The organism is Streptomyces sp. NPDC042201 (assembly GCF_055582185.1).
Genome location: NZ_JBVJDS010000012.1, coordinates 115,344 through 171,829 on the forward strand (window position 1 = coordinate 115,344; position 56,486 = coordinate 171,829).

Sequence of the window (56,486 nt, forward strand, 5' to 3'; positions counted from 1 at the left end):
TCGGCTCCGAGTCCCTGCTTGAGCGCGGCAGGCGTGTCCAGGGCGAGGATCCGGCCGTGATCGATGATCGCCACCCGGTCGCAGAGATGGTCGGCCTCCTCCATGTTGTGCGTGGTGAGCAGAACGGTCTGGCCATCGGCGATCAGACGGTCCAGCACCTCCCAGAGCGCCAGTCGGCTCTGCGGATCCAGGCCGGCGGTCGGCTCGTCGAGAAAGAGCACGGCCGGACGGTGGAAGATCGCCCGCGCGACCAGGAGACGCTGCGCCATCCCGCCGGACAGCGCGTACACGGAGGAGGTCCGCCACCGTGACAGGCGGAACCGGTCGAGGAGTTCGTCCGCCGTCCGCCGCGACTCGCGGCGGGAGATGCCGAACAGGAGCCCGTGGAAGTAGAGGTTCTCCCAGACCGTCAGCGAGCGGTCCAGGGTGTTCTGCTGGGTGACCACGGCGATGACCTGCTTGGCCAGGGTCGGATGGCTGACCACGTTGATGTCCCCGATGTACGCGGAGCCCGAAGTGGGCACCACCCGCGCGGTCAGCATCCCGACCGTGGTGGTCTTGCCGGCACCGTTGGGGCCCAGCAGCCCGAAGATCTCGCCCCGTCGCACCAGCAGATCGATCCCGTCCACGGCCGCGAAGTCGGTCTTGGGGTAGACCTTCGTGAGACCGGCCGTACGGATGACAGCCTCCGGACCGGACGCCGACGGGCCAGCTCCCGTTCCCCGGGCACGGTCCGATCCGGGTGTCGCCATCGTTCACCTCGCCGAGTCCGGCGGCCATCATCGACCGGTTCGCCCGCCACGCGCACTTTCCGAGACCTCCCGAGACCTTCCGGGAGCTCCCGGGACGACTTGCGCCGCCGGCCCGCCGACATCGATCACTCGGTATCGGCCGGAACCGGCGGCGCGAGCCACGGATGTCCGGGCCTCGGCCTCAACCTCGGCCTCAGCCTCGGCCCGACGGCATCAGCTCGGAGGCATCAGCACGCCATCGACGAGGTAGATCACGGCGTTCGACGTCTTGATGTCGCCACAGACGATGTTCGCGGTCTTGTTGACCTTGAACGATGTGCCCGAACCCGTGGTCTTGAGCGCGGCACCCTCCAGGGTCTTGAAGCTGCCGTTCGGGAGCTCGGCCCGGGTGATCTCCTTCTTCCCCACCACGTGGTAGGTCAGAAGCTTCTTGAGCGCGGCCTTGTCGCTCAGCAGCTTGTCGAGCTGCGCCTTGGGCACCTTGGCGAAGGCCGCGTTGGTCGGCGCGAAGAGAGTGCCGTCCTTGATCTTGTTCAGTGTGTCGGTCAGTCCGGCCTTTTTCACCGCGCTGACCAGGGTGGCGAGGTTCGGGTTCGTCGCCGCGGCGTTCGCCAGCCGCTCCTTGGCCATGGCGGCGACGCTACCGGCGCCACTCTTCGCCAACGACGCGCACCCGGGGCCGAACGGTTTGGACGTACTCGGCGCCGGCGAGGTGCTGGGAGACGTGGACGGGCTCGGCGCAGCGTTCTCGGCGAACGCCTGCGGTGCCATGACCCCCAGCGAAACGGGCAGGGCGACCGCGGCGGCAACGGCCACAGCGGAGGTGCGGAAGCGGGAGGACTTCATGTTTCGATTCCTCTTCCTGTGGGGGAAGTGCCCGGGGATCCGGGCCTGGAACGATCGGTGGCGGCCTGACTCCGCCACGCCTGGGGTGACCGCGACACCGCCCGGGGACACTCCACCCGCCCGGCCCCGCATCGACGCTACTGATCGATCAAGCCACCGCCCTCAGGGTAAGCGCCCCCCACCACTCCAAGCATCTTGAACCCCCAGAAACCCCCTCTCACCAGCAGTTTCCCCAAGATCGTCCACCTGCTCGGCACCCGGCCAGGCTGCTCTGAGGGGTAAGGGGCGGCATGTCCGGAATGAGGTCTACCTATCGCTCTCCGCCGACGTCACTCTGAGGTAAGGGCCCCGAGCCAGGGGGCGGGCGCAGCGGCTCGGTGGGGGCGGCCGATGGCGTACGTACCGATCCTCAAGGGCAAGCGCGGTGAGTTCACGGCGCTCGAAAATGTGGACGCCACGGTCCAGGCCCACATCCGTCCCATCCTGGAGATAGTCCCCGGCGGCGCGTTACGAGAGGTCATGGAGACCTTCCGTGACCATGCCTGGAACCACTTGCCAAAGGGGCTCGAAGTCGCTGTGGACAGCGGAGCCCTCTGGCATGCGGGACCTGTGGGGGGCTGCTTCACCGGCCATTCCATGAACTGGCTCAGCGAGTCATTCGGAGCGTGGTGTCTTCCACTGGTTCCCGTATTCCGTGTTCATGATCCCTCCGAAGCACTCGTAGAAGTACGGGACGTTCAGCGAGCCCACGGGCTTGGAGCCACGCTTCGACTGGACGTATTCGAACTGGCTGAAGACGCCTCCGTCATGTCGCGCAAAGTCCGAGCGGCGCTGCGAATGGTGCGCCTGGCTCCCGAACAGGTGGATCTCCTGCTCGACGCGGGATATCTCCCCTCCGACACCGCCGTCGCACAAACGGTGCCTGCCATGCTGCACGCGCTGGGCTGGGCACACACGGTTCCATGGCGTCATGTGGTGGCCGCATCGGGATCGTTCCCTCCCACGCTGAAACCGCTGCTCCGGGGCCGCCCGAACCGTCTGCACCGCTGGGAGACCGCTCTATGGCACAAAGTCGCCCGGAGCTTCGAAGGCGCCCCACCAGACTTCGGGGATTACGGGGTCAGCCATCCAGCGATGCCGAAAGGCGGCTGGCGCGGCGACCCCCACCTGCGCTACACGGTCGGCGAGGACTGGCAGGTCTATATCGAGACCAGGCAGCGCACCGGCAATGACGACTTCTTCATCCTCTGCCAGGATCTCCTCCGATCCGACCACTGGCCCAGCCAAGGCGAATCGACGTCCTGGGGCGACCATCACATAGCGCTCTGCGCCCGCGGCCACCGCTCGAAGGCGGGAACAGCAACCGAGTGGCGCGCGTGGGCAACTTCCCACCACATGGCAGTCGTTACGCACGCCATGAGATCCATGGGCACCGCGTGACCCCGCAACCGCTCCGTCGCCGAGCGCCGCACGCGCCGTCCACACACCGGTGGCCCACGTGAACAGAAAGACCTCTTGCCGCGTTCGCCGGCCTCTACCGGGAGGACTCCTCCACACGGCCATGCGAACCGCGAAGATCCGCCGGACAGGACCTAGCCCAGCTCCAATTCCCCGACCTTCTGATTCCCGCTCATCTCCCCTGTCGGCCGGAACCCGAGCCCGAGGTAAAAGCCCTCGGGGCCGTCCTCGCCCGGGTGCCAGGTGGTGGTCAGACGTGTGCCACCCCGGCGGCGGATCTCAGCGGCCACGGACCCGACCGCGAAGCGACCATAGCCGCAGCCCTGTTCGCCGGCCGCGATGTTGAGCCGCCACAGACCCGAGCGGATATCAGTGCCCGTGCCGTCACCCGCGAAGTCGATGTCGAAGAAGGCCATCAGGAAACCGACCGGCCGGTCTCCGTCGAGGATGAGGCGGGGCCAGGCTATGCCGGGGTGCACGTATGCCTCGGCGAGGGACTTCACGACCGGCGCGACCAGATGCTCCTGGTCAGGGCGAACTTTCAGGCCGATCGCGGCATCGAAGTTGGCCGCAGTGACCTCTGCCAGCCGGAGATTCATCGTCATGCCAAAACCGTAAGCCAGTGGATCAAGTGGATTTCATGAGTAGTCCCGGTGTACGCCGATGGCTGGTCCCAGCGAGCACCAATGAGGCCGATCCTTCCCGCGCCCGCCCGCGCAGACCCCCGGAACGCGAGAGGCTACGGCGCACCAACCGCGCAACACGAGGAGCATCAATGCCCGGCGTTCTGACGACTGATCACCCCGCCTGGACCGAGGCGGGTGCAGGCGCTCGCGCACGAGCCGTGCGCACCGCCTCGGGTGTCTGGGTTGTGTCGTGGGACCAGGAAGGCCCGCACATGACGTGTGCGCAGGGCGCTGAGGATGCGAAGCCCACGTTCGTCACCACGGACCCGTCGTGCCTGCCCGACAGCGTCCCTGCCGAGCTCAAGGCCGGGCTCGATGACCTCGGCCCCACGCAGCGTCTGGCCAATCCCTGGCTGTGGGACGCCATCACCACCGCGATCCTGCGGCAGGTCGTACGTGCCGGGCAGGCCCGCAAGCTGTACAGGGCATGGTGCCGGACGTTCGGCGCCACCGTTCACAGCCCCACGGGGGAACTGTCCGTCGCCCCTACCGCCGCCCAGGTCCTGGAACTGGATGACGAACGGTTCACGGACGTCGGGGCCAAGTTCCACCGCAGCGTCCTGCGGGCCGCCGCCACCCACTACGAGCGGCACTACCTCCACTGGCAGCGTATGGACCCCCGCGACCTGGTCGCCGCGCTCACGAGCGTCCCACGCATCGGCCCGTGGACCGCGGCCGCCGCGGCCGCCGACTACACCGGCGACTTCAGCATCTACCCGCACGACGATCTCGCCGTGCGTACCTGGGCCGCGCAGATCGCGCCCGCCCACGCCTGGCCCGGCAGGAAGGACAAGGCATTCGGCCCGATGTGGATCGGCATGGCCGGTCCCGACCGCACCGCCCTGCACACCCTGACCCTCTCCACCCTCACCTGGGGCTCCCATGCCCGCTGACCTGGAGGATCCATGCCGCAGTTATCGCTGATCACGGGCGCCGATCCGACCCGCACACTCGACGCGCTGTTCGTGAACGCGCCGCTGCGCGACTACGACCAACGGCCACGGACCAACGACTACACGCTCCCCGTGCTGGGCATGGCGTACATCGCCACGTACGCGAAGGAGGTCGGCGGCTTCAACGTAGGCCTCCTCGACGCCGAAGCCCACGGTCTCGGCATCGCGGAGACAGTGAATCTCGTCAACGAAGCACAGCCCCGGTGGGCGGCCATGAACCTGTTCGCCCCCACCTACGAGATGTCCGCCCGCATCGCGGCCGGCCTCTCCCCGGACATCGCCCTCATGGTCGGCGGCCACCACGCCAAGGCCATGCCGGACCGTGTTCTCACCGACCCGCGCATGAGCAACTTACGGGCCCTCGTGCTCGGCGAGGGTGAGCTGCGCGTCGCCGCCCTCCTGGAGGACGAGCAACGCCGGCGTGAACTGCCAGGAGTCCTGTGGCGTGACCGCCTGCTCGGCACCCGGGCAGCGGGCGTCGGCGACCCCAGGACGAGCGCACAGATGCTCGGCCCCGACATCAACGCCCTTCCCTACGTCAACCGCGCCTTCCTGCCTCAGGATCCCTACCGGGCCGCACCCACCGAGACAGACCGCCGCCTCGCGGTAAGCCGCGGCACCGCCCTGCTGACCCGGGCCGCCCGCACCGGGCACCTGGAAGCCAACATCGTCGGCTCCAGGGGCTGCCCCTACAACTGCACATTCTGCGGCGCAGCCGTCAGCGCCAACCCCGACGTCAAGATCCGAGTTCGCGACCCTGAGGACATCATCGGCGAACTCGACATGCTGCACGGCGAGTACGGCGTCACCGCGTTCCGGTTCGTCGATGACCTGTTCCTCGGCGCCTCCCGCGTGATCAAGACGCAGATGGCGGCATTCACGCAACACGACATCGGCGAACGGTACGTGTGGGACGCCACCGGACGCATCAACGTCCTGGACCGGCTGGACAACACCGAACTCGAACTGCTCGTCGACAACGGCCTGCGGGAAGTCGCCCTCGGAATCGAGTCCGGAAGCGACCGCATCCTGAGCGTGATGGACAAACGGATCGACGCCGAGATGACCGAACGCGTCGCTCGCCGCCTTGTCGAACACGGCATCGGTGTGAAGGGGTACTTCATCCTCGGCTTCCCCGGCGAGACCCACGAGGACATCCAGGCGACCGTACGGCACATCCGCAACCTCTGGAGCATCGCCGACAGCAACCCCGGCGACGTGCGGGCCAGCGTGTTCGAGTTCCGCCCTTATCCCGGAACACCCGTGTGGAAGACACTCATCGACGCCGGCCACGACCCCGACAAGCTCCTCGCGTACGGAGACGTCGACCTGACCGCTGACGGGGCCGACGAGTCGATGCGCCAGCGCGACGAGTTCAATTTCTCCGTCGGCATCCAGTTCGGCGACGTCCCGCTGGGCGAAGTCCGCTCCACCCTGGCCACGCTCACCCGCGAGCAGCACGAGCGCAACCAGGCGACCGGGGAGGCCGCGGCATGAGGTCGAAACGCGGGCACTTCATCACCCTCGACGGCCCGAGCGGAGTCGGGAAGACCACCACTGTCCGGGCCCTGACCAGGGAATTAGCCAGACGCGGCCGGATTGTCCACCAGACCGTGGAACCCACCACCAGTGAACTCGGTGCCTTTATCAGGGAGCATTTCAGTCACATCCGCCGGCACGCCCTGGCCTGCCTGGTCGCGGCGGACCGGTACGAGCACATCGAGCACGAGATCGAGCCCCGACTGAACGCCGGCGACATCGTGCTCTGCGACCGGTACCTCGCCTCGACGCTCGTCATGCAGCAGCTCGACGGCGTACCACTTCAATTCTTGCTGGACTTGAACGCGCACGTCCTGATGCCGGACCTGGCAGTCATCCTGACCGCATCCCCCGGGCTCATCGCAGAACGGATAGCCGCACGCGGACCCCGCAACCGCTTCCACCTCGACCCCACCGCGCCCCGCCGCGAAGTCGACCTGTACGACGAGACGGCCCAGACCCTCATGACGGCGAACGTGAAGGTGCTGGTCGTGAACACCAGCGACGCCGCGCCAACGGAGATCGCGGCCTCAATCGCCGACGTGATCCCTCATTCGTCGGTAACGTCAGCCGCCCCAACGCCACCAACCACCCCCCAGGAACCATGAATCCGCAACCCGCACAACCCGTCATCGACACGCACGTCATCCTCCGCGACGGAGACAAACTCCTCTTCTCGCAGCGCGGGGGGCCCTACGGCTACGGCCGCTGGCACATGCCCTCGGGCAAGCTCGACCAGGGCGAACCCGTGAGCGCCGGAGCTGCCCGGGAGCTGCTGGAGGAAACCGGCGTCGAGGTCGACCCAGCTCATCTGCGGCTGGTGCATGTCGTGCACCACAGGCAGAGCGAGACCGTGGAACGGATCGGATTCTTCTTCGAGGCCACCGACTGGATCGGAGAGCCCGTCAACAAAGAACCGGCCAAGTGCCTGGGTCTTCAGTGGTTCAGCGTGCACGAACTGCCCGAGGACATCATCGAGTACCCAGAGGAAGGACTGCTCGGATACCTGGAGGGTTCCGGCGCTCTGGCAGAGCACGGCTGGTAACCCCCTGAGGACCATCTGTGACGCAAGCAAGCAAGCCGTGAGGCGCACCCGACGCCGCCCGCACACAGGCTCAGCGCATCCCCCGCTTCCCCCCTCAGGCGAGCCGATCGAGGCGGGCTGGGACGCGCCGACCTCGCGCCCGCCATGGAGCCGCTGAGCACCGCCCTCCACGAAGAGGCCACCCTCAACCTGTTGGTGGACGACCTGCGCTGACCGGCCCAACAGGGCCTGTTGCGACAGCTGTTCAAAGAGAACGTGGGCGACGGCTCGGCACGCATGGCCAGGGGCACGGCTGAGGGCCGCCAACCGAGTGGGGTGGCGGCCCTCACCGTTGCTGACACAAAGTCAGAGAGCTCCGCGCGTGTTCGTGAGCGTCCATGGAACTCCTCAGTCGCTGGTCAGAGCGACTTCGCGACGGTACGCACTGCCACGGGCGGGGGAGCAACTGAGGCCAAGATCCCGCCGTTTGCGAGGCGTGCAGTTTTGACGAGATCATCGCCCACGACGCGAAAGGACGCGTGGCGCAAGTACAGAAGCAGCGCCTCGTGTTCCTGGCATTCCTTTGCGTTTGCTGCGTCGCAGTCGCTCTGTTCTGGGTGAACGCGACAGAGCGCAAAAGTGAGCCACCGAGCAAGTCCGCTCCTGCCTCCTCCGTAGGAGCGTCGCTCGCCCAGTAGCCCGCGAGAGTGGTCCCCTTGCTAGGCCAGCAAGGGGACCACCCCAGCTCGGACCAGGTCCGAGCCGGAGTTCCTGGGAAGCCCTGCCGGGTTCGAACCGACAACCTACGGTATGCCTCGCTCCATCTGCGTCGGCGTGATCGCAGCGCGAAAAAGGGCCGTCGGCCGCGTTCCTCAGCGAGTAAGGAACGCGGCCGACGGCCCATGGACGGCCCAGGGGAGCGAAAAGCCGCTCTGACCTGGGGCCTTCCTAAATGTCGAAGTAGAGCTCGAACTCGTGCGGGTGGGGGCGGAGCTGGATGGGGGCGATTTCCTTGGTGCGCTTGTAGTCGATCCACGTCTCGATCAGGTCCGACGTGAAGACGCCGCCCACCTGCAGGTACTCGTTGTCTGCTTCCAGGGCTTCGAGGACTGCCGGGAGGGAGGTGGGGACCTGGGGGACGCCCGCGTGCTCTTCGGGGGCGAGTTCGTAGAGGTCCTTGTCGATCGGCTCGGCCGGCTCGATCTTGTTCTTGATGCCGTCCAGGCCCGCGAGGAGGAGGGCGGAGAAGGCCAGGTACGGGTTCGAGGACGGGTCCGGGGCGCGGAATTCGACGCGCTTGGCCTTCGGGTTCGAGCCCGTGATCGGGATGCGCATCGCGGCGGAGCGGTTGCGCTGCGAGTAGACCAGGTTGACCGGGGCCTCGAAGCCGGGGACCAGGCGGTGGTACGAGTTCACCGTCGGGTTGGTGAAGGCCAGCAGTGACGGGGCGTGCTTCAGGATGCCGCCGATGTAGTAGCGGGCGGTGTCCGACAGGCCCGCGTAGCCCTGCTCGTCGTAGAAGAGCGGGGTGCCGCCCTGCCACAGGGACTGGTGGACGTGCATGCCGGAGCCGTTGTCACCGAAGATCGGCTTGGGCATGAAGGTCGCGGTCTTGCCGTTGCGCCAGGCGACGTTCTTCACGATGTACTTGAAGAGCATCAGGTCGTCGGCCGCGGCGAGCAGCGTGTTGAACTTGTAGTTGATCTCGGCCTGGCCGGCGGTGCCCACCTCGTGGTGCTGGCGCTCGACCTGGAGGCCGGAAGCCTCCAGCTCCAGGGAGATCTCGGCGCGCAGGTCGGCGAAGTGGTCGACCGGCGGGGCCGGGAAGTAACCGCCCTTGTAGCGGACCTTGTAGCCACGGTTGTCCTCGACCGCGCCGGTGTTCCAGGCGCCGGCCTCGGAGTCGATGTGGTAGAAGCCCTCGTTCGCGGTGGTGTTGAAGCGCACGCTGTCGAAGACGTAGAACTCGGCCTCGGGGCCGAAGTAGGCGGTGTCCGCGACGCCGGTGGAGGCGAGGTAGGCCTCGGCCTTCTTGGCGATGTTGCGCGGGTCGCGGCTGTACTGCTCGCCCGTGATCGGGTCGTGGATGAAGAAGTTGATGTTCAGCGTCTTGTCGCGGCGGAACGCGTCGACCCGGGCCGTCGACAGGTCCGCGCGCAGCGCCATGTCCGACTCGTGGATGGCCTGGAAGCCGCGGATCGACGAGCCGTCGAAAGCCAGCTCCTCATTCGGGTCGAACGCCTTCGCCGGGATCGTGAAGTGCTGCATCACGCCAGGCAGATCGCAGAAGCGGACGTCGACGAACTTGACGTCCTCGTCCGCGATGAACTTCTTGGCGTCGTCGGCGTTCTGGAACATCCAGCTCCTCCTCCTCCCGACCCGGGGAGGGACGGGGGTTATCGCTCGGTCGTGCGGCCAGTGCGGTGGCACACGCTGGACCCGACCATAGGTTTCCAGGATTTCTCAAGCATGACCCATTTGTTTCGCTGAAGTTAACCAGCCCGGGTGCGCGCGGGGGCGGAGGACGGCTTCGCGCCCCCCGTCCGGGGACGCGAACGCGCCCCCAGTACCGTGGACGGGTGGACAACAGGCAAGCAATCGGATCGTGGCTGTCGGGACCGCGCGCGGCCGCCGAGGACATGGGTGTCGACTTCGGCTACCGGGGTGAACGGCTCGGTCTGCCGGAGCAGGGACCTGGCTCGGTCGCGAGGCCAGGACGGCGCCTCGGCGCCCTCGCCGTCGACTGGGCGCTGTGCCTGCTGATCGCATACGGGCTGCTCGCCCGGGGTGACTGGCAGGCATCGGGCAACTGGGCGCTCGGCGTCCTTTTCGTACTGAGCGTGCTCACCGTCGGTACGGTCGGCTCCACCCCCGGCAAGCGCCTGTTCGGCCTGCGGGTCGTCGCCGAGGACGGCGGCAGGCTCGGCATGGGCCGGGTGCTCGTGCGCAGCCTGCTGCTCTGCCTGGCCATCCCGGCGCTGATCTGGGACCGCGACGGACGTGGACTGCACGACCGCCTCGCCCGCGCCGTACAGGTACGTATCCAGTCGAAGCCGTAGGACGTGGAGAGGGCGGTCCGGAACGCGCGTTCCGGACCGCCCTCTTTAGTGTGTATGTGCATGTGTATGTGCGGTCAGCGCATCTTTCCGCCGCGCGGCATCCGCATGCCCTTGGGCATCGGACCCTTCGGCAGCGGCATGTTGCTCATCAGGTCGCCCATCGCCCGCAGCCGGTCGTTGGCCGCCGTCACCTGCGGGCCTGTCAGGACCCGGGGCAGCTTTAGCATGGTCGTACGGACCTTCTTCAGCGGCACCTGGCCGTCGCCGTCGCCGACCATGATGTCGTGCACCGGGACATCCACCACGATGCGCGCCATCTTCCTCTTCTCGGCCGCCAGCAGGCCCTTCAGCCGGTTCGGGTTGCCCTCGGCCACCAGTACGATGCCCGCCTTGCCGACGGCCCGGTGGACGACGTCCTGGCTGCGGTTCATCGCCACGGCGGGCGTCGTGGTCCAGCCACGGCCCACGTTCTGCAGGACGGCCGCGGCCGCACCCGGCTGGCCCTCCATCTGCCCGAAGGCGGCACGCTCGGCACGCCGGCCGAAGATGATCGCCATCGCGAGGAACGCCAGGATGAAGCCCAGGATGCCCAGATAGATGGGGTGGTTGATCAAGAAGCCGATCGCGAGGAAGACACCGAAGGTGACGATTCCCACACCCGCGACGACAAGACCGACCTTCGAGTCGGCCCGCCGGGTCATCTTGTAGGTAAGGGCGATCTGCTTCAGTCGCCCTGGGTTCGCAGTAGTGTCTGCGTTTTCCTTCCTCGCCATGCCCAGGAGTTTACGTGGCGTGGGAGGTGCGCTCCGACACCGCCTCCAGTACGTGCTGTGCCTCGACCCGGTCCTTGGCCCGGCGGCGGTCCTCAAGGACGGCCGTCCAGGCGTTGCGACGGGCCGTGCGCTGGCCGCCGCTCAGGAGGAGGGACTCCACGGCGCGCAGCGCGCCGGAGACCGAGGACAGGGCAGTGACGGGGGTCGGGGCAGGGGTGGTGCGGGTGGCTGCCGCCCTTGCTTCGGTGATGGGTCGTACCGGCGCGACCTGCATGGCGGTCCCCTCTGAGCGTGTGACGAGTGAGGTGTGACGGGTGTGCGGTGCGTTGAACCAGCGTCACTGACTGGTGTTACCAGGGCATGACCTGCTGGTCAAACGCGAATGAAACCTTGATACGGGCCCCGCAAAAGCGGACGCGGCCCGTACGCCGCCCCTACCTGGGGGGACGTACGGACCGCGTCACGACCGGCCTCTACCGTCGAGTAGCCGCTTGTGCTCGGATTCACACGCCGTGACTCAGGCCGTGACTCAAGCCGTGACTTACGGCGTGTGGCCGGCGACCGCCGCGCCGCGCCGCTCCATCGCCTGCTGGAACAGCCGGCCCGCACGGTACGAGGAACGCACCAGCGGACCCGACATCACGCCGGAGAAGCCGATCTCGTCGGCCTCGTCCTTCAGCTCCACGAACTCGTGCGGCTTCACCCAGCGCTCGACCGGGTGGTGCCGTACGGACGGACGCAGATACTGGGTGATCGTGATCAGCTCGCAGCCCGCGCTGTGCAGGTCCCGCAGCGCCTCGCTGACCTCTTCCCGGGTCTCGCCCATGCCCAGGATGAGATTGGACTTGGTGATCATGCCCGCCTCACGGGCGCGCGTGATCACTTCGAGCGAACGCTCGTACCGGAAGCCGGGACGGATCCGCTTGAAGATCCGCGGCACCGTCTCGACATTGTGCGCGAGCACCTCGGGACGGGACGAGAACACCTCGGCCAGCTGCTCCGGCACGGCGTTGAAGTCGGGGATCAGCAGCTCGACCTTGGTACCGCCGGCCGCCCGCTCCGCCGTTTGGGTGTGGATCTGGCGCACCGTCTCCGCGTACAGCCAGGCGCCGCCGTCCTCCAGGTCGTCGCGAGCGACACCGGTGATCGTGGCGTAGTTCAGGTCCATCGTGACGACCGACTCGCCCACCCGGCGCGGCTCGTCACGGTCCAGCGCCTGCGGCTTGCCCGTGTCGATCTGGCAGAAGTCACAGCGCCGGGTGCACTGGTCACCGCCGATGAGGAAGGTCGCCTCGCGGTCTTCCCAGCACTCGAAGATGTTCGGACAGCCGGCCTCCTGGCAGACCGTGTGCAGCCCCTCGCTCTTCACGAGCTTCTGCAACTGGTTGTACTCAGGCCCCATTTTCGCCCGGGTCTTGATCCACTCGGGCTTGCGCTCGATGGGGGTCTGGCTGTTCCGGACCTCCAGACGCAGCATCTTGCGTCCGTCGGGTGCGACAGCGGACACGTCCGGCCCCTCTCTGTGCTGGCGCGGCATTCGATTCTTCGGCGAACACCAGGTTACGCCCGTTATTTGCGTGGCATTACGTCTGGCCAACCAGTGGCCAGAGAGGCGCATTCCCCCATGTGGCGCAAGGGCCCGCCAAGGAGTCCGCCGGATCCGCTACGGGGTCCGCCAACGGCTCCTAGGCGCTCGCGCCTTCGGTCTCGCGCGGCTTCGGCTCCGCGTGCTCCAGCACCTCCCGCAGATGCCCCTCCAGTACGGGGAGGACCTCCGCGATCGTGATCTCACGGCCCAGCTCGTACGAGAGCGAGGTCACGCCCGCGTCCCGGATCCCGCAGGGCACGATCCGGTCGAACCCGGTGTTGTCGGGGTTCACGTTCAGCGCGAAGCCGTGCATCGTCACGCCCTTGGCGACCCGGATGCCGATCGCCGCGAGCTTGCGGTCCTCCCGGCGCTGGCCGGCGTTGGACGGGGCGTACTCGGGGCCGTTCAGCCGCGCGTCGAACTCCTCGTCCGCCAGCCGGGGGTCGAAGTCCAGGGCGAGACCGCCCAGCTTCGGCCGCCGCTCCACCGGATCCCCGAGCACCCACACACCGCTGCGCCCCTCGATCCGGGTCGTCTCCAGACCGAAGTCCGCGACCGTACGGATCAGGGCCTCTTCGAGGCGCCGGACATGGGCCACGACATCCACCGGACGCGGCAGTTTGAGGATCGGGTAGCCCACGAGCTGGCCGGGACCGTGCCAGGTGATCTTCCCGCCGCGGTCCACATCGACGACAGGGGTGCCGTCCAAGGGGCGCTCACTGTCCGCCGTACGCCGCCCGGCGGTGTAGACCGGCGGGTGCTCCAGCAGCAGACAGGTGTCGGGAATCTCGTCCGCGAAGCGGGCCGCGTGGACCCGGCGCTGCTCCTGCCATGCCTCCAGGTAGTCGACGGATTCCTCGCCGAACCCCAGATGGACGTACCGCAGCTCGCTCACGGCACTGCCTCCTTAGAACCTTCACCGTGCACTTATCACGCCCCGCCACTGTACGGCGGCTCCCGGACGGACAGCCGGGCAGGTGCTCCACGGCGCCCCCGCTCCCGCCTTCGCCCCGACCTCCGCCCCGCCTCCGCCCTGCCCCCGCCCCCGCCTCCGTCGGCTCCCGTCCGTCTCCGTCAGCGGCGCCATCGATCCTCACACGATCGGATGAAATGTGGCGCGAACGTGCCGGTGGGAGCCATTTCGGCCGCTAAATTCGCGCCGTTCCATGAGGGCTGCTCCCGGGGCCCGGAAGGCAGGAGACCGTACAGCTGATGTCGGAACGACCTCCGCAGCGCAGCCCCAACCGCCAGCTCGCCGCGCTCATCGCAGAAGCCGGATTCTCCAACGCAGGTCTCGCCCGCCGGGTGGATCAGCTCGGTCTCGAACACGGCCTCGATCTGCGGTACGACAAAACCTCGGTGACGCGCTGGCTGCGCGGGCAGCAGCCCCGCGGCACCACCCCGGCACTGATCGCCGAGGTCTTCACCCGCCGGCTCGGCCGCCGGCTCTCCGCACAGGACCTGGGCCTGGACGCCTGCGCCCCGGTCTACGCGGGCCTGGAATTCGCCTCCACGCCCGAGGAGGCCGTCGACATCGTCGCCGGGCTGTGGCGCAAGGACTCCGGCAGCCACGCCGAACTGCGCAAGATCGCGTTCACCCCGGCGGGCCTGGTGGTCCCCAGCCGCGACTGGCTGATCGGACGCGCCGACGAGCGGGTCGGCCACCCCGACCTCGCGCCGCAGACCGGCTCCCGGGTGCCCGTCCAGGTGCGCCCCCCGGCGCCCGGCGTCCCCCGGCCGCGCACCGAACGGACGACCGGCCAGAAGGTCACCGCCGGCGACATCTCCGCCCTGCGCTCGGTGGGCGACCTCTTCCGCACCCTCGACCACGCCTACGGCGGCGGCCACGCCCGTCAGGCGCTGGTCCGCTATCTCGAACACGAGGCCGAGCCGATGCTCCGCGGCCGGTACGGGGAGGCCACCGGGCGCCGCCTCTTCGCCGTGGCCGCTGATCTGACCCGGCTGGCGGGCTGGACCTCGTACGACATCGCGGCGCACGGCCTCGCCCAGCGCTACTTCGTCCAGGCCCTGCGGCTCGCCCAGGCGTCCGGGGACCGCGCCTACGGCTCGTACGTCCTGGTCACCATGAGCCGGCAGGCCGTCTATCTCGGCCACGGCCGCGAAGCGGTCCAGCTGACGCGCGTCGCCCAGCAGGGGATCGGAGCGTCCGCACCCCCGGTCGTACAGGCCCTGCTGCACTCCGCAGAGGCCCGCGGACACGGCGTGCTCGGCGAGGTACGCGCGTGCACCGCCTCGCTCGTCCGGGCCGAACGGGCCCTGGAGACGGCCAGGCCCGGCGACGACGTACCGCACTGGGCCCGCTTCTTCGACGAGGCACAGCTCGCGGACGAGTTCGGCCACTGCCACCTCGATCTCCAGCAGTACCGCACCGCCGTGCAGTACGCCGAGCGCTCCCTCCAGCTGCGCGCCCCGGCGTACGCTCGCAGCCGCCTCTTCTGCCGGGTGGTACTCGCCTCCGCCCGGCTGGGACTTGGCGAGCTGGATCAGGCGTGCTTGCTGGGCGCCGAGGCGGCCCAGCAAGCCGGCGAGATGAGGTCGGCGCGGGCGGTGGAGTACGTACGGGAGTTCGAGCGGCGCCTTGAGCCGTACCGGGACGCGGCGGCTGTACGGAACTATCGCGACCGGGTCGCGTCGTTCGGCTGAGCCGTGGGTCGTGGCCGTGACCGTGGCCACGCCTCAGCCGAACCCGGGCGCGGGCCGCCCTACGCCACCGCGGGCAGCGGCACCGTCCCGTACGCGGGCTTCACGCCCAGGTCGCGCAGGATCGCGTGCGCGGCCCTGCGGCCCGAGAACAGCGCGCCCTGGACCGTGTTCATGTCGCGGTGGTCACCGCACACGTACAGACCGGACAGCAGCCGAACCGGGCGGCGCAGATCGTGCGGCGGGGGCATGGCGGGCACCGCCTCCGCGTCGTGGTGGACGGCCAGCAGCTCCCAGTCGTCGGTCGGCGTCCCGTACAGCCGGGCGAGATGCGCGCGGACCGTACGGTCCAGCTCGTCCGCCGGGGGAGGGGTGCCGAGCACCGTCGAGGAGATCAGTACGCGGCCGTCCGGGGCGCGCGAGGCGTCGACCGCGCTCATCACGGCGGTGTGCGCGACCGGTCCGCCCCGGTCGGCGTCCAGCAGCAGCGCCGGATCGGTCAACGGGGCTGCGGGCGCCGTGTGATGGAGGACCGTCACGGGGTGGAAGTCCGGCACCCGCAGTCCCGGCAGCAGCTCGGCCGCGGCGCGCGCGCCGGTCGCCAGGACCAGTGAGCGGCAGGTGATCTCGCCGTGCTCCTTGGTCGTCACGCAGTTGATCGACGCGTCCGTCACACAGACATCCGTCCGTACGGTGCCTTCCGGCAGTGTCCGGGCCAGTAGCTCGGGCAGCGTGGACGCGCCGCCCGCGGTGACGCACAGCCGGCCGCGGGCGAAGGCGCGCAGCGCGAGGTCCGCGCAGCGGCTGGACGTGGTGAGGTCCGGGTCGCAGAGCAGCGCGGACAGCAGCGGGCGGACAAAGCCGCTGACCGTACGGGCGGGCAGACCGCGGGCGGACAGGGCCTCGGACGCGGTGCGTTCCGGGCGGGACATGAGGCGCGGCGTCGGCGTCGCGGCGAGGCGGCCCAGGGCCGCGCCGAGCCGGGCCTGATCGAGCGCCCCGCCGAGCGGTGGCCGGGGGGCGCTCGCCAGGGCGCGTGCCGCCGTGAGTGCGCTCCGTGCGCTCCCTGTCGCACCGGTCCGGTAGTTCCGTCCTTCGCTGTGCACGAGCACGCCCGGCGAGAACATCCGGAGGGCGGCGCCCTCCAGGCCCGGGATGCGGAGCAGCTCCGGATAGGCGGTGTTGAGCAGCGGTCCGCCGCGGTCGAGCAGGAAACCGTCGACCTGGTCGGTGGTCATACGACCGCCCACGTAAGGGGCGGCCTCCAGGACGCTGACGGTGACACCGGCGCTGGTCAGCTGATGAGCCGCGGACAGGCCGGCGATTCCGGCGCCGATGATGACGACGTCGGCGTGGTCCGCGGTCGTGTGGTCCGCAGCCGTGTGGTCTGCGGCCGTGTGGTCTGCGGTCATGTGGTCCGCGGTCGCGTGAGGTGCGGTCGTGTGAGATGCGGTCCCGTCATGTGCGGTCCCGTCATGTGCGGTGCTGAGCACGTGCCCCTCCCCGAGGTCGGCGCGGCTGGTGGGGAGCTGATGCCCGCATCAGGCTCCCGCGATGCCCAAGTCCGGGTCGAGCGTAGAAAGGGAACGAGGCCGGGGCGGGCGCGCGTGTGAGGGGTCACTGAGGCATCGGGGGTGCACGGGGGCGCCGCCCGGCCGGGGCGGCCGGGCCTGGGGGACCACCGGCCCCCCACCCGACGACGTCAGCGGGCCGCCGCCCGGATCGACTCGTCGATCGTTGGGAACGCGAAGGTGAAGCCCGACTCCAACAGGCGTGCCGGTACGACCCGTTGGCTGCCCAGGACGTCCGACGCGAAGTCGCCGAGCGCCACCCGCAGCGCCGCCGCCGGGACCGGGAACGGCGTGGGCCGGCGCAGCACCCGCCCCATCGCCGCCGTGACCTCGCGGTTCGTGACCGGTTCCGGCGCCGTGAGGTTCACCGGACCCTCCAGCGTCTCCGTATCGATCAGATGCCGCAGCGCCGCCACCTCGTCGTGCAGCGAGATGAAGCTCCAGTACTGCCGTCCCGAACCGAGCCGCCCGCCCAGACCGGCCCGGAAGATCGGGAAGAGCCGCCCCCAGGCACCCCCCTGACGGGAGACCACGAGACCGGTACGCGCGAACACCGTCCGTACGCCCGCCTCCTCCGCCGGCGCGGCCGCCTCCTCCCAGTCCACACAGAGCGAGGCGAGGAAGTCACCGCCCGGAGGCGCGTTCTCGTCCACCTTCCGGTCCCCGGTGTCGCCGTAGAAGCCGACGGCGGACCCGCTCACCAGCACCCGCGGCGGCTCGTCGAGCGAGGCGACGGCCTCGGCGATCGTGGCCGTACCGAGGCGCCTGCTGTCCCGGAGCTCCTTCTTGTACGCCTCGGTCCAGCGGCGGTCGCCGATCCCCGCGCCCGCGAGGTGGACGACAGCGTCGCAGCCGCTGAGGCCCCGCGCGTCGACCCGCTGCCGTACGGGATCCCACTCGACCTCGTCGGCGGCCCGCGCGGGATGCCTCACCAGACGGAGCACCTCATGGGCGTCCGCGCGCAGGGAACGTACAAGAGCCGTACCGATGAGCCCGGTGGAACCGGTGACCGCGATCTTCATGGCGTCCATCCTGCCCCCGGACCGCGCCGTGGCACAGTTGCGCCATGTCCGAACCGCAGATACGCCCAGCCGTCCGCTCGGACGACGGAGCCCTGGCCGAACTCGACCGGGAGACCTGGTCGCCGCTGCACGCCGTGACGCCGAGGCCGCAGCCGCCCTTCGGCCCGTTCTTCGACGCCCAGCACCGGCCCGAGGACTTCCTGGTCGCCGAGGCCGGCGGGGCCGACGACCGGATCGCCGGGTACATCCGGGTGGTGCGGCCCACACCGCTCGCGAGCAACGCGCATGTACGGCAGATACAGGGGCTGGCGGTGCACGAGTGGGCACGCGGCCGCGGCGTGGGCCGCGCCCTGCTGCGCGCCGCCACCCTGCACGCGCGCAACCAGGGGGCGCGGCGGCTGACGCTGCGCGTGCTGGGGCACAACGCCCCGGCCCGCGCGCTCTACGAGGCGGAGGGGTACGTCGTCGAGGGCGTGCTGCCGGGGGAGTTCTGTCTGGACGGCGCGTTCGTCGACGACGTGCTCATGGCGCTCACGCTGACGCGGTGAGTGCGGCCTACTCGTTCCCGAAGCGCTCCGAGAGCCGGGGGAACCGCTCCGCCAGCGCCGCTTCGTCCTCGAAGTCGAGCGGAGTGCCCTCCGGTTCCGCCGGCTGAGCCGCGATCCCCAGATCGGGCGCCACCACCCCGGTCAGCTGTTCGTACGCCTCGTCCGCCGCGTACCCGAGCTCCTCGCCGTCCCCGTCGAGATCCTCGTCGAACTCGTCCAGCAGCTCGGCCAGGCTGTCCGGGTCGTGCAGCGCGCCCTCGAAGATCTCGCGGCCCTGCCCGATGAGCCAGCACCGGAAGTAGTCGAAGGCGTCGTCGCTCGCCCCGCCGAGCAGCACGGCGGCCGCGCCCCACAGATCCCAGTGGTACGCGCGGCTGTAGCGCGACTCGAAGTGCCGCGCGAAGTCCAGTACGGAGTCGGGGTCGAGCTGCAGCAGCCGCTCGACCAGCAGATCGGCATGGTCCTCGGGGTCGCCGTCGGCGGCCTCTCGGGTGCTGTCGATGATCTCCCAGAACTCCGTCTCGTCCATCACGGGTACAGCATCGTGCTTGGCGGAGGGCCGCGCACGCGGAGCCGCCGAAATGCCCGGCGTTTCGTAAGCCGGACAGAAGATGTCGCCTTTTCGTGCGACGGTCGGCGGGTCTAGAGGAACGCATGAACGCGTGAACGCACGAACACACAACGGAGGTGACGGATGGCAGCCAAGCCATTGACGGGGAAGATCGCACTCGTCGCGGGAGCGACCCGGGGCGCGGGCCGGGCCATCGCCGTACAGCTGGGCGCGGCCGGCGCCACGGTGTACGCGACCGGGCGGACGACCCGGGACAGGATCAGCGAGGTCGGCCGGGCCACGGAGACCATCGAGGAGACGGCGGAGCTGGTCACGGCGGCGGGCGGCGAGGGGATCGCCGTACCGACCGACCATCTGGTGCCGGAGCGGGTCCGGGCGCTGGTCGCGCGCATCGAGCGGGATCATGACCGGCTGGATGTGCTGGTCAACGACGTCTGGGGCGGGGAGCACCTCGTCGAGTTCGGCAAGAAGATGTGGGAGACGGAGCTCGACCGCGGACTGCGGATGCTGGAGCTGGGCGTCAAGAGCCACGCCATCACCAGCAGCTGCGCCCTCCCGCTGCTGGTCCGCCGGCCGGGCGGCCTGGTCGTCGAGGTCACCGACGGCACGGCCGAGTCGAACAAGGGATTCCGCGAGAACTTCTACTACGACCTCGCCAAGAACGCCCCGATCAGAATGGCCTTCACCCTCGGCGAGGACCTCAAGGACGTCGGCGGTACGGCGGTCTCGGTCTCCCCGGGCTTCCTCCGCTCCGAGCAGATGCTCGATCACTTCGGCGTGAGCGAGGAGAACTGGCGCGACGCCGTCGCGAAGAGCCCGCACTTCGCGATCTCCGAGTCACCGCTCCTGGTCGGTCTGGCGGTCGCGCGGCTCGCCGCGGACCCGGACAAGCGGCGCTGGAACGGCCGGTCGCTCTCCAGCGGCCGGCTCGCGAAGGAGTACGGGTTCACCGACGCGGACGGCAGCAGCCCGGACGCCTGGGCGTATTTCGCGGAGGTCGCGACCGGCGGGAAGGACGTGCGGGTGAGCGACTACCGGTGAGCCGCCGCGCCTGACACGCCGCGGTGAGTGGCCGTGCCCGACGTGGCTGTCATGCCCGACGTGCCCGTCGTGTCTACGGGCCCGACGTGGCTGTCATGCCTCCTCAGTCGCCGAGCGCCAGGGGCTGGGCGACCTGTTCCCAGCGGGACTCGAACCAGAGCTTGACCTGCGCGAACCTTGCCCGCTCCAGCGCACTGGTCCCCTCGGCGGCCAGTGAGGACGCGAACAGGTCACCGCTGCGCAGTTCCAGCACATCGAGCGAGGCGCCGTCCGGGTTGTTCTGCATCTGGCCCCGCTCCAGCCAGTAGTAGCCGGTCAGCATCTCCGTACCGTTGATCAGATAGCGCTTCTCCCCGGGGATCGTCGGCAGCCCCCGGATGGCCACGGAGACCTGCTCGACCAGCCCCCGTTCGGCCAGCAGGGTCAGGGAGTGCTCCAGGGCCCCCGCGTACGTCCGGATGACATGCCGCAGCCTCAGCAGCGGCCGGGGGTCGTGGGGGTCGTCGACATGACGGGGATACGGATGGCCGGTCACCAGATCCGGCAGCAGGACCCGTACGGTGATCGACTCCGGCGGGCGCTGGTGGCCCTCCCTGATGGCCTCGACCTGGTTCTGGACCGCCTTGCTGAGCTGTTCCGTGGTCAGCGACCAGACATCGAGGGTGACATGCCGGGCGGCGAAGGCCCGGGTGATGTGGTGCGCCAATGGCTGGAGGTTGGTCGTCCGATTGGCAACCCGGGCGGCCCGGCCGGGCGCCCCGTCCTCCAGGAGCCCTTCGTCGCGCAGCATCTGCTGGGCGCTCTGGATGGTGCCCCGGCCCACTCCGTAACGGCGCTGGAGCTGGTGCTGCTTGGGCAGCGCGTCGCCTGCCGACAGCTGCCCCTCCAGGATCTGTCTGCGGAGATCGTCCGCGATGGAGCGGTATTGAGGGGGATCCTCGCCGTCTCTCTGATCGCTGGGCATCACAGGGGCGAGGCTACAACTCCCGTTCACCATGCGACAGATAGCTGCATCCGCCGGTCAACCGGCCCCGCTGGGCGGTGAGATGACCGGTCGGCCGGTCAGGCTGCCCGCGTTGCAGCCCAATGGCTGCCATTACCGAGGGGTAAGAGAAGGAGAACAGATACCCGACCATTGGCCTTCTCTCCGCAGCATTCTCCTGCCAACAGGGTGCCAACCGCAGGGTGTCCCGTCCACGCAGGGCCGAAACCGAACCGGAGGAGATGCCATGGGGGCACTGACACGTACGGAGTCGTTCATAGAACTGTTTTTCCAGGCCACGCAGTTGGCGGCGGCTGTCGGTCCCGAAGGGACACTGGGCGTGCTGCTCTGTGTCCTGCTGGTCCGGGCGGCCCGTGCCGCCGGGACCGCACGGCAGGACGAGGCCCTGACCGCCAATCTGCTCTGCGCGGCCTCGGTGCTGCTGGTGCTGCTGCTCATCGCCTCAGGGTGAGTCCCACGGCACCGCGATGGTGTCCCACAGCGAGTCGAACCACTGCTGGGTCTGGTCGACATAGGCCGTGGTGACATGGTCGTCGGCGACCGCCGTGTGCCGGAAGAGCATGCCCTCCACACCGAGCATGTCGTAGATCTCGATCGGGTCCTCCCGGTCGAGGTCCACCCGGCGTGACTGCACCTGGTAATGGCCGGCCAGCACCTCTTCGCCATTGAGGATGTAGACCTTCTGGGTCGGCACGATCGACACCTTCCTGGCCTCGACCGTGACCTCGGGGACCAGACCGCGGACCTTGAGCATGCGCAGTGAGTGGCGCAGCGAGCCGTAGATATGGCCGGTGGTCTCCCTGAGCCGCTCGCGCGGGCGGGTGTTCTCCGGCTCCCCGACGACCTGGGGCAGCGCCAGCGGGTCATCGGCGTTCGGCAGCAGGATCCGTACGGTGATCCGCTCCGGGCTGCGTACGCCGGCGGTGCCGAGGGTGACCAGCGGACCCGCGAGCGCGGAGGCGAGGGTCTCGCCGTTGAGGCAGTACGCGTCGATGGTCACCTGCCGCTGCCGGAAGCAGTGGGCGACCCGTTCCCCCAGGAACACCCCCGCGGGCCGCGGCGGATGGCGCCGTGGCGTGGGGACAGCGGCGGCGCCGGCCGGCTGCTGGGGGTGAGTGGCCGGGGCGGGGGTGGTCCGCGCGACGGTCGGCGGGGTGCCCTGCTGGGCCCGCTTGATCAGGCCCTCGTGCTCCAGGATCTCCAGCGCCCTGCGGACGGCTCCGCGCGGGACGCCGTACCGCTCGCTCAGCTCCGCCTGCGTGGGAATCCGATCGCCGACACGCAGCCCTCCTTCGGAGATGTGGTCGCGCAGCGCGTCCGCCACCACATCCCGCGGACGCCGTTGTCCGTCGGTCAAGGCGCTGTCTCCAGGCACAGCCGAACTCTACAACAGCCTGCCAATGGGGGAGGGTTGCCGGAGAAGGTCGCCCCGGCTCTGCCAAGTTCCTGCCATTGGGGCCCGGGTGTGTGCCGTACGGAGACGCGTCGTCACCCGTAGAGCGCGCGCATCCGTTCCGCCGTCTCCGCGAACCGGCCGCGCAGCGCGGCCGGTTCCAGGACCTCCGCCTCGGGGCCCAGCGTGATCAGCTGGGTGTACGCGACCTCCTCCGCCTCCACCGGCAGGGTGACGGTCAGCAGCCCCTGGCCGTCCGGCGGGCCCGCCGCCTCGATCGCCTCGCGGGCGGCCGCGCGGTCCACGACATACGGCAGCCGCCGGACGCCCTCCGCCGAGAGCCGCACCACGATCTCCGTACGCAGCAGGGAGCGCGCGAACTGCGCGGCCCGCTCCTCCCAGAACCCGGGCAGATCGAATGACTCATCCCGGACGAAACGTTCCTGCATGGGCTCCGCAGTGGTGAACCGGTCGATCCGGTAGACCCGGAACGCCCCCTGGGCACCGGCGCAGAGATACCAGACCCCCGCCTTGAGCACCAGACCGTACGGGGCGAGCTCCCGCTCCACCTCGGTGTCCTGGCGCCGGTAGCGCGCCGAGAGCAGCCGGTCGCCCCACACCGCCTCGGCGATCACCGGCAGCAGCTCGGGCGTCTCCGGCTCCTGGTACCAGCCCGGCGCGTCCAGATGGAAACGCTGCGCCGCCGAGTCCGAGGCGTCCCGCAGGGACGGCAGCAGCGCCGCGGACACCTTCAGCCGGGCCGCGGACGAGAGATCGTCGAGCCCCATCTCGCGCAGGGCGCCCGGCACTCCGGAGAGGAACAGCGCCTCGGCCTCGCCGCGGGCGAGACCGGTCAGCCGGGTGCGATAACCGCCCACGAGCCGGTAGCCGCCGCACCTGCCCCGGTCCGCGTACACCGGAACCCCGGCCTCGGAGAGCGCCTGGGCGTCCCGGGTGATGGTCCGCTCGGAGACGGCGAGCTCACGGGCCAGCTCGGCCGCCGTCATGGACGGCCTTGACTGGAGCAGGAGCACCATCTTGATCAGCCGGGCAGCGCGCATGCCCCCATCATGCAGGGGAGCCCCTGTCGTCCGGCGACAGGGGCTCCCACGATGCGAACAGGCAGCGGCCGAAGAGATCCGAGGCCAAGGATCCCGAGGCGAAGAATCCGTGGCGACGGGTCAGAGGCAAGGGCTCAGAGGCCGTAGCGCTCGCGGGCCTCGACGATCCGCTCCGGCTTGACCTCGCCCCGGCGGGCGAGCTGCGCCAGCGCGGCGACCACGATCGACCGGGCGTCGACCCCGAAGTGGCGGCGGGCCGCCTCGCGGGTGTCGGACAGCCCGAAGCCGTCCGTGCCGAGCGAGGAGTAGTCCTGCTCGACCCACTGGCTGATCTGGTCGGGGACCTGGCGCATCCAGTCGCTGACCGCGAGGACCGGGCCCGGCGCACCGGACAGCGCACGCGTCACGTACGGCACCCGCTCCTCACCGCGCAGCAGTGCCTCGTCGGCCGCCAGCGCGTCACGGCGCAGCTCGCCCCAGGACGTGGCGGACCAGACGTCGGCGGTGACTCCCCAGTCGGCGGCGAGCAGTTCCTGCGCCTCCAGGGCCCAGTGGATCGCCGTACCGGACGCCAGCAGCTGCGCGCGGGGGGCGTCGGCCGCGGCCGGGGTGCCCTCCTTGAAGCGGTACAGGCCCTTGAGGATGCCCTCCTCGACGCCTTCCGGCATCGCGGGCTGCGGCATCGGCTCGTTGTAGACCGTCAGGTAGTAGAAGACGTCCTCCGCGTCCGGGCCGTACATCCGGCGCAGACCGTCCTTGACGATGACCGCGATCTCGTACGCGAAGGCCGGATCGTAGTTCAGCGAGGCAGGATTGGTGGACGCGATCAGGTGCGAGTGGCCGTCCGCGTGCTGGAGACCCTCGCCCGTCAGGGTCGTACGGCCCGCGGTGGCGCCGACGATGAAGCCCTTGCCCAGCTGGTCGGCGAGCTGCCACATCTGGTCGCCCGTGCGCTGCCAGCCGAACATCGAGTAGAAGATGTAGAACGGGATCATCGTCTCGCCGTGCGTCGCGTACGACGTCGCCGCGGCGATGAAGTCCGCCATCGAACCGGCCTCGGTGATCCCCTCGTTGAGGATCTGGCCGTCCTTGGCTTCCTTGTAGTACATGATCTGGTCGCGGTCGACCGGGTCGTACGTCTGGCCGAGCGGCGAGTAGATGCCGGCGGACGGGAAGAGCGCCTCCATACCGAAGGTGCGGGCCTCGTCCGGGACGATCGGAACCCAGCGCCTGCCGGTCTCCTTGTCCCGCATCAGGTCCTTCATCAGCCGGACGAACGCCATGGTGGTCGCCACGGACTGCTTGCCCGAGCCCTTGTAGACCGCCTGGAACGGCTTCTCGGACGGGTCGGGCAGCGCGACGGCGTGCACCCGGCGGGCCGGGGCGGGCCCGCCGAGCTCGGCGCGGCGCTCCTGGAGGTAGCGCACCTCGGGGGAGTCGGCGCCGGGGTGGCCGTACGGCACCAGACTGTCGTCGAGCTTCGCGTCCGGGATGGGCAGGCCGAGCAGGTCCCGCATGGTGCGGAACTGTTCGCCCGAGAGCTTCTTCATCTGGTGGTTGGCGTTGCGTGACTCGAAGCCCGAGCCGAGCGTGTAGCCCTTCACGGTCTGCGCGAGGATCACGGTCGGGGCGCCCTCGTGGGCCAGGGCCGCGCGGTAGGCCGCGTACACCTTGCGGGCCTCGTGGCCGCCGCGTGAGGTGAAGAAACACTCGGCGATCTTCGCGTCGGACAGCAGCTTCGCCAGTTCGGCGAGGGCCGGCTCGGCGCCGAAGAAGTGCTCGCGGATATAGGCGACATCGCGGGTCGCGTACGTCTGGAACTGCGCGTCGGGGACCTGGCGCAGCCGGCGTACCAGCGCGCCCGTGGTGTCCAGGGCGAACAGCTCGTCCCAGGCGGAGCCCCACAGCGACTTGATGACATTCCAGCCGGCGCCGCGGAACTGGGCCTCCAGCTCCTGCACGATCTTGAAGTTGGCGCGGACGGGACCGTCGAGACGCTGCAGGTTGCAGTTGATGACGAAGGTCAGATTGTCCAGCCGCTCACGGGACGCGAGGGCGAGGGCGGCCGTCGACTCGGGCTCGTCCATCTCGCCGTCACCGAGGAACGCCCACACGTGCGAGGCGGAGGTGTCCTTGATGCCGCGGTTGGTCAGATAGCGGTTGAACCGCGCCTGGTAGATCGCGGAGAGCGGGCCGAGGCCCATCGAGACGGTGGGGAACTCCCAGAGCCAGGGCAGCCGCCGCGGGTGCGGGTACGAAGGCAGTCCCTTGCCGCCCGCCTCCTGGCGGAAGTGGTCCAGGTCCGTCTCGGTCAGCCGTCCGTCGAGGAAGGCGCGGGCGTAGATGCCGGGGGAGGCGTGGCCCTGGATGTAGAGCTGGTCGCCGGAGCCGTCCCCCTCCTTGCCGCGGAAGAAGTGGTTGAAGCCGGTCTCGTACAGCCAGGCCGCGGAGGCGAAGGTGGCGATATGGCCGCCGACGCCGTAGCGGGCGCCGCGCGTGACCATCGCGGCCGCGTTCCAGCGGTTCCAGGCGGTGATCCGGGACTCCATCGCCTCGTCGCCGTCGAAGGCGGGCTCGGCGGCGGTCGGGATGGTGTTCACATAGTCGGTCTCCAGCAGCGCCGGTACGGGAACCCCGGCCGATCCGGCGTGCTGGAGGGTACGGCGCATCAGGTACGCGGCACGGTGCGGTCCTGCGTGCTCGGTGACGGCGTCGAGCGAGGCCGCCCACTCGGCGGTCTCCTCGGCATCACGGTCCGGGAGCTGGTCGAGCTCGCTCGGAAGTTTGCCTACGGGGTCGGGCATGATCGCCGCCTTCCGGACAGGAGGGGGGTGGAGAAGAGGCCTTGTCTGGCAGGACAGGGCGATGGGCTGGGTGCAGCCCGCCTTTGACTGTAAGGCTCTGATCGATGATCGATCAAAGGGTTGAAGGGTAAAACTTCTCGATATCAAGGAATTGGCATTCCGTGCCGCGATACAGGGCACCGAGTGACGGCCGGTACGTCATGACAGAAGGGGCGAATCAGGCACGCGGCGCACATCCGAGCACATGATCTTTCACCAGTGCGCCGATGCGCGGATCCCGTCGGCGGAACGCCTCGACCAGGTCCTGGTGCTCCTCGGCGTACGACTTCTGTACGGTCCCCAGCCAGCGGATCGACAGGGCGGTGAAGACCTCGATGCCCAGGCCCTCCCAGGTGTGCAGCAGCACGCCGTTCCCGGCGGCCCGCACCAGCTCCCGGTGGAAGCCCACCGTGTGCCGCACCTGGGCCGTGCCGTCGGCTCTGCTGTCCGCCTCGTACAGCGCCGTCACATGCGGTTCGAGCGCGGAACAGTCCATGGCCAGCCGCTCGGCGGCCAGCTCCGCGGCGATCTGCTCCAGGCCGGCCCGTACCGGATAGCTCTCCTCCAGATCGGCCGCGGAGAGATTCCGTACCCGTACGCCCTTGTTGGGCGCCGACTCGATCAGCCGCAGGCTCTCCAGCTCGCGCAGCGCCTCGCGCACCGGGGTCTGGCTGACCTGGAGTTCGGTCGCGATCCGCCGCTCGACGATCCGCTCACCGGGCTTCCAGCGGCCGCTGACGATCCCCTCCACGATGTGCTCGCGGATCTGTTCGCGCAGCGAGTGGATGACGGGCGGGGTCATGAAGCGCTCCTCGGGGGCAGCGGTCGATGGGTAGACGATACGGCGGCGCCCCCGCCCGGAGAGAGATCCGGACGGGGGCGCCGTTGCCGTACAGGGTGCTTCAGAGGCTCCGCTTCCTCACAGGCCGAGCTCGACCTCGAACTCGCCGGCCTCCAGGATCGCCTTGACCGCCGTCAGGTAGCGGGCGGCGTCGGCGCCGTCCACCAGCCGGTGGTCGTAGGAGAGCGCGACGTACGTCATGTCGCGGATCGCGATGGTCTCGCCGAGATCCGGGTGGTTGATGACCACCGGGCGCTTGACGGTGGCACCGATGCCCAGGATCGCGGCCTGGTTCGGGGGCACGATGATCGTGTCGAACAGCGCGCCGCGCGAACCGGTGTTGCTGATGGTGAAGGTCGCGCCGGCCAGGTCGTCCGGGGTGATCTTGCTGGCGCGGACCGCGCCGGCCAGCTCCGCGGTCTTCTTGGAGATACCGGCGAGGTTCAGATCGCCGGCGCCCTTGATGACCGGGGTCATCAGACCCCTCTCGGAGTCCACGGCGATGCCGATGTTCTCCGAGTCGAAGTACGTGATCGTGCCCTCGTCCTCGTTGATCCGGGCGTTGATGACCGGGTGGGCCTTCAGCGCCTGGGCCGCAGCCTTGACGAAGAACGGCATCGGGGAGAGCTTGACGCCCTCACGGGCGGCGAAGGACTCCTTGGCCTGGGCCCGCAGACGCATCAGCTTGGTGATGTCCACCTCGACCACGGAGGTCAGCTGGGCCTGCGTGTGCAGCGCCTTCATCATGTTGTCGCCGATGACCTTGCGCATGCGGGTCATCTTGACGGTCTGGCCACGCAGCGGGGACGTCTCCAGCTTCGGCGCCCGGGCGGCGGCCGCGGGAGCGGCGGCCGGAGCCGGCACGGCGGCGGCCTTGGCGGCCTCCGCCGCAGCCTCGGCGGCGGCGATGACGTCCTGCTTGCGGATACGGCCGCCGACGCCGGTGCCCTTGACCGAGCCCAGCGCGACACCGTTCTCGGCGGCGAGCTTGCGGACCAGCGGGGTCACGTACGCACCGTCGTCACCGGAGGTCGCGGCGGGAGCCGGGGCCGGGGCGGCGGGCCGGACCGGAGCGGGCGCGGGGGCCGGCGCCGGGGCGGGAGCCGACGGAACCGGGGCCGGCGCCGGAGTGGTCCGCTCCTGCGGAGCCGGGGCGCTCGGGGCCTGCGGGGCCGGAGCCTCGGCCTTCGGAGCCTCGGCCTTCGGAGCCTCGGCCTTCGGGGTCTCCTGCGCCGGGACGGACGCGGGAGCGGCCGGGGCGGCAGCCTGGGCCGGAACGGCGCCGGCGGCACCGATGACGGCGAGCTTGGCGCCGACCTCGGCGGTCTCGTCCTCGCCGACCACGATCTCCAGCAGCACACCGGCGGCCGGGGCGGGGATCTCGGTGTCGACCTTGTCGGTGGAGACCTCGAGCAGCGGCTCGTCCTCCTCGACCGACTCGCCGACCTGCTTCAGCCAGCGGGTGACGGTGCCCTCGGTGACGCTCTCGCCGAGCGCCGGCAGGACCACGTCGGTGCCCTGGGCGGAACCGCCGCCGGACGCCGCCTCGGCGGTGGGCGCCGGGGCCGGGGCCGCGGACTCGGCGGACGGGGTGGCGGCGGGCGCCGGGGCGGGAGCCTGCTGCTGCGGGGCCTCCTGCGCCGGGGCCTGCTCGGCAGCGGGCGCGCCCGTACCGTCGTCGATGACGGCCAGCTCGGCGCCGACCTCGACGGTCTCGTCCTCGGCGACCTTGATGGAGGCCAGCACACCGGCGGCCGGAGCCGGGATCTCGGTGTCGACCTTGTCGGTGGAGACCTCGAGCAGCGGCTCGTCGGCCTCGACGCGCTCCCCCTCGGCCTTCAGCCAGCGGGTGACAGTGCCCTCGGTGACGCTCTCGCCGAGCGCCGGCAGGGTTACGGAAACCGCCATGGTTTCAGTTGCTCCTAACGAATGTGCGGTAGTGGTCGTCGCGCCCGGACTGCATCAGTCGTGCGAGTGGAGGGGCTTGCCGGCCAGGGCCAGGTGGGCCTCGCCGAGCGCCTCGCTCTGGGTCGGGTGGGCGTGGATGAGCTGCGCGACCTCGGCCGGCAGAGCTTCCCAGTTGTAGATCAGCTGAGCTTCGCCGACCTGCTCGCCCATACGGTCACCGACCATGTGGACGCCGACCACGGCACCGTCCTTGACCTGGACGAGCTTGATCTCGCCCGCGGTCTTGAGGATCTTGCTCTTGCCGTTGCCCGCGAGGTTGTACTTGAGAGCGACGACCTTGTCCGCGCCGTAGATCTCCTTGGCCTTGGCCTCGGTGATACCGACGGAGGCGACCTCGGGGTGGCAGTACGTCACCCGGGGCACGCCGTCGTAGTCGATCGGCACGGTCTTGAGACCGGCCAGACGCTCGGCGACGAGGATGCCCTCGGCGAAGCCGACATGCGCGAGCTGGAGGGTCGGGACGAGGTCACCGACCGCCGAGATGGTCTCCACGTTCGTGCGCATGTACTCGTCGACGAGGACATAGCCGCGGTTCATCGTGACGCCCTGCTCCTCGTAGCCGAGGCCCTGCGAGACCGGGCCGCGGCCGATCGCGACCAGCAGCACCTCCGCCTCGAAGGTCTTGCCGTCGGCCAGGGTGACGCGGACGCCGTCCTGCGTGTACTCGGCCTTGTCGAAGAACGTGCCGAGGTTGAACTTGATCCCGCGCTTGCGGAAGGCGCGCTCCAGGAGCTTGGAACTGTTCTCGTCCTCGGCCGGGACGAGGTGCTTGAGGCCCTCGATGACCGTGACGTCGGTGCCGAAGGACTTCCACGCCGAGGCGAACTCGACGCCGATGACGCCGCCGCCCAGGATGATCGCGGACTGCGGGACGCGGTCCAGCTTCAGCGCGTGGTCCGAGGAGACGATGCGGTTGCCGTCGATCTCCAGGCCCGGCAGCGACTTCGGCACGGAGCCGGTCGCGAGAAGGACGTGGCGGCCCTGGACACGCTGGCCGTTCACGTCGACGGAGGTGGGGGACGAGAGCCGGCCCTCGCCCTCGATGTACGTCACCTTGCGGGAGGCGACGAGCCCCTGCAGGCCCTTGTAGAGGCCCGAGATGACGTCGTCCTTGTACTTGTGGACGCCCGCCATGTCGATGCCCTGGAAGGTGGTCTTGACACCGAACTGGTCGGCCTCGCGCGCTTGGTCGGCGATCTCGCCGGCGTGCAGCAGGGCCTTCGTGGGGATGCAGCCGTTGTGCAGGCAGGTGCCGCCGAGCTTGTTCTTCTCGATCAGGGCGACGTCCAGGCCCAGCTGCGCTCCGCGCAGCGCCGCGGCGTAACCGCCGCTACCGCCGCCGAGGATCACTAGGTCGAAAACGGTGCTGGCGTCGTTCGCCACGTCACGTCCTCCATGCATGTGCGCCGGGCGCGGTCCGGTGACCGGGCGGCGGCTGGTCTTCGGCCGCTATGTCTTCGGCCCTGTGATGAGGGCCCTGTCCTGCCGAGAACCCATCTTCGCACGGTGCGCGGCCTGGCGGGGGGCGGGGTACGGGGGTGGGGTACGGGGGCCCGGCGCGGGCCCCAGGGCCCGGGGTGGGTGGGGGTGCCGGCCAGGACCGGGCGCCGGCACCCCCACCGCCGGAGACGGTCAGCCCAGGTCGCCGGCCGCGGTGCGCTCCGCCAGCTTCACGAGCGTGCGGATCGACGAGCCGGTGCCGCCCTTGGGGGTGTAGCCGTACGGCGCGCCCTCGTGGAAGGCCGGGCCCGCGATGTCCAGGTGGGCCCAGGTGATGCCCTCGCCGACGAACTCCTTCAGGAAGAGTCCGGCGACCAGCCCGCCGCCCATCCGCTCGCCCATGTTGGCGATGTCCGCGGTGGGGGAGTCCATGCCCTTGCGCAGGTCGGCGGGGAGCGGCATCGGCCAGGACGCCTCGCCGACCTCCTCGGCGATCTCGTGCAGGGACGTACGGAACGCGTCGTCGTTCGACATGATGCCGAAGGTGCGGTTGCCCAGCGCCAGCACCATGGCGCCGGTCAGGGTCGCCACGTCGATGATCGCGTCCGGGGCCTCCTCGCAGGCGCGGGTCAGCGCGTCCGCCAGGACGAGCCGGCCCTCCGCGTCGGTGTTGAGCACCTCGACGGTCTTGCCGCTGTACATGCGCAGCACGTCACCGGGGCGGGTGGCCGAGCCGGACGGCATGTTCTCGGCGAGGGCCAGCCAGCCGGTGACGTTGACGGGCAGACCGAGCCGGGCGGCCGCGACGACGGCGGCGAACACGGCGGCGGCGCCGCTCATGTCGCACTTCATCGTCTCGTTGTGACCGGCCGGCTTCAGCGAGATGCCGCCCGAGTCGTAGGTGATGCCCTTGCCCACGAGGGCGAGGGTCTTCTCCGCCTTGGGGTGGGTGTAGGCGAGCTTCACCAGACGGGGCGGGTTGGCCGAGCCCTGGCCGACGCCGAGGATGCCGCCGTAGCCGCCCTTGGCGAGCGCCTTCTCGTCGAGGACCTGCACCTTGATGCCGTTCTCCTTGCCGACGGCGGTGGCCACGGCGGCGAAGGCCTCGGGGGTGAGGTCGTTCGGCGGGGTGTTGACGAGGTCGCGGGCGCGGTTGATCTCCTCGGTCAGCGCGATGGCGCGGTCGGCCGCGGCCTTGTGGGCCTTGTCACGCGGCTTGGTGCCGAGGAGCGCGATCTCGGCGAGCGGCAGCTTCGGGCCGTTGCCGCCCTTCTTGGCGGTCTTCTCGCCGCCCTGGTACACGGTGAAGGCGTACGCGCCGAGGAGGGCGCCCTCGGCGACGGCCTCGATGTCCTCGGCCGTCGCGACGGGCAGCGCGAAGCCGGCCTTCTTGGTGCCGGACAGCGCACGCGCGGCGACGCCGGCGGCACGGCGCAGGGCCTCGGGGTCGTACCCCTCCTTCTTGTCCGGGGAGGAGCCGAGCCCGACCGCGAGGACGACGGGGGTCTTCAGGCCGGACGGCGCGGGCAGCTTGGTCACCTCGCCCTCGGAGCCCGAGGCGCCGAGAGTCTCCAGGACGGCGGCGAGCTTTCCGCCGAACGCCTTGTCCACGGCCTCGGCGCCGGGCGCGACGACCGGGCCCCTGGCGCCCTTCGCGACTCCGACGACGATCGCGTCGGCGCGCAGGGTCGCCGTGCCGGCAGTACTGAGAGTGAGAGCAGTCACGGTGGTGAAATCTCGCTTCCGTTGAGGTTCTTGGCGGTCGAGGGGTGGGCCGACCGTGCCCGCCGCATCGTATTCCGGCCCCGGGAGCGGCGGGAATGAGCCTACGCTCGGTAATGTCGGTCGTTTACAGCGGCGGCGGTTCACACATCCGTGGGTGACTTTTTCACGTTTGCGGCCGCCGGGGGACGCGCCCCGGTCCTGAGGCTTCCTAGCCCAGCGTCAGCGCGACCAGCGCCACGGTCGCCGCTGTCTCCGCGAGGGCGCCGAAGACATCGCCGGTGACCCCGTGGAAGCGGCGTACGCAGTGACGGAGGAGCAACTGCGCCCCGCCCAGGGCGGCCAGGACCGCCAGCGCGTGGTGGACGGCGCCGGAGAGCCCGAAGAGCGCGCCGGCCGCCCCGCAGGCAGCCGTGACGAGCAGCGCCGCGAGCGCCGCGGCCCGCACCGGCACCGCGCCCGCGACGGCCGCTCCCAGTCCGTCAGGACGCGCCGGTGGTACGCCGGTCCGGCAGGCGAGCGTGAGCGAGAGCCGTGCGGTGACCCCGGCCACCGCCACGGCCACCGCGCCGTGCGCCCAGCCCGCTCCGTACAGCTCGGACACCGCCGCGATCTGAGCCAGCAGCACCAGCAGGAGCGTGATCACTCCGAACGGGCCGATGTCCGACTGCTTCATGACGCGCAGTGCGTCCGCGGCCGGTTTGCCGCTGCCGAGGCCGTCCGCGGTGTCGGCGAGGCCGTCGAGGTGCAGACCCCGGGTGAGGACGGCGGGCACGGCCACCGAGGCCACCGCCGCGAGCGGGGGCGCGGAGCCGGCGAGGAGCAGCAGACCGCCGGCGGCCGCCGCGCACAGGCCCACGACCAGTCCGGCGAGCGGCGCGCACAGCATTCCCGTACGGGCGGCTTCGCGGTCCCAGCGCGTCACGCGGACCGGGAGCACGGTGAGGGTGCCGAAGGCGAAACGTATGCCGTCCATGGGGGTCACCGCGCGAAGGGTAGCCCGGGCGGCGGCGCGGAACAGGCGGCAAAGAACGCTAAATTGCGCATACCTCATCATTCGGAAGCGGGTGGCATGGGTCACTGGTTCCACCGGAATATCGTCGAGCCGGGCAAACTCCCCACCCTGCTCGCCCTCGCGGCCTTCGTGCTGACCTTTCTGCTGACCCGTACGGTCACCCGGCTCATCCGGGCCGGGAAGGGCCCGTTCCGGAACATCTCACCGGGCGGCATGCACATCCACCATGTGGTGCCGGGCGTGGTGCTGACCATGATCGGCGGCTTCGGCGCGGTCGGCAGCGGCAGACACGGCGTCACGGCCTCGGTCTGCGCGGTGATCTTCGGTATGGGCGCCGGGCTCGTGCTCGACGAGTTCGCGCTGATCCTCCATCTCAACGACGTCTACTGGACCGAACAGGGCCGGCAGAGCGTGGAGGTCGTGATCCTGGCCGCCGCCCTGGCGCTGCTGGTGCTCATCGGGTTCTCGCCGCTGGACGTCAACTCCCTGACGCCGGACGAGGAGGAGGACCGCGCCACGGCGATCATCACGCTCCTGGCCAACTTCCTCTTCGTGCTCATCGCGCTCTTCAAGGGGAAGCTCCGTATGGCGCTCGTCGGCACCCTGGTGCCCTTCGTGGCGCTCGTCGGCGCGCTCAGGCTGGGCCGGCCGGAGTCCCCGTGGGCCCGGCGCTTCTACCGCGGGCGGCCCAGGGCGCGGGCGAAGTCCGCGCTGCGCGCCGACCGCCGCGACGCCCGCTGGGCCGGGCCGCGCCGCCGGATTCAGGACTGGATCGGCGGAAGCCCCGACGACGACCCCGACCGGTCCCCGCGCTGAACCGCGGACAGCGCGGCGCAGGCGGCCAGGACCGCGACGGTCGCCGCCAGATGTTCCCGGCCCGCCAGATTGTCCTTCAGGACCACCTCGCAGAGCAGCGCCGCGATCATCAGCACGGCCGTCCGCCACGCGTGGTAGCGCCAGCACACATAGAGCGCGAGCCCCACGACGGCGGCCGACGGGCCGGTGTCGACGAGCTCGCCGTCCGAGGCGGGCAGCCCGAGAAAGGCGCCGGGGCCCAGCGCGACGCCGATCCGCGCGTACACCGTCCCGGCCAGCGTCGCCACGTACGCGATCACCAGCGTGCGCCACCGGCCCAGACAGATCTCCGCGATCCCGAAGACCAGCAGGATCTGCCCCAGCGCGCCCCACACCGGAAGATCGAGCGCCGGGACGAACAGCGACAGCGGGGTACGCAGCAGGACCTGCCAGAACGGATCCACCGCCCGTACGGCGCCGAGTTCCTGCACCGGGCCGTACCCCCACGACCGGTTCTGTACGACCTGGACGAGCGCCGTCAGACACACCGCCGCGAGCGTCAGGGGAACCGCCCGCCGGCCCCGCGCGGCCAGCGCCGTCCGTACGGCCGTGAACGCCGCTCCCGCTTCGCGGCGGGCGAACCCGCGCGCCCCGGCCGCCTGGGTCATCGCCCGCTCTCCAGCCTTCTGCGGTGCAGCCACCTGGGCAGTCCCGGCGCCTCCAGGAAGCCTTCGGCGCGGCCCGCCGCCAGCCCGATGCGCAGCAGGTCGGCGCTCTTCTCGAAGAGCAGGAAGCGGGGCTCCCAGATCGGCCGGTACTTGGCGTTGGCGCGGTAGAGCGACTCGATCTGCCACCAGCGTGAGAAGAAGCTGAGCAGCGAACGCCACAGCCGGAGCACCGGTCCCGCGCCCAGCTTCGAGCCGCGTTCGAAGACCGACCGGAACATCGCGAAGTTGAGCGAGACCTGAGTGATGCCGATCTCCCCGGCGCGCTGGAGGAGTTCGATCACCATGAACTCCATCAGCCCGTTCTCGGCGTTCCGGTCACGGCGCATCAGATCGAGCGAGAGCCCCTTGGGCCCCCAGGGCACGAAGCTCAGGACCGCCCGCAACTCGCCCGCGCCCTCGTCGCCTCCGGGATCCCCGCCGTTGCGGCATTCGAGCATCACGCAGCGGCCGTCGCCCGGCTCGCCGAGCCGGCCGAGCGCCATCGAGAAGCCGCGCTCGGTCGCGCCGTCGCGCCAGTCGTCCGCGCGGCGCAGCAACTCCGCCATCTCGTCGGCGGGAATGTCCTCGTGGCGCCGGACCCGGACCCGGTAACCGGCCCGCGCGACCCGGTTGTATGCCTGGCGCACGGTCCGCATCGCCCGCCCCTCCAGGGTGAATTCGGCCGTCTCGACGATTGCCTCGTCGCCCAGTTCCAGCGCGTCGAGACCGTGCCGGGCGTAGATCGTGCCGGCCTCCTCGCCCGCCCCCATGACGGCCGGGATCCAGCCGTGCTCGCGGGCCTCGGCCAGCCAGGGCCCGATCGCGCCCGGCCAGGCCTCCGGATCGCCGATCGGATCGCCGGAGGCGAGGGAGACCCCGCCGACGACCCGGTAGACGACGGCCGCCTTCCCGGTCGGGGACCACACGACGCTCTTCTCGCGGCGCAGCGCGAAGTAGCCGAGGGAGTCGCGCTCGCCGTTCCTGTCGAGAAGGACGCGCAGCTTCGCCTCGTCCTGCGCGCTGAGCGGGTCGACGGCACGGCGCGAGCGGAAGGCCGCGTACAACACCGCGAGCAGCAGCAGGGTGGAGAGGACGTTGATGGTGACATTGACCCAGCCGGGCGTGGCGATCCCGGGGGAGCGGGCCCCGTCGGCGGTCAGTGAGACCAGCCGCATCACGCCGTAGCGCCAGCGCTCGGGAAAGGCCGAGCCGCTCCGCGCGGTGTTGGTGACGGTGACGAGCAGAGCGGCCAGCAGGGACGTGGCGAGCAGTCCGCTGACCGCCACGGCCGCGGCGAGCTTCGGGTTGGCGCGGTCCCCCTTGGCGTAGAACTCCCGCCGGCCCAGCAGCAGCGCGCAGACGAACCCCGCGGTGACGGCCAGTGAGAGCCAGTTCTGCGGATACCGCCTGATCTCCGGGAAGACCATCATGAAGGCGAACAGCAGCAGGAAGAGCCCGGCGAGGACGAGGTTGAGAATCCAGGCGGCGCGTTTGCGGCGGCGCATCGTGATCGCCAGGAAGAGCGTGAAGGCGCCGGAGGCGAAGCCCGCGGTGAGCAGATACGGAGTGAAGTAGTTGTCGGTGTTGTGACGCCGCAGATCCTGGCCGAGAGAGACCCAGACGGCGCTCAGGAAATTGATGAAGGCGACGGCACGCAGATACCAGACGGCGAACGCCGCACCGCGCCGCGAGCGGCCGGTGCCCTTGCTCAATCGATCGACAGCCAAACGGACTTCTCCCATGAAACGCGATCATATGGGGCATCACGCTCATGACGGGTGGAAGCGGCCGCCCGTCGCGGCGGCCGCGACGTGTCAGCCCGTGACGCTCTCCGCGTCCGCCGTCTCCTCGGCCGCCTCCGGTTCCGGGCGCTCCGGCAGCTCCGCCGCGAGCGCGGCCGCGGCCTGGACGAGCGGCAGCGCCAGCAGCGCCCCCGCCCCTTCGCCCACCGTGACGCCGTGGTCCAGCAGCGGAGTGAGCGCCATCCGGTCCAGCGCCTTCGCCTGGGCGGGCTCCCCGCTCACCTGGCCCGCGAGCCACCAGTCGGGAGCCCGGAACGCCGCGCGCTGGCCGACCAGCGCACAGGCCGCCGAGACCACACCGTCCAGGATCACCGGCATCCGCCGTACCGCGCTCTGCAGCAGAAAGCCCGTCATCGCGGCGAGATCCGCGCCACCCACGGCCGCCAGCAGCTCCAGCTGATCGCCGAGGACCGGCCGCGCCCGGCGCAGCGCGTCCCGGACCGCCGCGCACTTGCGCATCCACGCCAGATCGTCGATACCGGCGCCGCCGCGTCCCGTCACCACGGACGCGTCCGTGCCGCACAGCGCGGCGATCAACGTGGACGCGGGCGTGGTGCCGCCGACGCTCAGATCCCCGAGGACGACGAGGTCCGTGCCGGAGTCCGCCTCCTCGTCGGCGATCCGCATGCCGAGTCGTACGGCCTCTTCGGCCTCCTCGGCGGTCAGCGCGTCCTCGATGTCGATACGCCCGCTGCCGCGTCGCACCCGGTGGCGTACGACCTCTTCGGGCAGCAGCTCGGGATCGCAGTCGAGCCCCGCGTCGATGATCCGTACCGGCACGCCGGCCCGGCGGGCCAGTACGGCGACGGGCGTCCCGCCCTCCAGCACGGCACGGACCAGCTCGTGCGCACTGCCCGCCGGGCGCCCCGAGACATCGAGGCCGGCCACTCCGTGATCACCGGCGAACAGCACCACGCGGGGCTGCCGGACCGCCTTGACCGGCACGGACCCCTGCGCGGCGGCGAACCACTCGCCCAGCTCATCGAGGCGTCCGAGAGCCCCGGACGGCACGGCCAGCCGCGCCCTGCGCTCCTCGGCGTCACGCCGCATACCGCTGTCGGGGCGCTCGATCAGATCGGAGAAGTCATCGAGATTCAACGAGCTCATCCGGCGACAGTACCGTCCGGCGGTTGGACGGGTGGTCGTGGGCGGGGGCCGGTGTTTGCGTGCGGGTTGTCGCCGGTGGCCGGGTAGGGGTGGTGTCCTGGACTGCATGATTTACGGCGCGTGCGGACCGGAAGTCACGTGACCGGTTGTCGTGCGCCACAAATCACGCTCTACGTCCTGGACACCACCCCTACCCGTCCCCCTTCGCCTCCCGCACAGACCCCCGGCCCCAGGCCCCCCGGCTCGTTCGGCGCGGGGCCACCGGCGGGAGGGGGTCGGGGGTGCAGGAGGTGTGTGTCCGGACGTAGAGCGTGATTTGTGGCGCGCGACGGGCCGCACCCGGCAACGCACCCGCAGGCGCCGTAAATCATGCAGTCCGGACACGGACCTCCGGAACCCCCGGCACCCGCACCACGACGAACAACCCGCACCCCCCGCCGGAGGCGACCCGCACCCCCGCCGGACGGCGAAACGCACCCGTCACCGCAACCGCAGCGCCTGGCCCGTCACCACCAGGAGTACCTCCTCGCACTCCCCCGCCACCGCCCCGTTCAGCCGCCCCAGCTCATCCCGGAACCGCCGTCCCGAGGCCGTCGCCGGGACCACCCCCGAGCCCACCTCGTTCGTCACCGCCACCAGCGTGCGCCGGGTCCGCCGTACCGCCGTCACCAGCTCCGCCGTCCGCTCCCGCAGCGCCTTCTCGCCGCCCGCCGCCCAGGCCGTGTCGTCCCACGCGTTCACCCGGTCCATCGCGTCCGTCAGCCACAGCGACAGGCAGTCGATCAGCAGCGGCGGCCCCTCGTCCGCGAGCAGCGGTACGAGGTCGCAGGTCTCGGTGGTGCGCCAGGAGCCTGGCCGGCGTTCGCGGTGCGCGCGGACCCGGGCGTCCCACTCCTGGTCGCCGTCGCGGCTGCCGCCGGTCGCCACGTACAGCACCCCCGGGAACGTGGCCAGCCGCCGTTCGGCCTCCCAGGACTTGCCCGAGCGCGCCCCGCCCGTCACCAGCGTGCGCCGCGGCACCCGCGGCGCGGGGAGGTACGCGCCGACCGTCAGCGTCGTCCCGTCGGGGACGGCACGCGCGCCCGCGGCCGCGAGCCGCCGGTCCAGTTCGGCGCCGGGCGGCACGTCGTGGTCGAGGTGGACGGCGACGACATCGGTGGCCGGGCCGATCGCCCCGGCCGCCCGCAGCCGGGCCACCGCTTCCGGCCGCCCGACGACATCGGCGGCCACCAGGTCGTACGGGGCGGCGCCCCCGTCGCGCAGACCGGCGGGGGCGCCGCCCGGCGGCAGATAGAGCAGCCGCTCGCCGCCGGGTGACGTCACCTCGTACCCCGTACCCGGCGCGTCCATCGCCACCGCCCGCACCCGGTGTCCGCTGAGCATCGTCAGCACCCGTCCGTCCGCCACCCGTCCCGCCGGGGGCAGCCCCGCCGGCAGCTCCACCGCGGGGCCGTCGTGCGGATGGGTGAGCAGCACCTGCCGTACGCCGGCGAGCGAGTGCCCGGCGCGGGCCGCGGCGAGCGGGGCGCCGGGGGTCAGGTCGAGCAGCAGTACGCCGTCCACCAGCAGCGCGGTCGCGGCGCGGGCCAGCTCACCGCGGGCGGTCGCGCAGCCGGCGCAGGGGCAGTGGGGGCGGGGGAGCCCGGCGGGGGCGCCGGTGCCGAGCAGAGTCAGTTCCACGGAGATGATCCTCCCGTGTCACCGCGTACGGTGCGCGCCCGGCTACGCTGCGGGCAGGAAACTGATCAGTTCGGCGGGGAACCCGGGAGGCGCACATGGCGTGGACGTGGCGGTTCGAGAAGTCCGACGGGACGGAGGTCCCGCCGGCGGTGGAGCCGGAGGAGTTCACCACGCAGGGGGACGCCGAGTCCTGGATCGGCGAGGCCTGGAAGGAGCTCCTGGACGGGGGCGCGGAACAGGTCCAGCTGTTCGAGGACAGCACCAAGATCTACGGCCCGATGAGCCTGCGGGCCGACGAGAGCTGACCGGACGCGCGAAGGCGCCCGCGGACCGGTGGGTCCGCGGGCGCCTTCATGTCCGTACGTCCTACATCTCGCCGAGCTTGACCTCCACGGTCATCGTCTCGTCGTCGCGGAGATAGGTCACCTTGACCTTCTGTCCCGGCCTGTCCGACGCGATGGCCTCGGACAGCGAGGTGATCGTGGTGACCCGGGCGCTGCCGACCTTGGTGATGATGTCCCCCGTCCTGATCCCCGCGCCCGCCGCGGCGCCGCCCTTCGTCGCCGTGACGACCGCGACACCGGCCGGCTGGAGGTTGTCGCCGAGGACGGTACGGCCGGTGATGCCCAGGGCCGCCCGGCCCGAGTTGGTGACCTTGCCGTTCTTGATGATCTGGTCGGCGATGGTCTTCACCAGCGACACGGGGATCGCGAAGCCGATGCCGGGCGCCGCGCTGTTGCCCAGCTGCGGGTCGGTCGCGGCCAGCGTCGGGATACCGATCACCTCGCTGTCCAGATTGACCAGCGCGCCCCCGCTGTTGCCCGGATTGATCGCGGCCGAGGTCTGCACCATGTTGGCGATGGTGGCGCCGGTCCCGCCGCCCTCCTGGCCCTCGCTGACGGTCCGTCCGACCGCCGAGACGATGCCCTGGGTGACACTGCCCGACAGGCCCAGCGGAGAGCCCATGGCCAGCACGATCTGACCGACCGCCACCTTGGACGTCTGGCCGAACTCCGCGGCCCGCAGCCCCTTCGGGACCTTGTCGAGCTTGATGACGGCGAGATCCTGCTGCGGGAAGCTGGAGACCAGCCGGGCCGCCACCGGCTGGTCGCCGGTGGCCACGGTGACCGAGAAGGTCTTCTGCTTGCCGACCACATGGGCGTTGGTGACGATATGGCCCTGCGGGTCGTAGACGATGCCCGAGCCCAGACTGCTCCCGGCGTCGATCTGGACGACCGACGGCAGCACATTCTTGATCACGGTCTCGTAGTCGGTCTGCAGATCGTTGGTGGAGCGCTGCGCGGCGGCCTGGGTGGTGCCGGCCGACATGGTGCCGGACCCCGGCGCGGCGCCGCCGGAACAGCCGCCGGCCAGGGCGACCGCGCAGACGCCGGCGGTCAGGGACGGCAGCAGTCGGCGCGCGGGGCCGCGGCGGAGAGAATCCATGACCGGAGTATCCCTTTTGTCCCACTGGGGGTGCCTGCGGTGCGCCGCCGATCAGGGGGTCAGCGGGCGGCCGCCAGGAACTGGGTGGCCGCGAGCTCCCCGTACAGCGGATCGTTCGCCACCAGCTCGTCGTGCGTGCCCACCGCCCGCACCTGGCCCGCGTCCATCACCACGATCCGGTCCGCGAGCGTCACCGTCGACAGCCGGTGGGCCACCACCAGCACGGTCACCTCCCGCGCCGCCTCCGCGACCGCATCGCGCAGCGCCATCTCGTTGACCGCGTCCAGCTGGGACGTCGCCTCGTCCAGCAGCAGCAGCCTGGGTTTGCGCAGCAGCGCCCGCGCGATGGCCACCCGCTGCCGCTCCCCGCCCGACAGCTTGGAGCCGCGGTGCCCGACCAGCGTCTCCAGACCGTCCGGCAGCCGCTCCACGAGGCCGTCCAGCCGCGCGCGTACGAGGACCTCCCTGATCGCCTCCTCCGAAGCGCCGGGAGCGGCGAAGACCAGATTCTCGCGCAGCGTCCCCGCCAGCACCGGCGCGTCCTGCTCGACATAGCCGATGGCGGCGCGCAGGTCGGCGAGCGGCCAGTCGTGTACGTCCTTGCCGTCGACCAGGACCCGGCCGCCGGTCGCCTCGTAGAACCGCTCCACCAGCCCGAAGACGGTCGTCTTGCCCGCGCCCGACGGACCGACGAAGGCCGTCATCCCGGGGCCGGGCACCTCGAAGGAGACGCCGTGATGGACATACGGAAGATCGTCGCGGTAGCGGAAGGTGACGTCCTCGAACACCACCGAGGCGGGACCGCTGCCCGCGGTCCCCGGCGTCACCGCCTCCAGCGTCTCGGTCTCCAGCCACTCCGCCTCCGCGATCCGGGCGATGGCCGCCGTCCCCACCTGGTACTGCGACGCCGCCTCCACCAGCCGCGACACCGGATCGATCAGATAGAAGAGGAACAGCAGGAAGGCAACGAGCGTCGAGACGGAGATGGCCCCCGAGGCCACCCGCGCCCCGCCGATCCCCAGCACCGCCAGGAACGACACCTGTACGGCGAGTCCGACCGAGGACCAGGCCACCGACTGCCACTTCGCGGACTGGACGCCGTGCCGCCACGCCTCCTGGGCCGCCGCCTCGACCACGGCGGTCTCCCGCTCCTCCGCCCCGGAGGCCTTGACCGTACGGAACGCGCCGAAGGCCCGCTCCAGCACGGTGGATATCCGGCCGACCGCCTCCTGGGAGCGCTTCGTCGCCTGTGCGATCTTGGGCATCACCAGGGCGACGGCGCCGCCGATCAGCACGATCACCCCGAGGGTGACACCGAGCAGCACCGCGTCCATCAGGCCCATCAGCACGATCGTCGCCAGGAACGCGAGACCGCCGGTCGCCGCCGAGACGATCGACTGGGTCGTCACCGCGCGCAGCAGGGTGGTGTCCGAGGTGACCCGGGACATCAGATCGCCCGGCTGGGTCCGCTCCACCTCCGGCAGCCGCAGCCGCAGCAGCCGCCCGATCAGCGTGCGGCGGGCGGCCAGCACGACGGATTCGGCCGTCCGCTCCAGGAGATACGCGCCGACCGACTCGATCGCCGTGCCGAGCACCACCAGACCGGTGAGCAGCAGCAGGATCCCGGTGATCGAACCGTCCTCGCCGAGCCGGTCGACGAGCGCCTTGGCGGCGAGCGGCTGGGCCAGTCCGCTCGCCGCTCCGATCAGCGCGAGGAAGGCGCCGAGGGCGACGATCCTGCGATGCGGCCGGAAATGCCGGTAGAGGGCCCGCCAGGTCTCGCGGGCGGACAGTTTGGGCGTCTCAGGGGTGCCGTCGGGTCTGCCGCCGGTTTCTATGCTGCTCACTCCCGTGAGGACGCGCCGTGCGGCCCGGTGCCTGACGGGGATCGAGCGGTCTTGAGCGGTCCTCGAGCGGGCCGCTCAGCCGCGGACCCCGCACAGATGCAGCAGCGCCGCGACCCTGCGGTACGGATCGGTGCGCCCGGCCCGGTCCTCCGCGGCCAGCAGCCGTTCCAGGTCCTCCCCGGACGGTGGCCGCGTGTCGTCGGCGGCGCCGTCCGTGAAGAGCCGTACGCCGTACCAGGCGTGCAGCGGCGCGGCGATCCCGGCCAGGGTGGCGGTGAGCGCGTCCAGCCGGTCCGCGCGCACCCGCAGACCCAGCCGGTTGGTGTAGGTGTCCGTCTCGAAGGCGTCCATCGCCCCCGCCCAGTCCCCGGTCAGTCCTGGCCGCAGGGCCAGCGTGTCCGCGTTCCGTACGAGCAGGGACAGCAGGCCGCCGGGCGCCAGCATCCTGGCCAGGCCCGCGAGCATCGCGTCCGGCTCTCTGACGTACATCAGCACACCATGGCAGAGGACCACGTCGAAGCTGCCGGGCAGGAAGTGCACCCCGGTCTCCAGGCCGTCGCCCTCGATCAGCCGGACCCGCTCGCGTATCCCGGCCGGCTCGGTGGCGAGCGCCTCACGGGCCGTCGACAGCATCGCGGCGTCGGACTCCAGACCGGTCACCGTGTGCCCGGCGCGCGCCAGCCGCAGGGCCTGGGTGCCCTGCCCCATACCCACGTCGAGGACGCGCAGCCGCTTCCCGACCGGGAACCGGCCGGTTATCTGCTCGTCGAGCTGGCGCGCGACCAGTTCCTGCCGGACCACGTTGCGCAGCCCGCCGAGCCCTGCCAGCCAGTTGGCCGAGGCTGCCGCGAAGCCGGATACCTCAGTGCTCAGGGCCGCTCTCCGCGCTTGACCTGCGGCTTGGGCAGACGAAGGCGGCGCATCTGGAGCGTACGCATGAGGCCGTAGGCCACGGCGCCCCGCTTGGGGGTGTCGGGGAAGCGCTCGGCGAGCTGCTTCTTCAGCCGGAACCAGAGACCGATCGAGTCGATGACGATCAGCACGATGACACCGAGCCACAGCAGCAGCGCGATGTTCTGGAGCGGGCCGACCCTGACCATGCTCAGAATCAGGATCACCACCGCGAGCGGCAGGAAGAACTCCGCCATGCAGAAGCGCGAGTCGACGTAATCGCGGACGAACCGGCGCACCGGGCCCTTGTCACGGACGGGCAGATAACGCTCGTCACCACTCGCCAGCGCCTCGCGCTGCTTGGCCAGGTCCACGCGACGGGCCTCGCGCTGGCGCTTCATGGCCGTCTTGCGGTCGGTCGGCGTCGTGGAGGCGCGGCGTCGCTGCGACTGCGCCTCACTGCGCTTGGGGGTCGGGCGGCCCTTGGGGGCCTGCGGGTTGCGGGTCTGCGTGGAGAGGTCCTCCGTCACCTGGGTGGCGGGGGCCTTCTCTTCGTTGGAGCGGCTACGGAACACAATTGCCAAGGGTACGGGGTGTCGTGGTTCGACCCCACCCCCGCGGGGAACGATCCCGCAACGGCCTGCGTCTCCACCGGGGACAGTGGAGACTTTGTCCCGGCTTTCCCTGATGGTCATCTACTCCCTGCGCGGGAGTGGGAGCCGGGCGCAGTCGTCCTTGGGGAGGAGCGCATCCGCGCTCGAACAGTGCGGTAATAGAGGCAGGGCCCGTACTGTGGGTTCTGTTGCGTTGCTGGAGCTGGATCCGTCAGAAGGGGGCGCGCGAAGCCCATGAGCGGTGTGATGAAGCGTATGGGGATGATCTTCCGCGCGAAGGCGAACAAGGCCCTTGACCGGGCCGAGGATCCGCGCGAGACCCTCGATTACTCGTACCAGAAGCAGCTCGAACTGCTACAGAAGGTACGCCGCGGTGTCGCCGACGTGGCGACGTCGCGCAAGCGGCTGGAGTTGCAGCTGAACCAGCTGCAGGGCCAGTCGACCAAGCTGGAGGACCAGGGCCGCAAGGCGCTGGCGCTCGGCCGGGAGGACCTGGCGCGCGAAGCCCTGTCCCGCCGCGCCGCGCTTCAGCAGCAGGTCACCGACCTGGAGACACAGCACACCACGCTGCAGGGCGAGGAGGAGAAGCTCACGCTCGCCGCGCAGCGCCTCCAGGCCAAGGTGGACGCCTTCCGTACCAAGAAGGAGACCATCAAGGCCACCTACACCGCCGCACAGGCGCAGACCCGGATCGGGGAGGCCTTCTCGGGCATCTCCGAGGAGATGGGCGATGTGGGCATGGCGATCCAGCGGGCGGAGGACAAGACCGCGCAGCTCCAGGCCAGGGCCGGCGCGATCGACGAGCTGCTCGCCTCCGGCGCCCTGGACGACCAGTCCGGGATGGCCAAGGACGACATCGCGGCCGAGCTGGACCGGATCTCCGGCGGTACGGACGTCGAGCTGGAGCTCCAGCGCATGAAGGCGGAGCTCGCGGGCGGTTCGCCGCAGCAGGCGATCGAGGGCGGCGCCGCCGACCAGCAGGACGCTCCGCCGAGCCGGCACAAATTCGACAAGCAGTAGGGGCGCGTCATGATCGTACGGATCATGGGGGAGGGCCAGGTGAAGCTGGCGGACAGCCACTTCGCCGAACTGAACACGCTCGACGACGAGCTGCTGGCCGAGGTCAGGAACGATGACGGGGACGGCTTCCGCCGTACCTTCCACGCCCTCCTGGCCAAGGTGCGCGAGCTCGGCGAGCCGCTCCCCGACGACTCCCTGGAGCCGTCGGAACTGATCCTGCCCGCTCCGGGCGCCACCCTCGAAGAGGTCCGCGCGTTGCTGAACGACGAGGGTCTGATCCCCTCGGCGTGACGCGTCCGCGCACTCCAGCCGCACGCACACGTGCCCCGCACCGACCGGTGCGGGGCACCTGCGCGTGCGCGCAGGCCCGTGCCCACGGCCGGCGCGGGACTTCTCACACCCGGCCAGGGCGCCGCACGCCGTACCGTTGCTCGACGTGACCTCCCTCGGAACCGCGTTCGCCCGTGCCCGGTGCTGGGCGCGCGCGCATCCGCTCGCACCCGACGGCACCCTCGCCGCCGCCGTCCTCGGCTGCATGGTCGTCGGATCGTTCGCCGATTCGCACGGCGGCCCCGGCGGCCCCACCTTCGGCAGCCGCGCCCCCGGGGGCCTCAGCGTCCTGTTCATGGTGCTCGCCGCGGCCGCGCTCGTCTTCCGGCGCCGCAGGCCCGTGCCCGTACTCGTCTGCGTGGGCGCGGTGACCGTCCTCGAACTCATCACGGGTGATCCGCCCGCCCCGGTGGTCTTCAGCCTCGTCCTCGCGCTCTTCACCGTCGCCGCCCGCACCGACCGCCCCACCACCTGGCGGGTCGGTGTCGCCACCATGACCGTGTCCACCGCGGTCGCGATGGTCTTCAGCTCCGGGCGCTGGTACGCGCAGGAGAACCTGGCGATCTTCGCCTGGACCGGCATGGCGAGCGCCGCCGGCGACGCCGTACGCAGCCGCCGCGCCTTCATCGACGCCATACGGGAACGCGCGGAGCGCGCGGAGCGCACCCGCGAGGAAGAGGCCCGCCGCCGCGTCGCCGAGGAGCGCCTGCGCATCGCCCGCGACCTGCACGACGTCGTCGCCCACCACATCGCCCTGGTCAACGTGCAGGCCGGCGTCGCCTCCCATGTCATGGACAAGCGCCCCGACCAGGCCAAGGAAGCCCTCGCGCACGTACGGGAAGCCAGCCGCTCCGCGCTCAACGAACTGCGGGCCACCGTCGGTCTGCTCCGCCAGTCCGGCGACCCGGAGGCCCCCACCGAGCCGGCCCCCGGCCTCGCGCATCTCGACGGGCTCCTCGACACCTTCCGTAACGCGGGACTGCCCGTGGAGTTCGCGGCCGCCCAGGGCACGGACCACGGCCCCGCCCCGCTGCCCGCCGCCGTGGACCTCGCCGCGTACCGGATCATCCAGGAGGCCCTGACCAACGTGCAGAAGCACGCGGGCTCCGCCGCCAAGGCCGAGGTCAGCGTCGTACGGGTCGGCTCCACCGTCGAGATCACCGTGCTGGACAACGGCGCGGGCACGGAACCGGCCGAGCCGGCCGACGGCGGCGGCCACGGCCTCATCGGGATGCGCGAGCGTGTCACCGCCCTGGGCGGCACCCTCACCGCGGGCCCCCGCTACGGCGGCGGCTTCCGCGCCCAGGCGATACTGCCGGTCATGGCCCGTACGGGGGAGAACGCATGACGATCAGAGTGCTGCTCGCCGACGACCAGGCGCTGCTGCGCAGCGCGTTCCGGGTGCTGGTGGACTCCGAGCCGGACATGGAGGTCGTCGGGGAGGCCGCCGACGGCGCCCAGGCCGTGGCCCTCGCCCGCTCCACCAGGGCCGATGTCGTCCTGATGGACATCCGGATGCCAGGGACCGACGGTCTCGCCGCCACCCGCCTGATCAGCGCGGACCCGGATCTCGCCGGGGTGCATGTCGTGATGCTGACGACCTTCGAGGTCGACGAGTACGTGGTGCAGTCGCTGCGCGCCGGGGCCTCCGGCTTCCTCGGCAAGGGCGCGGAGCCGGACGAGCTGCTCAACGCCATCCGGATCGCCGCCGCGGGCGAGGCGCTGCTGTCGCCCGCCGCGACAAAGGGCCTGATCGCCACCTTCCTCGCCCAGGGCGGCAACGAGGCCGACAGCGAGGACGCGGCGGCCTACTCCGAGCGGCTGAGGGCCCTCACCGTCCGCGAGCGCGAGGTGCTGGTCCTGGTCGCGGGCGGCCACTCCAACGACGAGATCGCCGAGCGCCTGGCGGTCAGCCCACTGACCGTGAAGACGCATGTGAACCGCGCGATGGCGAAACTCGGCGCCCGCGACCGGGCCCAATTGGTGGTAATCGCGTACGAATCGGGCCTGGTACGCCCAAGGGTGGAGTGAGCGGCCTCTTTCGTGTACTCCAGGCGCGGTATGCGGCGGGCCGGGAACTGGACCTGCGGTCTACGCACAGGCCCCCGCGCATGGCCGATCGTGTAGAGGGGCCGTTGTGCCCATCCGCTGGAGACGGCCGATCCCGCCTCTCCACGGCCGAGCCGCCGCGTCCACCTGCCGCGCACACCACAGAAGAGAGACCCCATGTCCTGGCTGGCTAAATTCAGCCTCGCGCAACGGGCCCTGATAGGGCTGATGTCGATCATCGCGATCGTCTTCGGAGCGATAGCGATACCGCAGCTCAAGCAGCAGCTGCTGCCTTCCATCGAACTCCCGATGGTGTCGGTGCTCGCCCCCTACCAGGGCGCCTCCCCCGATGTGGTCGAGAAGCAGGTCGTCGAACCGCTCGAAAACTCGATCAAGACCGTCGACGGCATCAGCGGCGTCACCTCCACGGCGAGCGAGGGCAACGCCGTGATCATGGCCAGCTTCGACTTCGGGGACGGCCAGACCAAGCAGCTCGTCGCCGATGTCCAGCAGGCCGTGAACCGCGCCCGGTCCCAGCTGCCCGCTGATGTCGACCCGCAGGTCGTGGCCGGCTCGACGGACGACATCCCGACCGTCGTCCTCGCCGTCACCTCCGACAAGGACCAGCAGGCGCTCTCCGACCAGCTGGACCGCACCGTCGTGCCGTCCCTCCAGGACATCGACGGCGTCGGTCAGGTCAGGGTCGACGGCGTACGGGATCTCCAGATCTCCGTCACCCCCGACGACAAGAAGCTCGCCGCGGCGGGCCTGAACACCATGGCGCTCTCCGAGGCCCTCAAGGCGGGCGGCGCGACCGTCCCCGCGGGCTCCTTCACCGAGGACGGCAAGAGCCGTACGGTGCAGGTCGGCGGCGGCTTCACCTCGATCGACCAGATCAAGGACCTGCGGGTCACACCCCAGGCGGGCGGCCCCGGAGGCGCCGCGGGGACGCCCAAGCCGGTACGCCTCGGTGAGATCGCCGACGTCGAGCAGAAGCCGTCCACGGCGACGTCCCTGACCCGTACGGACGGCAAGCCCAGCCTCGCGATCAGCGTCACCATGGACAAGGACGGCAGCGCCGTCGCCATCTCGGACGCGGTCAACGACAAGCTGTCCGGCCTGCGCAAGGACCTCGGCTCCGGCGCGGCCCTCACCGTCGTCAGCGACCAGGGCCCCGAGGTCTCCAAGTCGATCTCCGGTCTGACCACCGAGGGCGCGCTCGGCCTGCTCTTCGCGGTGCTCGTGATCCTGGTCTTCCTGGCCTCGATCCGCTCCACCGTGGTCACCGCGGTCTCCATCCCGCTCTCCATCGTCCTCGCGCTGATCGTGCTCTGGACGCGTGACCTCTCGCTCAACATGCTCACCCTCGGCGCGCTGACCATCGCGATCGGCCGGGTCGTCGACGACTCGATCGTCGTCCTGGAGAACATCAAGCGCCATCTGGGCTACGGCGAGGACCGCGAGACCGCGATCCTCACCGCGGTCAAGGAGGTCGCGGGCGCGGTCACGGCCTCCACCCTCACCACGGTCGCGGTGTTCCTGCCGATCGGCCTCGTGGGCGGCATGGTCGGTCAGCTCTTCGGCTCGTTCTCGCTCACCGTGACGGCGGCCCTGCTCGCCTCCCTCCTGGTCTCGCTGACCGTCGTCCCCGTCCTCTCGTACTGGTTCCTCAAGCCGCCGAAGTCCGTGGCCGGGATCGACCCCGAGGAAGCACGCCGCCAGGCGGAGGAGAAGGAGGCCCGCAGCCGGCTCCAGCGGCTGTACGTTCCGGTGCTGCGCTTCGCGACCCGGCGCAGGATGACCAGCGTGGCCATCGCGATCGTCGTCCTGCTGGGCACGTTCGGCATGGCCCCGCTGCTCAAGACCAACTTCTTCGACCAGGGCGAGCAGGAAGTCCTGTCCATCAGCCAGGAGCTGCCCCCGGGCACCAGCCTGGAGTCGGCGGACGCCGCGGCGAAGAAGGTCGAAAAGGTCCTCACCGGCCTGGACGAGGTCAAGGGCTACCAGGTCACCGTCGGCTCCTCCGGCTTCATGGCGGCCTTCGGCGGTGGTACGGGTGCCAACCAGGCGTCGTACCAGGTGACCCTGAAGGACGCGGCGACGTACGAGAAGACCCAGGACCGCATCGAGAAGGAGCTCGCCGCTCTCGACGGCATCGGGGAGACGACGATCAGCGGCGGTGGCGGCTTCGGCGGCCAGGACCTGAGCGTCGTGGTGAAGGCCTCCGAGGCGGACACCCTCAACAAGGCCGCGGAGCAGGTCCAGGACGCGGTCGCCGGTCTCGACGACGTCGCCGACGTCCAGAGCGACCTGGCGCAGAGCATCCCGCGTATCTCGGTCAAGGCCAACTCCAAGGCCGCCGAGGCCGGCTTCAACGACGCCACGCTCGGCATGGCAGTCGCCCAGGCCGTACGCGGCACCCCGGCCGGTACGGCGATCCTCGACGACACCGAGCGCGATGTCGTCATCACCTCGGCCAAGCCGGCCACCACGATCGCCGAGCTGAAGAACCTGTCGCTCGGGCCGGTGAAGCTGGGCCGGATCGCGGACGTGAAGCTCGTTCCCGGACCGGTTTCGATGACCCGGATCGACGGCGCGCGGGCGGCGACCATCACCGCCAGGCCCATCGGTGACAACACCGGCGCGGTCAGCACGGCGCTCCAGTCGAAGATCGACGCCCTGGATCTCCCCGAGGGCGCGACCGCGTCCATCGGCGGTGTCTCCGCGGACCAGGACGACGCCTTCATGCAGCTGGGGCTGGCCATGCTGGCGGCCATCGCGATCGTGTTCATGCTGCTGGTGGCGACCTTCCGGTCCCTGGTCCAGCCGCTGATCCTGCTCGTCTCCATCCCGTTCGCGGCGACGGGCGCGATCGGTCTGCTGATCCTGACCGGTACGCCGCTGGGCATCCCGGCGATGATCGGCATGCTGATGCTGATCGGCATCGTGGTGACCAACGCGATCGTGCTGATCGACCTGATCAACCAGTACCGGGCACAGGGCCTGAGCGTGGTCGACGCGGTCATCGAGGGCGGCCGCCACCGGCTCCGCCCGATCCTGATGACGGCGCTGGCCACGATCTTCGCGCTGCTGCCGATGGCGATGGGGGTCACCGGCGAGGGCGGCTTCATCGGGCAGCCGCTCGCGGTGGTGGTGATCGGCGGTCTGCTGTCGTCGACGCTGTTGACGCTGCTGCTGGTGCCCGCGCTGTACGCGATGGTGGAGCTCCGTAAGGAGCGCCGCGCGAAGAAGAAGGCGACGAAGCGGTCGGCGAAGCAGGAGCCGACGGAGCCCACTCCGTCGCCTCGCGAGCCGGCCAACGCCTGACATCTCCCGGGCGCTCACCCCGGATGGGGGGCGGGCCGGGCAGGGGGAAAACCCTCTGCCCGGCCCGCCGCGCGTGCGGCCAGCACCGCCAGCCCGCTGCACACCGTCATCCCCGCGAACACCGGCACCGCCGTGTCCGCCCCGCCGAGGCCCACCAGCGGCGCCACCACCGCCCCCAGCGCGCTCTGCGCCGTACCGAGCAGGGCGGAGGCCGTGCCCGCCGCGGCCGGGACGCGCGCGAGGGCCAGGACGCCGCGTTCGCGATCACCAGGCCGAGCCCGGCGCACACCACCGCCACCAGGGGCAGGCACACCGCCGCCGTCAGCGCCCCCGCCACCGTCGCGGCGAGCAGCGCCGCCGTGCCGGCGAGCATGGCGTACAGGCCCGTCCTGAGCAGCCGTTCCGGGGCGATCCGCCCCACCAGCCGAGCCCCCGTCGCGCTGGACAGCGCCGCGACCACCCCGCCGCCGGAGAACGCCACGGAGGAGACGCCGACGCTCAGCCCCAGCACGTTCTGCAGCAGGAACGGCGACCCCGCCAGGTAGCAGAACAGCGCGCCGAAGGCGAAGGTGAAGGCGAGCGTGTAGCCCGCGTACGCGCCGTCGCCCGCGACCTCCCGCATCGTCAGGAGCAGTTCCCCGCCGCCCCCCGTGCGCCGCCGCGCTGTCGGCAGGCTCTCCGGTACGGCGAGGGCCACGGCCGCCACGACCAGCAGCGAGACCCCGGACAGCACCCAGAAGACACCCCGCCACCCGGCCACCCCGATCACGGCGCCGCCCGCGAGCGGGGCGAGGACCGGCGCGGTGCCTGCCAGGGTCATCAGCACCCCCAACAGCCGCGCCGCCGCGGCCCCTTCGGCGATGTCCGAGACCACGGCCCGGCCGATCACGACGCCCGCCGCCCCGCTGAATCCGGCCACGAAGCGCAGGGCGGTCAGCGAGCCGAGGCCGGGGGCGACGGCGCACAGCGCGGTGGCCGCGGCACACACCGCCGCGCCCGCGAGCAGCGGCCCCCGCCGTCCGTACCGGTCCGACAGCGGGCCGAAGACGAGATGACCGAGTGTCATACCGACCAGGAACGTGGTGAGCGTGAGCTGCACGCCGGACGCGTCCGTACGCAGCTCCGCGGCCATTCGCGGAAAGGCCGGCAGATACATGTCGGTCGACAGCGGACCGACGAAACAGAGCAGTACGAGCGCGGCGGTGAGCCGGGGGCGGGGCATGGCGAGGCGACCTCTGGTGTCCGGTACGGGAGAGGGACGGGAAACGACCGGGAACACAGGGGATCGCGTGGAGCGTGAGGCCGCTCCGGGAACCGGCTTCCGAGGCGGAGCGCGGCAGCGGCCGTGCTCAAGAACGCCTGGGCGGTGACTTTCGTGAGGAAACGGTAGACGACGTCAGGGACGCCCCGCAATCACGCGGGGCGCCCCTGACGTCGTCTACGCGCCCTACTAGGGAAGCGCCAGCATCCGTTCCAGCGCCAGCTGGGCGAAGTCCGCCGTCTCCTTGTCGACCTGGATGCGGTTGACCTCGTTGCCCTCGGCCAGCGACTCCAGCGTCCACACCAGATGCGGCAGGTCGATGCGGTTCATGGTGGAGCAGAAGCAGACCGTCTTGTCGAGGAAGACGATCTCCTTGTCGGCGAAACGGTTCGCCAGCCGCTGTACGAGATTCAGCTCGGTGCCGATCGCCCACTTCGAACCGGCCGGGGCCTCTTCCAGCGCCCTGATGATGTATTCCGTCGAGCCGACGTAGTCCGCCGCGGCCACGACCTCGTGCTTGCACTCCGGGTGCACCAGCACGTTCACGCCCGGGATCCGCTCCCGCACGTCCTGTACGGAGTCCAGCGAGAAGCGCCCGTGCACGGAGCAGTGGCCGCGCCACAGGATCATCTTCGCGTCCCGCAGCTCCTGCGCGGTCAGACCGCCGTTCGGCTTGTGCGGGTTGTAGAGGACGCAGTCGTCGAGCGACATCCCCAGGTCCCGTACCGCGGTATTGCGGCCCAGGTGCTGGTCGGGCAGGAAGAGCACCTTCTCGCCCTGCTCGAAGGCCCAGTTCAGCGCCCGCTCGGCGTTCGAGGACGTGCAGATCGTGCCGCCGTGCTTGCCGGTGAACGCCTTGATGTCGGCGGAGGAGTTCATGTACGAGACGGGCACGACCTGCTCGGCTATGCCGGCCTCGGACAGTACGTCCCAGCACTCCGCGACCTGCTCGGCCGTGGCCATGTCGGCCATGGAGCAGCCGGCCGCCAGGTCAGGCAGGACGACCTTCTGGTCGTCGGCGGTCAGAATGTCCGCCGACTCGGCCATGAAGTGGACGCCGCAGAAGACGATGTACTCCGCCTCGGGCCGCGCCGCCGCGTCCTTGGCCAGCTTGAAGGAGTCCCCGGTGACATCCGCGAACTGGATGACCTCGTCGCGCTGGTAGTGGTGGCCGAGGACGAACACCTTGTCCCCGAGCTTCTCCTTGGCCGCGCGGGCACGCTCCACCAGGTCCGGATCGGACGGGGAGGGCAGATCGCCTGGACACTCCACGCCGCGCTCACTGCGCGGGTCGGCCTCGCGGCCGAGCAGCAGCAGGGCCAGGGGCGTCGGCTGGACAGCGAGATCCTGACGGGGTTGGGCGGTGGTCACGTCACGCACCCTTTCTTCTCTGCAGACGAGCCTTTTCGTCTAATTGACGTTATCTATCATAACCCCTTCACGTCACGTTGACGATGGCGATAGCGTCGATGTGACGCATTCCCGGGCGGCTGTCCGGTGCCCTTCCGCGACCCGGTGTGCGAGCATGAAGGAGGGAAAGACACGCGCCAGGCCCCGGAATGAATCCGCGGCCACACAGGTTGCACTGTCGGCAAGCAGTCCGTACAACCCGGGAGAGAAGCAGATGTCCGTATCGGACGAGACCACCACCGTGAGCGACGGCATCCTCCTGTCCGACGCCGCCGCGGGCAAGGTCAAGGCCCTGCTGGACCAGGAAGGCCGGGAAGACCTCGCGCTGCGCGTGGCTGTTCAGCCCGGCGGCTGCTCCGGCCTGCGTTACCAGCTGTTCTTCGACGAGCGTTCGCTCGACGGCGATGTCGTCAAGGACTTCGGCGGCGTCAAGGTCGTCACCGACCGCATGAGCGCCCCGTATCTGGGCGGTGCCTCCATCGACTTCGTCGACACCATCGAGAAGCAGGGCTTCACGATCGACAACCCGAACGCGTCGGGCTCCTGCGCCTGCGGCGACTCCTTCAGCTAGGACAGAGCCCAGATCAGAGCTCAGCCGGAAGGCGGCGGCCCCCGAGGGGGACCGCCGCCTTCCGTGTCTTCGCGAGGTGCTCTGACCGACGGGGTTGTTCCGGACGGGATCGTTCTAGCTGACGGGCACCCGCTCGCCCGACACCCCGTCCACCACCTGGCGGCCGCCCAGCGGCTTGTCCAGCGTCACCGTCACGGTCTGTTCCTTGGCCATGGCCACGCACATCGTGCCCGGCTCGGGCTTGGACTCCTTCACCTTCACCTTCACGGCCGTACCGCCCTCGTCCGCCTGCGCCGCGTAGTCGCTGCACACGCCGCCCATGAAGCGCAGCGTCAGGGCCCGTCCGTCCGAGCTGTACGACGTGACACCGGCGGACGTGCCGGGTGCGGCGGACGCGGGACCGCCGGGTGCCTCCTGCCGCGGCGGTGCGGGCTGCTTCAGGAATTCCGGGGTCACCGCCGGCTGCGTGACCGTGTACGGCATGGCGCCGCCGCCGGGCGCCACCTCGAACAGCCAGGACGGTACGAGCGTCCCCCGCCCGTCCACGGGGAGCAGCGCGAGCCCGAAGACGGCCTTCTCGATCTCGATCGGCTTCGCCGCGGCCTCGCTCTCCGGCCCGCACGGAGCCGCGGGCTTCTCGCCGTCCAGCGGCATCGCCGTCGCGCAGCCGCCGATCCGGGGCGGGCCGCCGTTGCCCTGCTTGTTCAGCTCCTTCAGCGCCTCGTCCGCGCTGATGACCGGATACGCGTGGCCCTGCTCAGGAGCCTTCAGCTGTCCGATGCCCCCGGCCACCTGGCCGTCCGCGCCCACCTGGATCCCGGTCGACCAGCCGTACGTGGGCAGCCCGCCGACCACCGGGTCCGCGTTGACCACCCGGACCGCGCCCAGCAGTTGGCCGGCGTCGAGCTCCGCGTCACCCTGGCCCAGGGCCTTCAGTACGGGAGCGGCCGCCTTCTTCGCCGCGGCCTCGCTCACGGCCGGGCCCTCGCCGCCGGGCGCGAAGCCGGTGCTCCCGGCGTCGCTCCCGGCCCCGTTGGCGCCGCCGCCGGGACAGGGCTTGCCCTTGAGGCAGTTGTCGCCGCCCGGCGAAGGACCGAAGCGCGCGAAGGTCCAGGTGCCCGGCGCCTGCCGGGTGACCCGGAGCAGCGGTCCTGAGCCGTCCTTCTCCGTACCGACCTTCCAGGTCGTGCCGTCCGACCGCGGGGTGCCCGCCACCCCGAGCGCCTGTGCCAGCCGGGCCACCTCGGCCGAGGCGACCTCATCGTTCGTACCGTAGACACGGGCCGTGTCAGGACCGTCCGGCAGCGCGCTCGTGGCGCGGTACGTGACCCCGTGCGGATCCGGCTCGCCGGGCGCGATGCCGGGCGGCGCCGAGGGGCCGGATCCCCCCGGGGGACCGTCGAGTGCGAGCAGCGGCGGATTCCCGTCGCCTCCCGGCGTACCGCTCCCGCCGTCCGCGCCGCTGCCACCGGAGGCGCTCGTGGCGACGTACGCGCCACCGCCCCCGGCGATCAGTACCGCCGCCGCCACCGTGGCGATGGCGAGCGGGGAGCGCCGTCGGCGTGGGCGATCACCGCTTTCGGAGCCGGCTGTGCTCTCGTGAGGCCGCTTCATGCTGGTCACCGCTTCGCTCCTTCGACTGCGTGTCGTCCCATGCCGTCCCTGCCCTGTTCCGTGTCCCTGGACGGGGACACCGGTGGGACGGAGAAGGGGAGCCCGCGGTTCCCCCCGGGGCGCGTGAGCCGGCCCCGCGTCCGAGCGGGCGGTGTGGTTCAAGATCCACTCGTGGATAGTTGGAGCTGAGGAGGAACCGCGCCGTCGACCCGGTAGCGTGAACTGTCAACCGTCCTCCTCATCAGGAGCGTTCCCGCCGTGCGAATCGCAGTCACCGGCTCCATCGCCACCGACCATCTGATGACCTTTCCCGGCCGCTTCGCCGACCAGCTGGTCGCCGAGCAGCTTCACACGGTCTCTCTTTCCTTCCTGGTCGACAACCTCGACGTGCGCAGGGGTGGTGTCGGGGCGAACATCTGCTTCGGCATGGGCCAGCTGGGCACCCGTCCCGTCCTGGTCGGTGCGGCCGGCTCGGACTTCGACGAGTACCGCGCGTGGCTCGACCGCCACGGTGTCGACACCGCCTCGGTCCGGATCTCCGAGGTCCTGCACACGGCCCGGTTCGTCTGCACCACGGACGCCGATCACAACCAGATCGGCTCCTTCTACACGGGCGCGATGAGCGAGGCCCGCCTGA

General features: G+C 70.6%; 50 protein-coding genes (2 of these 50 cut by a window edge). 19 read left to right on the plus strand and 31 right to left on the minus strand.

The annotated features are described in order from the left end of the window. Positions 1-752: the 5' portion of an ATP-binding cassette domain-containing protein gene (locus tag ACZ6MZ_RS26960; protein WP_469354879.1), read on the minus strand. The gene continues 256 nt to the left of window position 1, outside the view; only the first 752 of its 1,008 coding nucleotides appear in the window; the start codon lies at positions 750-752; the stop codon falls past the left edge of the window. Positions 753-965: 213 nt separating this feature from the next. Further along, entirely contained in the window at positions 966-1,598 is a 633-nt protein-coding gene (locus ACZ6MZ_RS26965; RefSeq protein ID WP_384188658.1) for a fasciclin domain-containing protein, read from the minus strand. Between the two features lie 390 nt (positions 1,599-1,988). Between ACZ6MZ_RS26965 and ACZ6MZ_RS26970 the strand changes: the two genes are divergently transcribed. Next, positions 1,989-3,038, plus strand: coding sequence for a beta family protein (locus tag ACZ6MZ_RS26970; RefSeq protein WP_469354881.1), 1,050 nt, complete (start codon positions 1,989-1,991; stop codon positions 3,036-3,038). A 152-nt stretch (positions 3,039-3,190) separates the two neighbouring features. Here ACZ6MZ_RS26970 and ACZ6MZ_RS26975 read toward each other — a convergent pair whose 3' ends face one another. Further along, positions 3,191-3,661, minus strand: a complete 471-nt coding sequence (locus tag ACZ6MZ_RS26975) for an N-acetyltransferase (RefSeq protein ID WP_469354882.1) — start codon at positions 3,659-3,661, stop codon at positions 3,191-3,193. 293 nt (positions 3,662-3,954) lie between these two features. Between ACZ6MZ_RS26975 and ACZ6MZ_RS26980 the strand changes: the two genes are divergently transcribed. The 4 genes from ACZ6MZ_RS26980 to ACZ6MZ_RS26995 are packed head-to-tail and all read left to right on the plus strand — an operon-like array spanning position 3,955 to position 7,279. Next, positions 3,955-4,635, plus strand: a complete 681-nt coding sequence (locus ACZ6MZ_RS26980) for a DNA glycosylase family protein (protein ID WP_469354884.1) — start codon at positions 3,955-3,957, stop codon at positions 4,633-4,635. 12 nt (positions 4,636-4,647) lie between these two features. Then, positions 4,648-6,192 (plus strand): B12-binding domain-containing radical SAM protein, encoded by a 1,545-nt coding sequence (locus tag ACZ6MZ_RS26985; RefSeq protein ID WP_469354886.1) that lies wholly within the window; start codon positions 4,648-4,650, stop codon positions 6,190-6,192. Next, complete coding sequence (tmk, locus tag ACZ6MZ_RS26990) at positions 6,189-6,842, plus strand: dTMP kinase (RefSeq protein ID WP_386877876.1); 654 nt, start codon at positions 6,189-6,191, stop codon at positions 6,840-6,842. The genes ACZ6MZ_RS26985 and tmk overlap by 4 nt, the downstream gene beginning before the upstream one ends. Next, positions 6,839-7,279 carry an NUDIX hydrolase gene (locus ACZ6MZ_RS26995; protein WP_386877875.1) on the plus strand — a complete coding sequence of 147 codons (441 nt, stop codon included), beginning with the start codon at positions 6,839-6,841 and terminating at the stop codon, positions 7,277-7,279. The genes tmk and ACZ6MZ_RS26995 overlap by 4 nt, the downstream gene beginning before the upstream one ends. Before the next feature lie 927 nt (positions 7,280-8,206). Here ACZ6MZ_RS26995 and glnA read toward each other — a convergent pair. After that, the gene (gene glnA / locus ACZ6MZ_RS27000; RefSeq protein ID WP_389791529.1) at positions 8,207-9,616 is read right to left on the minus strand and encodes a type I glutamate--ammonia ligase; all 1,410 of its coding nucleotides are present in this window, start codon (positions 9,614-9,616) and stop codon (positions 8,207-8,209) included. A 221-nt stretch (positions 9,617-9,837) separates the two neighbouring features. Here glnA and ACZ6MZ_RS27005 point away from each other — a divergent pair, with 221 nt between their 5' ends. After that, entirely contained in the window at positions 9,838-10,317 is a 480-nt protein-coding gene (locus tag ACZ6MZ_RS27005) for an RDD family protein (RefSeq protein ID WP_384181743.1), read from the plus strand. Between the two features lie 74 nt (positions 10,318-10,391). On the opposite strand, the gene ACZ6MZ_RS27010 is transcribed toward ACZ6MZ_RS27005, so the two are convergent. The 4 genes from ACZ6MZ_RS27010 to lipB all read right to left on the minus strand — a co-directional run bounded on the left by ACZ6MZ_RS27010 (position 10,392) and on the right by lipB (position 13,573). Beyond that, entirely contained in the window at positions 10,392-11,090 is a 699-nt protein-coding gene (locus ACZ6MZ_RS27010) for a DUF4191 domain-containing protein (RefSeq protein ID WP_386877874.1), read from the minus strand. 10 nt (positions 11,091-11,100) lie between these two features. Beyond that, positions 11,101-11,364, minus strand: coding sequence for an SCO2195 family GlnR-regulated protein (locus ACZ6MZ_RS27015; RefSeq protein ID WP_469354889.1), 264 nt, complete (start codon positions 11,362-11,364; stop codon positions 11,101-11,103). A 267-nt stretch (positions 11,365-11,631) separates the two neighbouring features. Continuing rightward, the gene (lipA, locus tag ACZ6MZ_RS27020; RefSeq protein ID WP_384181737.1) at positions 11,632-12,597 is read right to left on the minus strand and encodes a lipoyl synthase; all 966 of its coding nucleotides are present in this window, start codon (positions 12,595-12,597) and stop codon (positions 11,632-11,634) included. A 178-nt stretch (positions 12,598-12,775) separates the two neighbouring features. Continuing rightward, entirely contained in the window at positions 12,776-13,573 is a 798-nt protein-coding gene (lipB, locus tag ACZ6MZ_RS27025; RefSeq protein ID WP_384181735.1) for a lipoyl(octanoyl) transferase LipB, read from the minus strand. Between the two features lie 317 nt (positions 13,574-13,890). Here lipB and ACZ6MZ_RS27030 point away from each other — a divergent pair, with 317 nt between their 5' ends. After that, complete coding sequence (locus ACZ6MZ_RS27030; protein WP_389789049.1) at positions 13,891-15,342, plus strand: regulator; 1,452 nt, start codon at positions 13,891-13,893, stop codon at positions 15,340-15,342. A 59-nt stretch (positions 15,343-15,401) separates the two neighbouring features. Here the strand turns inward: ACZ6MZ_RS27030 and ACZ6MZ_RS27035 are convergent, their stop codons facing one another. Further along, positions 15,402-16,751 (minus strand): NAD(P)/FAD-dependent oxidoreductase, encoded by a 1,350-nt coding sequence (locus tag ACZ6MZ_RS27035; protein WP_469354892.1) that lies wholly within the window; start codon positions 16,749-16,751, stop codon positions 15,402-15,404. Positions 16,752-17,041: 290 nt separating this feature from the next. After that, positions 17,042-17,941: a TIGR01777 family oxidoreductase gene (locus ACZ6MZ_RS27040; RefSeq protein ID WP_469354894.1), complete on the minus strand. Its 900-nt coding sequence runs from the start codon at positions 17,939-17,941 to the stop codon at positions 17,042-17,044. 35 nt (positions 17,942-17,976) lie between these two features. Here ACZ6MZ_RS27040 and ACZ6MZ_RS27045 point away from each other — a divergent pair, with 35 nt between their 5' ends. Then, the gene (locus ACZ6MZ_RS27045) at positions 17,977-18,480 is read left to right on the plus strand and encodes a GNAT family N-acetyltransferase (protein ID WP_389789053.1); all 504 of its coding nucleotides are present in this window, start codon (positions 17,977-17,979) and stop codon (positions 18,478-18,480) included. A 7-nt stretch (positions 18,481-18,487) separates the two neighbouring features. Here the strand turns inward: ACZ6MZ_RS27045 and ACZ6MZ_RS27050 are convergent, their stop codons facing one another. Next, on the minus strand, positions 18,488-19,009 hold the full coding sequence (locus tag ACZ6MZ_RS27050) for a DUF4240 domain-containing protein (RefSeq protein ID WP_384181772.1): 522 nt from the start codon (positions 19,007-19,009) through the stop codon (positions 18,488-18,490). Positions 19,010-19,174: 165 nt separating this feature from the next. On the opposite strand from ACZ6MZ_RS27050, the gene ACZ6MZ_RS27055 reads away from it, so the two are divergent. Beyond that, positions 19,175-20,092, plus strand: coding sequence for an SDR family oxidoreductase (locus ACZ6MZ_RS27055; protein WP_384181725.1), 918 nt, complete (start codon positions 19,175-19,177; stop codon positions 20,090-20,092). A 103-nt stretch (positions 20,093-20,195) separates the two neighbouring features. Here ACZ6MZ_RS27055 and ACZ6MZ_RS27060 read toward each other — a convergent pair whose 3' ends face one another. Then, on the minus strand, positions 20,196-21,056 hold the full coding sequence (locus tag ACZ6MZ_RS27060; protein ID WP_384334218.1) for a GntR family transcriptional regulator: 861 nt from the start codon (positions 21,054-21,056) through the stop codon (positions 20,196-20,198). Between the two features lie 265 nt (positions 21,057-21,321). Between ACZ6MZ_RS27060 and ACZ6MZ_RS27065 the strand changes: the two genes are divergently transcribed. Next, the gene (locus ACZ6MZ_RS27065; RefSeq protein WP_469354897.1) at positions 21,322-21,546 is read left to right on the plus strand and encodes a hypothetical protein; all 225 of its coding nucleotides are present in this window, start codon (positions 21,322-21,324) and stop codon (positions 21,544-21,546) included. Here the strand turns inward: ACZ6MZ_RS27065 and ACZ6MZ_RS27070 are convergent. From ACZ6MZ_RS27070 to ACZ6MZ_RS27105, 8 genes are all read right to left on the minus strand, one after another. After that, positions 21,538-22,452, minus strand: coding sequence for a FadR/GntR family transcriptional regulator (locus ACZ6MZ_RS27070; RefSeq protein WP_469354899.1), 915 nt, complete (start codon positions 22,450-22,452; stop codon positions 21,538-21,540). The two genes, ACZ6MZ_RS27065 and ACZ6MZ_RS27070, sit on opposite strands and share 9 nt — an antisense overlap. Before the next feature lie 131 nt (positions 22,453-22,583). Then, entirely contained in the window at positions 22,584-23,549 is a 966-nt protein-coding gene (locus ACZ6MZ_RS27075; RefSeq protein ID WP_469354901.1) for a helix-turn-helix transcriptional regulator, read from the minus strand. A 134-nt stretch (positions 23,550-23,683) separates the two neighbouring features. Next, positions 23,684-26,353: a pyruvate dehydrogenase (acetyl-transferring), homodimeric type gene (gene aceE, locus ACZ6MZ_RS27080; RefSeq protein ID WP_384181715.1), complete on the minus strand. Its 2,670-nt coding sequence runs from the start codon at positions 26,351-26,353 to the stop codon at positions 23,684-23,686. Positions 26,354-26,570: 217 nt separating this feature from the next. Beyond that, a complete protein-coding gene (locus tag ACZ6MZ_RS27085; RefSeq protein WP_469354904.1) occupies positions 26,571-27,194 on the minus strand; it encodes a GntR family transcriptional regulator in 624 nt (207 codons plus the stop codon). A gap of 117 nt (positions 27,195-27,311) precedes the next feature. After that, complete coding sequence (gene sucB / locus ACZ6MZ_RS27090; RefSeq protein ID WP_469354905.1) at positions 27,312-29,141, minus strand: 2-oxoglutarate dehydrogenase, E2 component, dihydrolipoamide succinyltransferase; 1,830 nt, start codon at positions 29,139-29,141, stop codon at positions 27,312-27,314. Between the two features lie 54 nt (positions 29,142-29,195). Next, on the minus strand, positions 29,196-30,584 hold the full coding sequence (gene lpdA / locus ACZ6MZ_RS27095) for a dihydrolipoyl dehydrogenase (protein ID WP_389789065.1): 1,389 nt from the start codon (positions 30,582-30,584) through the stop codon (positions 29,196-29,198). Positions 30,585-30,833: 249 nt separating this feature from the next. Then, positions 30,834-32,366, minus strand: a complete 1,533-nt coding sequence (locus ACZ6MZ_RS27100; protein WP_389789066.1) for a leucyl aminopeptidase — start codon at positions 32,364-32,366, stop codon at positions 30,834-30,836. A gap of 208 nt (positions 32,367-32,574) precedes the next feature. Further along, a complete protein-coding gene (locus tag ACZ6MZ_RS27105) occupies positions 32,575-33,339 on the minus strand; it encodes an adenosylcobinamide-GDP ribazoletransferase (protein WP_389789068.1) in 765 nt (254 codons plus the stop codon). A 96-nt stretch (positions 33,340-33,435) separates the two neighbouring features. Between ACZ6MZ_RS27105 and ACZ6MZ_RS27110 the strand changes: the two genes are divergently transcribed. Beyond that, entirely contained in the window at positions 33,436-34,194 is a 759-nt protein-coding gene (locus tag ACZ6MZ_RS27110; RefSeq protein WP_469354907.1) for a hypothetical protein, read from the plus strand. Here the strand turns inward: ACZ6MZ_RS27110 and ACZ6MZ_RS27115 are convergent. From ACZ6MZ_RS27115 to ACZ6MZ_RS27130, 4 genes are all read right to left on the minus strand, one after another. Then, positions 34,140-34,841, minus strand: a complete 702-nt coding sequence (locus ACZ6MZ_RS27115; protein WP_469354909.1) for a hypothetical protein — start codon at positions 34,839-34,841, stop codon at positions 34,140-34,142. The two genes, ACZ6MZ_RS27110 and ACZ6MZ_RS27115, sit on opposite strands and share 55 nt — an antisense overlap. After that, positions 34,838-36,622: a phosphatidylglycerol lysyltransferase domain-containing protein gene (locus ACZ6MZ_RS27120; RefSeq protein WP_469354910.1), complete on the minus strand. Its 1,785-nt coding sequence runs from the start codon at positions 36,620-36,622 to the stop codon at positions 34,838-34,840. The genes ACZ6MZ_RS27115 and ACZ6MZ_RS27120 overlap by 4 nt, the downstream gene beginning before the upstream one ends. Before the next feature lie 72 nt (positions 36,623-36,694). Then, positions 36,695-37,780: a nicotinate-nucleotide--dimethylbenzimidazole phosphoribosyltransferase gene (gene cobT / locus ACZ6MZ_RS27125; protein ID WP_389789119.1), complete on the minus strand. Its 1,086-nt coding sequence runs from the start codon at positions 37,778-37,780 to the stop codon at positions 36,695-36,697. A gap of 489 nt (positions 37,781-38,269) precedes the next feature. Beyond that, positions 38,270-39,469 carry a bifunctional adenosylcobinamide kinase/adenosylcobinamide-phosphate guanylyltransferase gene (locus ACZ6MZ_RS27130; RefSeq protein WP_384181698.1) on the minus strand — a complete coding sequence of 400 codons (1,200 nt, stop codon included), beginning with the start codon at positions 39,467-39,469 and terminating at the stop codon, positions 38,270-38,272. Between the two features lie 95 nt (positions 39,470-39,564). Here ACZ6MZ_RS27130 and ACZ6MZ_RS27135 point away from each other — a divergent pair, with 95 nt between their 5' ends. After that, positions 39,565-39,774 carry a hypothetical protein gene (locus ACZ6MZ_RS27135; protein WP_384181696.1) on the plus strand — a complete coding sequence of 70 codons (210 nt, stop codon included), beginning with the start codon at positions 39,565-39,567 and terminating at the stop codon, positions 39,772-39,774. A 61-nt stretch (positions 39,775-39,835) separates the two neighbouring features. Here the strand turns inward: ACZ6MZ_RS27135 and ACZ6MZ_RS27140 are convergent, their stop codons facing one another. The 4 genes from ACZ6MZ_RS27140 to ACZ6MZ_RS27155 all read right to left on the minus strand — a co-directional run bounded on the left by ACZ6MZ_RS27140 (position 39,836) and on the right by ACZ6MZ_RS27155 (position 44,228). Next, positions 39,836-40,915, minus strand: a complete 1,080-nt coding sequence (locus tag ACZ6MZ_RS27140; RefSeq protein WP_389789078.1) for a S1C family serine protease — start codon at positions 40,913-40,915, stop codon at positions 39,836-39,838. A 59-nt stretch (positions 40,916-40,974) separates the two neighbouring features. After that, the gene (locus tag ACZ6MZ_RS27145; RefSeq protein WP_469354913.1) at positions 40,975-42,762 is read right to left on the minus strand and encodes an ABC transporter ATP-binding protein; all 1,788 of its coding nucleotides are present in this window, start codon (positions 42,760-42,762) and stop codon (positions 40,975-40,977) included. Between the two features lie 75 nt (positions 42,763-42,837). Continuing rightward, positions 42,838-43,563, minus strand: coding sequence for a class I SAM-dependent methyltransferase (locus ACZ6MZ_RS27150; RefSeq protein WP_469354915.1), 726 nt, complete (start codon positions 43,561-43,563; stop codon positions 42,838-42,840). Positions 43,564-43,631: 68 nt separating this feature from the next. After that, on the minus strand, positions 43,632-44,228 hold the full coding sequence (locus tag ACZ6MZ_RS27155; RefSeq protein WP_389789083.1) for a DUF3043 domain-containing protein: 597 nt from the start codon (positions 44,226-44,228) through the stop codon (positions 43,632-43,634). A 285-nt stretch (positions 44,229-44,513) separates the two neighbouring features. Between ACZ6MZ_RS27155 and ACZ6MZ_RS27160 the strand changes: the two genes are divergently transcribed. From ACZ6MZ_RS27160 to ACZ6MZ_RS27180, 5 genes are all read left to right on the plus strand, one after another. Continuing rightward, positions 44,514-45,287, plus strand: coding sequence for a PspA/IM30 family protein (locus ACZ6MZ_RS27160; RefSeq protein WP_384181686.1), 774 nt, complete (start codon positions 44,514-44,516; stop codon positions 45,285-45,287). Between the two features lie 9 nt (positions 45,288-45,296). Further along, on the plus strand, positions 45,297-45,578 hold the full coding sequence (pspAA, locus tag ACZ6MZ_RS27165; protein ID WP_384181684.1) for a PspA-associated protein PspAA: 282 nt from the start codon (positions 45,297-45,299) through the stop codon (positions 45,576-45,578). Between the two features lie 145 nt (positions 45,579-45,723). After that, entirely contained in the window at positions 45,724-46,965 is a 1,242-nt protein-coding gene (locus ACZ6MZ_RS27170; protein ID WP_469354917.1) for a sensor histidine kinase, read from the plus strand. Continuing rightward, complete coding sequence (locus ACZ6MZ_RS27175; protein ID WP_386877864.1) at positions 46,962-47,648, plus strand: response regulator; 687 nt, start codon at positions 46,962-46,964, stop codon at positions 47,646-47,648. Before ACZ6MZ_RS27170 ends, ACZ6MZ_RS27175 begins: the two co-directional genes overlap by 4 nt. Before the next feature lie 195 nt (positions 47,649-47,843). Continuing rightward, positions 47,844-50,993, plus strand: a complete 3,150-nt coding sequence (locus ACZ6MZ_RS27180; protein ID WP_389789088.1) for an efflux RND transporter permease subunit — start codon at positions 47,844-47,846, stop codon at positions 50,991-50,993. 106 nt (positions 50,994-51,099) lie between these two features. Here the strand turns inward: ACZ6MZ_RS27180 and ACZ6MZ_RS27185 are convergent, their stop codons facing one another. Then, complete coding sequence (locus tag ACZ6MZ_RS27185; RefSeq protein WP_469354920.1) at positions 51,100-52,215, minus strand: Bcr/CflA family efflux MFS transporter; 1,116 nt, start codon at positions 52,213-52,215, stop codon at positions 51,100-51,102. Between the two features lie 228 nt (positions 52,216-52,443). Then, the gene (nadA, locus tag ACZ6MZ_RS27190; protein ID WP_469354922.1) at positions 52,444-53,625 is read right to left on the minus strand and encodes a quinolinate synthase NadA; all 1,182 of its coding nucleotides are present in this window, start codon (positions 53,623-53,625) and stop codon (positions 52,444-52,446) included. A gap of 253 nt (positions 53,626-53,878) precedes the next feature. On the opposite strand from nadA, the gene ACZ6MZ_RS27195 reads away from it, so the two are divergent. Then, positions 53,879-54,235 carry a HesB/IscA family protein gene (locus ACZ6MZ_RS27195; RefSeq protein WP_384181672.1) on the plus strand — a complete coding sequence of 119 codons (357 nt, stop codon included), beginning with the start codon at positions 53,879-53,881 and terminating at the stop codon, positions 54,233-54,235. A gap of 114 nt (positions 54,236-54,349) precedes the next feature. Here the strand turns inward: ACZ6MZ_RS27195 and ACZ6MZ_RS27200 are convergent, their stop codons facing one another. After that, positions 54,350-55,849: a hypothetical protein gene (locus ACZ6MZ_RS27200; protein ID WP_469354984.1), complete on the minus strand. Its 1,500-nt coding sequence runs from the start codon at positions 55,847-55,849 to the stop codon at positions 54,350-54,352. Positions 55,850-56,107: 258 nt separating this feature from the next. Here ACZ6MZ_RS27200 and ACZ6MZ_RS27205 point away from each other — a divergent pair, with 258 nt between their 5' ends. Beyond that, positions 56,108-56,486, plus strand: partial view of a carbohydrate kinase family protein gene (locus ACZ6MZ_RS27205; RefSeq protein ID WP_389789094.1) — the 5' end (the start) only. Its footprint extends 596 nt past the window's final position; only the first 379 of its 975 coding nucleotides appear in the window; it begins with the start codon at positions 56,108-56,110; the stop codon falls past the right edge of the window.

Coding starts and splice junctions, on each gene's coding strand:
- ACZ6MZ_RS27200 (WP_469354984.1), bottom strand. CDS start 55,849: ATGAAGCGGCCTCACGAGAGCACAGCCGGCTCCGAAAGCGGTGATCGC.
- aceE (WP_384181715.1), bottom strand. CDS start 26,353: ATGCCCGACCCCGTAGGCAAACTTCCGAGCGAGCTCGACCAGCTCCCG.
- ACZ6MZ_RS27135 (WP_384181696.1), top strand. CDS start 39,565: ATGGCGTGGACGTGGCGGTTCGAGAAGTCCGACGGGACGGAGGTCCCG.
- ACZ6MZ_RS26985 (WP_469354886.1), top strand. CDS start 4,648: ATGCCGCAGTTATCGCTGATCACGGGCGCCGATCCGACCCGCACACTC.
- ACZ6MZ_RS27175 (WP_386877864.1), top strand. CDS start 46,962: ATGACGATCAGAGTGCTGCTCGCCGACGACCAGGCGCTGCTGCGCAGC.
- ACZ6MZ_RS27160 (WP_384181686.1), top strand. CDS start 44,514: ATGAAGCGTATGGGGATGATCTTCCGCGCGAAGGCGAACAAGGCCCTT.
- ACZ6MZ_RS27120 (WP_469354910.1), bottom strand. CDS start 36,622: ATGGGAGAAGTCCGTTTGGCTGTCGATCGATTGAGCAAGGGCACCGGC.
- ACZ6MZ_RS27035 (WP_469354892.1), bottom strand. CDS start 16,751: ATGACCGCAGACCACACGGCCGCAGACCACACGGCTGCGGACCACACG.
- ACZ6MZ_RS27105 (WP_389789068.1), bottom strand. CDS start 33,339: ATGGACGGCATACGTTTCGCCTTCGGCACCCTCACCGTGCTCCCGGTC.
- ACZ6MZ_RS27180 (WP_389789088.1), top strand. CDS start 47,844: ATGTCCTGGCTGGCTAAATTCAGCCTCGCGCAACGGGCCCTGATAGGG.
- ACZ6MZ_RS27110 (WP_469354907.1), top strand. CDS start 33,436: ATGGGTCACTGGTTCCACCGGAATATCGTCGAGCCGGGCAAACTCCCC.
- ACZ6MZ_RS27085 (WP_469354904.1), bottom strand. CDS start 27,194: ATGACCCCGCCCGTCATCCACTCGCTGCGCGAACAGATCCGCGAGCAC.
- tmk (WP_386877876.1), top strand. CDS start 6,189: ATGAGGTCGAAACGCGGGCACTTCATCACCCTCGACGGCCCGAGCGGA.
- ACZ6MZ_RS26995 (WP_386877875.1), top strand. CDS start 6,839: ATGAATCCGCAACCCGCACAACCCGTCATCGACACGCACGTCATCCTC.
- pspAA (WP_384181684.1), top strand. CDS start 45,297: ATGATCGTACGGATCATGGGGGAGGGCCAGGTGAAGCTGGCGGACAGC.
- ACZ6MZ_RS26970 (WP_469354881.1), top strand. CDS start 1,989: ATGGCGTACGTACCGATCCTCAAGGGCAAGCGCGGTGAGTTCACGGCG.
- ACZ6MZ_RS27030 (WP_389789049.1), top strand. CDS start 13,891: ATGTCGGAACGACCTCCGCAGCGCAGCCCCAACCGCCAGCTCGCCGCG.
- ACZ6MZ_RS27140 (WP_389789078.1), bottom strand. CDS start 40,915: ATGGATTCTCTCCGCCGCGGCCCCGCGCGCCGACTGCTGCCGTCCCTG.
- ACZ6MZ_RS26975 (WP_469354882.1), bottom strand. CDS start 3,661: ATGACGATGAATCTCCGGCTGGCAGAGGTCACTGCGGCCAACTTCGAT.
- ACZ6MZ_RS27060 (WP_384334218.1), bottom strand. CDS start 21,056: ATGCCCAGCGATCAGAGAGACGGCGAGGATCCCCCTCAATACCGCTCC.
- ACZ6MZ_RS27010 (WP_386877874.1), bottom strand. CDS start 11,090: ATGGCGAGGAAGGAAAACGCAGACACTACTGCGAACCCAGGGCGACTG.
- ACZ6MZ_RS27040 (WP_469354894.1), bottom strand. CDS start 17,941: ATGGACGCCATGAAGATCGCGGTCACCGGTTCCACCGGGCTCATCGGT.
- ACZ6MZ_RS26965 (WP_384188658.1), bottom strand. CDS start 1,598: ATGAAGTCCTCCCGCTTCCGCACCTCCGCTGTGGCCGTTGCCGCCGCG.
- ACZ6MZ_RS27075 (WP_469354901.1), bottom strand. CDS start 23,549: ATGCGCGCTGCCCGGCTGATCAAGATGGTGCTCCTGCTCCAGTCAAGG.
- ACZ6MZ_RS26980 (WP_469354884.1), top strand. CDS start 3,955: ATGACGTGTGCGCAGGGCGCTGAGGATGCGAAGCCCACGTTCGTCACC.
- ACZ6MZ_RS27015 (WP_469354889.1), bottom strand. CDS start 11,364: ATGCAGGTCGCGCCGGTACGACCCATCACCGAAGCAAGGGCGGCAGCC.
- ACZ6MZ_RS27065 (WP_469354897.1), top strand. CDS start 21,322: ATGGGGGCACTGACACGTACGGAGTCGTTCATAGAACTGTTTTTCCAG.
- ACZ6MZ_RS27045 (WP_389789053.1), top strand. CDS start 17,977: ATGTCCGAACCGCAGATACGCCCAGCCGTCCGCTCGGACGACGGAGCC.
- ACZ6MZ_RS27055 (WP_384181725.1), top strand. CDS start 19,175: ATGGCAGCCAAGCCATTGACGGGGAAGATCGCACTCGTCGCGGGAGCG.
- ACZ6MZ_RS27115 (WP_469354909.1), bottom strand. CDS start 34,841: ATGACCCAGGCGGCCGGGGCGCGCGGGTTCGCCCGCCGCGAAGCGGGA.
- ACZ6MZ_RS27185 (WP_469354920.1), bottom strand. CDS start 52,215: ATGCCCCGCCCCCGGCTCACCGCCGCGCTCGTACTGCTCTGTTTCGTC.
- glnA (WP_389791529.1), bottom strand. CDS start 9,616: ATGTTCCAGAACGCCGACGACGCCAAGAAGTTCATCGCGGACGAGGAC.
- ACZ6MZ_RS27195 (WP_384181672.1), top strand. CDS start 53,879: ATGTCCGTATCGGACGAGACCACCACCGTGAGCGACGGCATCCTCCTG.
- ACZ6MZ_RS27050 (WP_384181772.1), bottom strand. CDS start 19,009: ATGGACGAGACGGAGTTCTGGGAGATCATCGACAGCACCCGAGAGGCC.
- sucB (WP_469354905.1), bottom strand. CDS start 29,141: ATGGCGGTTTCCGTAACCCTGCCGGCGCTCGGCGAGAGCGTCACCGAG.